General features: G+C 43.2%; 43 protein-coding genes and 1 rRNA gene. 24 read left to right on the top strand and 20 right to left on the bottom strand.

Annotated features, from left to right (window positions below; all coding sequences use genetic code 11):
• Nucleotides 1-490: 490 nt before the first annotated feature.
• Nucleotides 491-982: a hypothetical protein gene (locus tag RM347_RS28760; RefSeq protein WP_322720473.1), complete on the top strand. Its 492-nt coding sequence runs from the start codon at nt 491-493 to the stop codon at nt 980-982.
• A gap of 108 nt (nt 983-1,090) precedes the next feature.
• On the opposite strand, the gene glgB is transcribed toward RM347_RS28760, so the two are convergent.
• The 3 genes from glgB to RM347_RS28745 form a co-directional block, all read right to left on the bottom strand.
• Nucleotides 1,091-3,382, bottom strand: a complete 2,292-nt coding sequence (gene glgB / locus RM347_RS28755) for a 1,4-alpha-glucan branching enzyme (RefSeq protein WP_322720474.1) — start codon at nt 3,380-3,382, stop codon at nt 1,091-1,093.
• 163 nt (nt 3,383-3,545) lie between these two features.
• A complete protein-coding gene (locus RM347_RS28750; protein ID WP_322720475.1) occupies nt 3,546-3,878 on the bottom strand; it encodes a hypothetical protein in 333 nt (110 codons plus the stop codon).
• 796 nt (nt 3,879-4,674) lie between these two features.
• Nucleotides 4,675-4,872, bottom strand: coding sequence for a hypothetical protein (locus RM347_RS28745; RefSeq protein ID WP_322720476.1), 198 nt, complete (start codon nt 4,870-4,872; stop codon nt 4,675-4,677).
• A 501-nt stretch (nt 4,873-5,373) separates the two neighbouring features.
• Between RM347_RS28745 and RM347_RS28740 the strand changes: the two genes are divergently transcribed.
• Nucleotides 5,374-6,072, top strand: a complete 699-nt coding sequence (locus RM347_RS28740) for a hypothetical protein (RefSeq protein WP_322720477.1) — start codon at nt 5,374-5,376, stop codon at nt 6,070-6,072.
• 318 nt (nt 6,073-6,390) lie between these two features.
• On the top strand, nt 6,391-8,229 hold the full coding sequence (locus RM347_RS28735; protein ID WP_322720478.1) for a peptidoglycan D,D-transpeptidase FtsI family protein: 1,839 nt from the start codon (nt 6,391-6,393) through the stop codon (nt 8,227-8,229).
• 104 nt (nt 8,230-8,333) lie between these two features.
• On the opposite strand, the gene RM347_RS28730 is transcribed toward RM347_RS28735, so the two are convergent.
• The gene (locus RM347_RS28730; RefSeq protein WP_322720479.1) at nt 8,334-13,721 is read right to left on the bottom strand and encodes a translocation/assembly module TamB domain-containing protein; all 5,388 of its coding nucleotides are present in this window, start codon (nt 13,719-13,721) and stop codon (nt 8,334-8,336) included.
• Between the two features lie 608 nt (nt 13,722-14,329).
• Here RM347_RS28730 and RM347_RS28725 point away from each other — a divergent pair.
• The 3 genes from RM347_RS28725 (at nt 14,330) to RM347_RS28715 (ending at nt 16,000) form a co-directional block, all read left to right on the top strand.
• Entirely contained in the window at nt 14,330-15,088 is a 759-nt protein-coding gene (locus tag RM347_RS28725) for an SDR family NAD(P)-dependent oxidoreductase (RefSeq protein ID WP_322720480.1), read from the top strand.
• A gap of 13 nt (nt 15,089-15,101) precedes the next feature.
• A complete protein-coding gene (locus tag RM347_RS28720; RefSeq protein WP_322720481.1) occupies nt 15,102-15,722 on the top strand; it encodes a nucleotidyltransferase family protein in 621 nt (206 codons plus the stop codon).
• 119 nt (nt 15,723-15,841) lie between these two features.
• Entirely contained in the window at nt 15,842-16,000 is a 159-nt protein-coding gene (locus tag RM347_RS28715) for a hypothetical protein (RefSeq protein ID WP_322720482.1), read from the top strand.
• Here RM347_RS28715 and RM347_RS28710 read toward each other — a convergent pair.
• Nucleotides 15,987-16,262 carry a hypothetical protein gene (locus RM347_RS28710; RefSeq protein WP_322720483.1) on the bottom strand — a complete coding sequence of 92 codons (276 nt, stop codon included), beginning with the start codon at nt 16,260-16,262 and terminating at the stop codon, nt 15,987-15,989. The two genes, RM347_RS28715 and RM347_RS28710, sit on opposite strands and share 14 nt — an antisense overlap.
• A gap of 216 nt (nt 16,263-16,478) precedes the next feature.
• On the opposite strand from RM347_RS28710, the gene RM347_RS28705 reads away from it, so the two are divergent.
• A complete protein-coding gene (locus tag RM347_RS28705) occupies nt 16,479-16,910 on the top strand; it encodes a helix-turn-helix domain-containing protein (protein ID WP_322720484.1) in 432 nt (143 codons plus the stop codon).
• Nucleotides 16,911-17,014: 104 nt separating this feature from the next.
• Nucleotides 17,015-17,179, top strand: a complete 165-nt coding sequence (locus RM347_RS28700) for a hypothetical protein (RefSeq protein WP_322720485.1) — start codon at nt 17,015-17,017, stop codon at nt 17,177-17,179.
• 80 nt (nt 17,180-17,259) lie between these two features.
• On the opposite strand, the gene RM347_RS28695 is transcribed toward RM347_RS28700, so the two are convergent.
• Nucleotides 17,260-17,457, bottom strand: coding sequence for a hypothetical protein (locus RM347_RS28695; RefSeq protein WP_322720486.1), 198 nt, complete (start codon nt 17,455-17,457; stop codon nt 17,260-17,262).
• A 222-nt stretch (nt 17,458-17,679) separates the two neighbouring features.
• Between RM347_RS28695 and RM347_RS28690 the strand changes: the two genes are divergently transcribed.
• From RM347_RS28690 to lnt, 3 genes are all read left to right on the top strand, one after another.
• Nucleotides 17,680-19,014 (top strand): chloride channel protein, encoded by a 1,335-nt coding sequence (locus tag RM347_RS28690; protein ID WP_322720487.1) that lies wholly within the window; start codon nt 17,680-17,682, stop codon nt 19,012-19,014.
• 140 nt (nt 19,015-19,154) lie between these two features.
• On the top strand, nt 19,155-21,758 hold the full coding sequence (gene gyrA, locus RM347_RS28685; protein WP_322720488.1) for a DNA topoisomerase (ATP-hydrolyzing) subunit A: 2,604 nt from the start codon (nt 19,155-19,157) through the stop codon (nt 21,756-21,758).
• Nucleotides 21,739-23,367 (top strand): apolipoprotein N-acyltransferase, encoded by a 1,629-nt coding sequence (gene lnt / locus RM347_RS28680; protein WP_322720489.1) that lies wholly within the window; start codon nt 21,739-21,741, stop codon nt 23,365-23,367. The genes gyrA and lnt overlap by 20 nt, the downstream gene beginning before the upstream one ends.
• Before the next feature lie 175 nt (nt 23,368-23,542).
• On the opposite strand, the gene RM347_RS28675 is transcribed toward lnt, so the two are convergent.
• From RM347_RS28675 to RM347_RS28650, 6 genes are all read right to left on the bottom strand, one after another.
• Nucleotides 23,543-26,353 carry a GAF domain-containing sensor histidine kinase gene (locus tag RM347_RS28675; RefSeq protein WP_322720490.1) on the bottom strand — a complete coding sequence of 937 codons (2,811 nt, stop codon included), beginning with the start codon at nt 26,351-26,353 and terminating at the stop codon, nt 23,543-23,545.
• Nucleotides 26,354-27,009: 656 nt separating this feature from the next.
• The gene (locus RM347_RS28670) at nt 27,010-27,480 is read right to left on the bottom strand and encodes an N-glycosidase (protein ID WP_322720491.1); all 471 of its coding nucleotides are present in this window, start codon (nt 27,478-27,480) and stop codon (nt 27,010-27,012) included.
• A 282-nt stretch (nt 27,481-27,762) separates the two neighbouring features.
• Complete coding sequence (locus tag RM347_RS28665) at nt 27,763-27,975, bottom strand: hypothetical protein (RefSeq protein WP_322720492.1); 213 nt, start codon at nt 27,973-27,975, stop codon at nt 27,763-27,765.
• A 796-nt stretch (nt 27,976-28,771) separates the two neighbouring features.
• Nucleotides 28,772-29,389 carry a rod shape-determining protein MreD gene (gene mreD / locus RM347_RS28660; protein WP_322720493.1) on the bottom strand — a complete coding sequence of 206 codons (618 nt, stop codon included), beginning with the start codon at nt 29,387-29,389 and terminating at the stop codon, nt 28,772-28,774.
• Between the two features lie 26 nt (nt 29,390-29,415).
• The gene (mreC, locus tag RM347_RS28655) at nt 29,416-30,225 is read right to left on the bottom strand and encodes a rod shape-determining protein MreC (protein ID WP_322720494.1); all 810 of its coding nucleotides are present in this window, start codon (nt 30,223-30,225) and stop codon (nt 29,416-29,418) included.
• 101 nt (nt 30,226-30,326) lie between these two features.
• Nucleotides 30,327-31,334, bottom strand: a complete 1,008-nt coding sequence (locus RM347_RS28650; protein ID WP_322720495.1) for a rod shape-determining protein — start codon at nt 31,332-31,334, stop codon at nt 30,327-30,329.
• A 372-nt stretch (nt 31,335-31,706) separates the two neighbouring features.
• Here RM347_RS28650 and RM347_RS28645 point away from each other — a divergent pair, with 372 nt between their 5' ends.
• The gene (locus tag RM347_RS28645) at nt 31,707-32,069 is read left to right on the top strand and encodes a single-stranded DNA-binding protein (RefSeq protein ID WP_322720496.1); all 363 of its coding nucleotides are present in this window, start codon (nt 31,707-31,709) and stop codon (nt 32,067-32,069) included.
• Nucleotides 32,070-32,127: 58 nt separating this feature from the next.
• Here the strand turns inward: RM347_RS28645 and RM347_RS28640 are convergent, their stop codons facing one another.
• Complete coding sequence (locus RM347_RS28640) at nt 32,128-32,868, bottom strand: SIMPL domain-containing protein (RefSeq protein WP_322720497.1); 741 nt, start codon at nt 32,866-32,868, stop codon at nt 32,128-32,130.
• 63 nt (nt 32,869-32,931) lie between these two features.
• Between RM347_RS28640 and RM347_RS28635 the strand changes: the two genes are divergently transcribed.
• From RM347_RS28635 to murI, 6 genes are all read left to right on the top strand, one after another.
• On the top strand, nt 32,932-33,114 hold the full coding sequence (locus RM347_RS28635) for a hypothetical protein (RefSeq protein WP_322720498.1): 183 nt from the start codon (nt 32,932-32,934) through the stop codon (nt 33,112-33,114).
• On the top strand, nt 33,096-33,509 hold the full coding sequence (locus tag RM347_RS28630) for an EVE domain-containing protein (RefSeq protein ID WP_322720499.1): 414 nt from the start codon (nt 33,096-33,098) through the stop codon (nt 33,507-33,509). The genes RM347_RS28635 and RM347_RS28630 overlap by 19 nt, the downstream gene beginning before the upstream one ends.
• Nucleotides 33,510-33,595: 86 nt before the next feature.
• Nucleotides 33,596-35,071 (top strand): cation:proton antiporter, encoded by a 1,476-nt coding sequence (locus RM347_RS28625; protein ID WP_322720500.1) that lies wholly within the window; start codon nt 33,596-33,598, stop codon nt 35,069-35,071.
• 773 nt (nt 35,072-35,844) lie between these two features.
• Nucleotides 35,845-37,731 (top strand): N-acetylmuramoyl-L-alanine amidase, encoded by a 1,887-nt coding sequence (locus tag RM347_RS28620; protein ID WP_322720501.1) that lies wholly within the window; start codon nt 35,845-35,847, stop codon nt 37,729-37,731.
• 442 nt (nt 37,732-38,173) lie between these two features.
• On the top strand, nt 38,174-40,099 hold the full coding sequence (locus RM347_RS28615; protein WP_322720502.1) for an N-acetylmuramoyl-L-alanine amidase: 1,926 nt from the start codon (nt 38,174-38,176) through the stop codon (nt 40,097-40,099).
• A gap of 129 nt (nt 40,100-40,228) precedes the next feature.
• The gene (gene murI / locus RM347_RS28610; protein WP_322720503.1) at nt 40,229-41,095 is read left to right on the top strand and encodes a glutamate racemase; all 867 of its coding nucleotides are present in this window, start codon (nt 40,229-40,231) and stop codon (nt 41,093-41,095) included.
• A gap of 63 nt (nt 41,096-41,158) precedes the next feature.
• Here the strand turns inward: murI and RM347_RS28605 are convergent, their stop codons facing one another.
• Nucleotides 41,159-41,356 (bottom strand): hypothetical protein, encoded by a 198-nt coding sequence (locus RM347_RS28605; protein ID WP_322720504.1) that lies wholly within the window; start codon nt 41,354-41,356, stop codon nt 41,159-41,161.
• A gap of 925 nt (nt 41,357-42,281) precedes the next feature.
• On the opposite strand from RM347_RS28605, the gene sds reads away from it, so the two are divergent.
• Nucleotides 42,282-43,253, top strand: coding sequence for a solanesyl diphosphate synthase (gene sds, locus RM347_RS28600; RefSeq protein ID WP_322720505.1), 972 nt, complete (start codon nt 42,282-42,284; stop codon nt 43,251-43,253).
• 656 nt (nt 43,254-43,909) lie between these two features.
• Here the strand turns inward: sds and RM347_RS28595 are convergent.
• Complete coding sequence (locus tag RM347_RS28595) at nt 43,910-44,383, bottom strand: hypothetical protein (protein ID WP_322720506.1); 474 nt, start codon at nt 44,381-44,383, stop codon at nt 43,910-43,912.
• Between the two features lie 205 nt (nt 44,384-44,588).
• Here RM347_RS28595 and hetZ point away from each other — a divergent pair, with 205 nt between their 5' ends.
• The 3 genes from hetZ to RM347_RS28580 all read left to right on the top strand — a co-directional run bounded on the left by hetZ (nt 44,589) and on the right by RM347_RS28580 (nt 49,731).
• On the top strand, nt 44,589-45,794 hold the full coding sequence (gene hetZ / locus RM347_RS28590) for a heterocyst differentiation protein HetZ (protein WP_322720507.1): 1,206 nt from the start codon (nt 44,589-44,591) through the stop codon (nt 45,792-45,794).
• Nucleotides 45,787-46,764, top strand: a complete 978-nt coding sequence (locus RM347_RS28585; protein WP_322720508.1) for a PatU — start codon at nt 45,787-45,789, stop codon at nt 46,762-46,764. Before hetZ ends, RM347_RS28585 begins: the two co-directional genes overlap by 8 nt.
• A gap of 672 nt (nt 46,765-47,436) precedes the next feature.
• Nucleotides 47,437-49,731, top strand: coding sequence for a transglutaminase TgpA family protein (locus tag RM347_RS28580; protein ID WP_322720509.1), 2,295 nt, complete (start codon nt 47,437-47,439; stop codon nt 49,729-49,731).
• A 174-nt stretch (nt 49,732-49,905) separates the two neighbouring features.
• On the opposite strand, the gene RM347_RS28575 is transcribed toward RM347_RS28580, so the two are convergent.
• Complete coding sequence (locus RM347_RS28575; RefSeq protein ID WP_322720510.1) at nt 49,906-50,586, bottom strand: uracil-DNA glycosylase; 681 nt, start codon at nt 50,584-50,586, stop codon at nt 49,906-49,908.
• Nucleotides 50,587-50,778: 192 nt separating this feature from the next.
• Here RM347_RS28575 and RM347_RS28570 point away from each other — a divergent pair, with 192 nt between their 5' ends.
• Nucleotides 50,779-51,477, top strand: coding sequence for a phosphoribosyltransferase (locus RM347_RS28570; RefSeq protein WP_322720511.1), 699 nt, complete (start codon nt 50,779-50,781; stop codon nt 51,475-51,477).
• A 27-nt stretch (nt 51,478-51,504) separates the two neighbouring features.
• On the opposite strand, the gene RM347_RS28565 is transcribed toward RM347_RS28570, so the two are convergent.
• The 4 genes from RM347_RS28565 to glyQ form a co-directional block, all read right to left on the bottom strand.
• On the bottom strand, nt 51,505-52,605 hold the full coding sequence (locus RM347_RS28565) for a tetratricopeptide repeat protein (protein ID WP_322720512.1): 1,101 nt from the start codon (nt 52,603-52,605) through the stop codon (nt 51,505-51,507).
• Nucleotides 52,606-53,081: 476 nt separating this feature from the next.
• Complete coding sequence (locus tag RM347_RS28560) at nt 53,082-53,552, bottom strand: NADAR family protein (protein ID WP_322720513.1); 471 nt, start codon at nt 53,550-53,552, stop codon at nt 53,082-53,084.
• 42 nt (nt 53,553-53,594) lie between these two features.
• Nucleotides 53,595-55,949 carry a ComEC/Rec2 family competence protein gene (locus RM347_RS28555; RefSeq protein ID WP_322720514.1) on the bottom strand — a complete coding sequence of 785 codons (2,355 nt, stop codon included), beginning with the start codon at nt 55,947-55,949 and terminating at the stop codon, nt 53,595-53,597.
• A gap of 447 nt (nt 55,950-56,396) precedes the next feature.
• Nucleotides 56,397-57,296 carry a glycine--tRNA ligase subunit alpha gene (glyQ, locus tag RM347_RS28550; RefSeq protein ID WP_322720515.1) on the bottom strand — a complete coding sequence of 300 codons (900 nt, stop codon included), beginning with the start codon at nt 57,294-57,296 and terminating at the stop codon, nt 56,397-56,399.
• A gap of 314 nt (nt 57,297-57,610) precedes the next feature.
• On the opposite strand from glyQ, the gene RM347_RS28545 reads away from it, so the two are divergent.
• Nucleotides 57,611-57,671: ribosomal RNA gene (locus tag RM347_RS28545) — 16S ribosomal RNA — on the top strand; the annotation flags it as partial.

Here is a 57,671-nt window from a genome sequence, read left to right as displayed (position 1 = left end):
TACATTATTAAACGAAAGCAAATATACCGGGCGATTAGAAATCGCGGCTACACAAACAAAGTCCGCCTGCGCGGACTCAAAGAATTTGAAACCCACGAAGGTGGGTTTTGTCTGTATAGCCGCGAATTCCATTCGCCAAGGCAGGTATGTTTTTACACTCATTGAGATGCTCCCCTCAAAATTGCTCAAGAACTTTTAGATATATTGAATGAATCATCTTGAGCAGATACACATGGTTAACTGTTACCCAAGCCGAAAATACTAGAACAGTTGTAAAAATTAGCAAAACTCCAAAAAAGTGCTCCTTTGACATCTACCCAAATAATCCTAAGTTATAGTTTGTTGGTTTAACCAACAGCATAATCTGTTCGATAATCTTCTCAGAAGATGTGCCGCAGCTACGCCCGTCGTTGACATCGTATTTACTTTGGGAATCATATACTTAGCAAATTTTGCTACTAACTCTCTACTATCCCCAGGTAATTATACGATGGACGATCGCAATATCACAGGCACTCTTTCCCCAGAAGATATCCAAGAAATTAAAGCAGTGTTACAAATAATCGAACAAAAGATGCCCTTTCTCATTGCTTTAACTACACAAGAACGCCGCAAGTTATTCAAAATGGGCGATAAAAGCCTAGCTTTTGTTACCAATAGCGTCAACGTTGCTCAGTCTAACCGTGAAATTCTCCCAGCCAGCTTTGATATTGAGGAATTTATCCAGGATTATCAATTAGCTACCACACTCAGCGAACTTTTAATCTCAATCCGGCAACTTACCGAACAAGTAGATGATACGCTCTTGGCAGTCGGTAGCGAAGCGATGCTCGGCAGCTTAACAGTTTATAATTACGTCAAGACAGTAGCGAAAAAGACTCCAGGCTTAAAAACTGTAGCAGAACTGTTGAGCGATCGCTTTAAGGCTATTAGTAAAGGCAGAGCAGCAAAAACTTCCGACTTCCGATTCTTGAGAAATTAATACTCGTTGATGAGTCTTTGAGGATTACCAACAAATAAATTATCCAATCTTGTGTGTAAATCTTGTCCGCCCTTGGTTATGGGCAGGCTAGACACCCACCCCTAACTGTTATCCCATGACCTCAGCAGTCTTTTTCTTATCCAACTTGAGAATCAACACACCTAAAGGTGGCAAACATAAATCCAGGGAATAGGAACGACTGTGCAAAGACCAATCATCCGTCCACTTACCACCTAAGTTGCCCATATTGCTGCCGCCATACTGACGCGCATCACTATTGAACAACTCGGTATAAAATCCCTTTTGCGGTACACCGATGCGGTAGTGAGAATGGGGTTGCGGTGTAAAATTGCAAACCACGATCGCAAAATCATCAGAATCCTTGTCACGACGGATGAAGGAAACTACACTATGGCGGTTATCGCTACAGTCAATCCACTCAAATCCTGGTTCAGCAAAATCCTGGGTGTACAAAACTGGTTCAGAACGATAGAGATGGTTTAAATCCTGGAAAAACGTTTTTAACTGTTGGTGCGGCTCATGCTGCAATAAATGCCACTCCAAATCTGCCCAAGCATTCCACTCGCTCCATTGCCCAAACTCCATGCTCATAAACATGGTTTTCTTGCCTGGGTGAGCAAACATATAGGTAAATAAACAACGCACATTAGCTAACTTCTGCCATGTATCCCCCGGCATTTTGCCGATGATATTGCTCTTGCCATGCACCACTTCATCGTGTGACAGAGCCAGCATGAAGTTCTCGCTGTGGTTGTACCACATACTAAAGGTAATGTTGTTTTGGTGGAACTGGCGGAACCAAGGATCCATGCTGAAATAATCCAGCATATCGTGCATCCAGCCCATATTCCACTTCAAGTTAAAGCCCAGTCCGCCTGTGTAAGTGGGCCAAGATACCATTGGCCAGGAAGTGGATTCTTCAGCAATTGAGAGAATACCGGGGAAATAGCTAAAAATAATGTGATTGACCTGACGCAGAAAATCTGCTGCATCTAGGTTTTCTCTGCCGCCGTACTGGTTGGGTAGCCATTCTCCTGGTTTGCGGCAATAGTCGTTATAGAGCATCGAGGCAACAGCATCGACACGAATTCCATCAATGTGGTACTTGTCAAACCAGAAGAGGGCATTGGCTGCTAGGAAATTACTAACTTCATGGCGACTGTAGTTGAACACCAAAGTACCCCATTCTTTGTGTTCGCCCTTGCGGGGGTCAGCGTGTTCGTACAGGTGGCTTCCATCAAAGAAAGCTAAACCATGTCCATCTTTGGGGAAGTGACCGGGAACCCAATCTACAATTACCCCAATATCATTTTGGTGACATTTGTCAACAAAATACATGAAATCTTCGGGGCTGCCAAAACGGGAGGTGGGGGCATAGTACCCAGTTACTTGGTAACCCCAAGAACCATCAAAGGGATGCTCCGCAATGGGCAGCAATTCTAAATGGGTGTATCCTAATTCTTTGACATAGGGAATGAGTCGGTCAGCTAGTTCCCGGTAGGTAAGGAAGCGTGCGCCTGGCTTCAGTTCAGAAACCACAACTACAGGTTCAGTTTCACCATTTGGCAGTTTCGCTGGTTCTGCACTTGAAGCGTGTAACCAAGAGCCTAAATGCACTTCGTAGACTGAGACGGGTTGGGTAAGGGGGTCTGTGTGACGCCGCTTTTCCATCCAGCTTTCGTCATCCCAACTGTAAGCATCTAAATCAGTGACAATGGATGCCGTTTTCGGGCGGGGTTCTTGCTGGAAACCGTAGGGATCGGATTTTTCGTAAATGTGTCCTTCAAAATTTTTGATTTCATATTTGTAATGTTCTCCCACACCGATTTCAGGAATAAATAATTCCCAAACTCCGGTGGAGCCTTTACGCATCTGGTGTTTACGTCCATCCCAGAGGTTGAAGTCTCCCAACAATGAAACGTTGCGAGCGTTGGGTGCCCAAACGGCAAAATAAACGCCCTTAATCCCGTCTATTACTGTGGGGTGCGCTCCCAGTTTTTCGTATATTCGGTGATGGTTGCCTTCACTAAACAAATGCAAGTCAAAGTCTGTCAAGTTGGGAGAACGGAAAGCGTAAGGATCATAGGTGACTCGCTCATGTTCCCCTTCTTTAATCCGTAACTGGTAGTTTGCCAGTTCTGGAGTGTCAATCGTGCATTCAAAAAAGTGGGGATGATGAACTGTTTGCATTGGGTATTCCTTCCGTTGTTCAGGAATAACGACCCATGCTGCACTTGCATTTGGTAGGTAGGCCCGCACAGCCCAGACAGTTTTGCCGTCTTGTTCTATGGGATGAGAACCTAGTATTTCAAAGGGATCGTTATGCTGATTCCAAACGATGCTGTTAACCTGTTCAGGGGCGATCGTGGTCATGGACATGAAGCTACCTAAGTGAAATAACGTGATTGACTAAATCTACTTTTTTAATATCTATATATATTCTTTACATTTATTTGCAATTTTGTCGCCACCGTTATCCTACATCAGAATGAGTCATCAGTCTTTTTGGGGCATTGGGCATTGGGGATAAATGACGAATTTATCAAAAATTTAAAAATGGGAAAAATTGAAGTAACGTTTTACGTAAGCGAAGCAAGTAAATCTGTTCCCGAATTTTGGGATCTAGTTTTGGTGGTGGGGCAAGTTGGAGCTGTGCTTGTAATTGAATGTATTCGGCAGCTGTGAGGAATCTTCCATCGATAGGCGATCGCGCTTCTATGATAATCTTTGTCCGTAATATTTCTTCTGGTGTATCCTCTGGTGGCGGTAATGCGATTACCTCTGATCCCCAATAGCTACTTAAGATAACTAAAGCTAGACTAATCACAATTAAGCACAGTAAGTTTACTGCCTTTCTCGCTTTAACTCTCCCCATCTCCTGAACTGCGTACACAACGCAGGATGAAAATCTGTTTTTCCCATGCCCCATACCCAAAGTTATAAATTTTGCCAATAAAAATCTGGCAATATCAAGGGACATTACCAGGTCTATCCTAATACGGAATAGACTACAGGGAATGCTCAAGAGCAATTGCCAGCGATCGCGATGAATTTTTTTGCCCTTTCAAAACTCAGGAGTCTAAGCAATTTCAAACACCAAAGGACGGAAGTACGCCGCCCCCAATATGGCTTAGATTCACATAAGTCAACTCCCTTGGACTGGGAACAAGGTTCTATCGGGCAGGAATTTACAGCGGACACTTGGTCGAGGATGTAAACCTCTTTACCAGAGTCCTCTACTTCCTGCCTAATTAGCTGATATTTGAGCAAACTCTAGGCTTTGATACACCAAACATAAACAGGCAGGTTCTTACGTGAACCCAATTCATTCAAGCTACAGCAGTTTGCAAGTAAGTAAGGTACAAAATGCCGGACTCACGCATTAGATATAAAGAATTTCTACCTCCTGCCTTCTCCCAAGGGGAGATGCTAAAAGCGATCTGCCCCCTGCCCTTCGGGTACTCTTCGAGAACGCCTTCGGCGAACGCAGTCGCTCATGGGGGAAACCCCCTTGGCGCTAGCCTCTCCCTTTGGGAGAAGACCGCGCGGTCTCACCTCCTGCCTCAAAACCCGTAGTTTTGTACTTCATGCAAATGAAAACTGCTGTATGTAGCGAGGAACGCTGCCACTAAGCAGTTCTGGGCGTGATTTAAACTAAAGTTTAAGATGCCTTATTTAGGAGTAGCAGTGGGAGTCGCTGCGGGAGTCGTTGCGGGAGCCTTGGTAGGAGCAGTGGCAGGAGGTGCATCAGTTGGTTCACCTGTAGCAGCTGGAGTACTAGTACCAGCACCATCACCACCACCTTCACAGGCTCCGAGAATTGCAGCCAGACTTAACATTAAAGCAAAACCAAAGATTTTTGTTTTCATAACTCCTCTTTCACCAATTGTGGCTAGAACAATTTTTCGCCTGTTGAATACGATACCGTATTTATTGCTTTTTTTTAAATGCTGCGAGATTACATACTTAAAAAAAACAATCCTTTGGGGTATTCTTTTTGAGATTAGGTGTTATACAGCTATCTGATTCGTTTCTCTTAACTCAGGAGCAAAGCGGAAATTACCAAATTCTTTAGTCAACCGAGCTATCCAAAAAATTTTATTTTTTTCACAGAGTATTGCACCTTGCTACCTGACGTTGCCATACTTTAGGTGCGATACCTAAAGGGTAAGCTGTCCAGTTTCTAATCGCTGATTGCAAACATTGCATATCTAGGGGATGCAAGCATTGGTACAGCTACCTATCAGAACAGTTAAAAGGGTGTAGTCTGTTATGTGTGCTTTTTGCACCGAAGGTGATTTTAACCCCAGCAAAAACAGACAATCTAGACAATCAATCTAAAGTACAGTATTTCTCATCTAAAAAAATTTATGGTAGTTGCTCGTAAATCTGCTGTTTCTACAAGGGGTAATTGGTTTAAGCGAGATTCTATCCTTTCTTTAGGGAGGCGACGCTCTGGGCGTACGGAGTCAGCAGCACAGAGCGCTTCTACACCAGCTACTCAAGCCACACCAGTATCCTCTCAAAGACAACAGCGTTCCTCGAAAAATCTAGCGGTTTCTCCCACAAATGAGGCAGTTATGCCCAAATCGGTGAAAGAATTGGGTAGACAACAAGTGCCAAATCTCAATGAGCAGTCGAGTGCGAACCAGAAGAATCGGGGGGTAGGTTTTCTTCGCCTTCCCACAATGCCCAATTCTGGAACGGCACCTTTGTGGTTGCTGCGCTTGTACACTATCCATCGTTATTCGTCAGTTCTGGCGTTCTTGTTAGTAGCATCGACACTTGCTGTTTATGGCTGTACAGTATATTCCCAAGAGCTTTGGAGTCAGTCATATCGCAGACTGCAAAAGCTCCAACGTCATGAGCGGCTGCTAACGACAACCAACGCGACGCTGACAAATAAAATGGCTGATGAAGCAGAAAAACCAACAGCAGGGTTGGTATCGCCAACTCCTCAAGGGATGATTTTCTTACCTCCGGCATCTCATAGTCCTCAGCCAGCATCATCTAACACACCGCCAAATTCTGAAAAGCAACAGCAAACACTCTCGCCACTGGGATACTAATTCTGGCGTTGGAGAACAGTGAGATGAATTGAGGCAGGGGAAGCAGAGGGTGAATTTAAATCTACGGAGGTGAGTTTTGCTTGTGTAGAGGCGGTTTAAAACCTCAATTTAACTTAAGTTGACACCAATGACAGCTGTAACCCCTAGCAAAGATTGCGGTTCAACAGAGATGAAGAACGCTGTAATCTGAGTTTCCACCTCTTGCATCTGTAGGTTTATTTTGGAGAATTGGTAAAAGGCTAAGAGTCATTTGTCATTTGTCATTAGGACTCAGACTTGTGGCAAATAACAAAAGACAAAGGAGAAAGGACGAACCCAATGCAGAAGTCACCAAGCAGAACAAAATTCAGAAAGTTTCGGAATTCAGGATTCACAAGGCGACAAAAGGGTGATAGACGAGGGCTTTTAGGAAAATTAGCCTCTAATATCCAAAACCAAACATCCAACACCAAGTCTCGACTGTTCATCGTCTGGGGCGTATTAATGGCAGCAGGGTTGGGGTTAGGTGTCAAGTTGTATAACCTCCAAATTGTCAAGGGACCAAAGTTAACAGAACAGGCGCGAAACCAGCAAATGGTGAATTTGCGACCTTTTATGCCCCGTCGCCCAGTGGTAGATCGCAATAGTAATCTGTTGGCGATTGACCGTCCTGTATATACTTTGTACGCTCATCCCAAGCTGTTTGATAAGTCTAATGAAGATATGGCAGAGCGTCTTGCCCCAATATTGGCAAAAGATACTGCTGAATTAGTAAAAACTTTTCAAAGCAAAAAAAGTGGAATTATACTTGCCCCAGCCCTACCGGAAGAAATTATCGATCGCGTCATCTCTTTGCGCTTAAATGGCTTGGAGTGGATTCAAAAATACTCCCGATTTTACCCACCAGACGATTTGGTTGCTGATGTGGTGGGCTATGTGAATGTTGACCGCCGTGGTCAAGCAGGTGTGGAATACTCTCAAGAGAAGTTACTAGAACGTCCTGTGCAAACGGTGCGGCTTAGTCGGTCAGGTAATGGGGCCCTAATGCCAGATCATGCACCCGAAGGTTTTCTGCATTTTGATGATTTGCGACTGCAACTCACTATCGATAGCCGTCTACAACGAATTGCCCGCGTTGCACTCAAACAACAGATGGAGAAGTTTGACGCTAAACGTGGGGCGGTAATTGTCATGGATGCGTTGGATGGTTCCTTACTCGCTCTCGTTTCTCAGCCTACTTATAATCCTAATGAATACGCTAAAGCTAATATTTCACTATTTAAAAATTGGACGGTGGCGGATCTTTATGAGCCGGGATCGACTTTTAAGCCTTTGAATGTAGCGATCGCTCTAGAAAATGGCATCATCAAACCAGATGATATGTTTAATGACTCTGGTTCTATTCGAGTCGCTAATTACACCATCAAAAATGCGATGAATAATGGTAATGGGCGAATCAGCATCGCTCAGATTTTGCAATATTCCAGCAACATTGGCATGGTGCAAATTATCCAACGCTTAAAGCCTTCAATCTACTACAACTGGCTAGAACGCTTAGGGCTGGGACAAAAAGTTGATACAGATTTACCTTTTGAAGTTGGCGGCCGGCTCAAAAGTCAAGAAGAATTTATCGCTTCGCCAATTGAACCAGCTACTACTTCCTTTGGACAAGGCTTTTCCATGACACCGTTACAGCTAGTGCAAATGCACGGTGCTTTAGCCAATGGCGGTAAGTTGGTTACACCCCATGTAGTTCGAGGGCTGATTGATACCAAAGGGCAGATGCATGATTCACCTACTCGCACGATACCACGCCAAATTTTCTCAGCCGCAACAGCCCAAAAGGTTGTAGAAATGATGGAAACTGTTGTTACTGAAGGCAGCGGCAAGGCGTCACAAATTCCGGGATATCGCATTGCTGGTAAAACTGGTACAGCCCAAAAAGCAAGTCCTAATGGTGGCTATATCAAAGGTGCTAGAATGACGAGCTTCGTGGCTATTTTGCCAGTGGAATCTCCTCGCTATGTAGTGTTCGCACTCGTGGATGAGCCAAAAGGAGAAAGTGCTTATGGTTCTACTGTCGCCGCGCCAATTGTGAAGTCAGTGATCGAAGCACTAATTCCTCTTGAAGAGATTCCGCCAAGTAAAGCGATCGAGCAACAGTCGGAAACGCCTTAGAGAATGGAGTTCTGCGTTTGCGAGTATTAAACCAGATTTTGCAAGTGCGTAGGCGTAGCCCGCCGCAGGCATCGTAAATGCTGGATTTTAGAAAAAGACTTAATTTAAAATCGGGTTTCATACTCAACTAGAAATCTATTTTCATCTCCTAAATTAGTTGAGCCTCGCATGAGAATTTCGTCATTAAGTCGATAGAGCACGTTGTAAAGGAAAGAGTCATTGCTAGAAAGAGCGCGTGATAAAGAAACAGACACATTTCTATTGACATCAAACACACCTTCTGCTGATAAATTAAGAATTGAAGCCCTCGTTGCTTCATTGGTAGATGGAGTAGGAAATATCCGAAACTCACTGAAACCAACAGCCTGTCCGATCGCAGTGATAGTTCCTTGTAAACCACCTAAAATACTAGAACTAGCGAAATTAGTCAGCCCTTGGCCTGCATCTGTTTGACCGAAAGAACTCAAAATTGAGCCACCCAGCAGAGCAACTATTTCTCCCCGACTACGGTTCGGTTCACTCGTCAGTTCTAGATTGTCCCCCAATTTACTAGCTGGCCCGTTCACCCTTGCTTGAACGCGGACGCTACGTAAAGTCCCAAAGTTGTTTACAGATACATCGCTGATTTCAGCAGATAATGGTGATTCCAAAATTCGACTGTTCCTTGCCGATGCTTCAGGTACAATTGCGATTAGTCGGACATCCAGATTCGGATCGAGTCCTTGACTAGGAATAAACCGCGCAGTGTGTTCGTAGCCCCGCGCCAAGGTAAACTCAGTGGAAAATAAACTCAGTCGTCCTCCTGTCAAGCGAATGACTCCTTCAGGAAGCGGCTTGGCTAATGTACCATTAATGGTCAAGCCGCCTTTGGCGTCAAAGCTCAATATCGGCTGACTAAAGGCGGCTCCTCCTGGTACAAAGCTCAGTAGAGACTGACTGGTAACACGAACATCGTCGTCTAAAATCAATTTTAAATCTGCAAACTCTATAGGTAAATTGGGTGGAGTGACTGCGCTAGTGCTTGCGTCTGCTGTAACCACTGGCTTAGTGCTTCCGTCCACTGTAGCGGCGCTATTCTCTGCTGTAGGTGTGACGTTAGGGTTAACCTCTTCTCTATTTAGATTTATAACGTTAGTATTAGCCTCTGCTGTAGCTGCTGATTTTTTAGCAGTAGTAGTCGAGTTTCCAATAATTACCTGACCATCACTCAGCTGAATCTCTCCACCAATTACAGGTTTTAACGCTGTTCCACGAATTACGATATCACCGCCGACACCGCCTTCATACAGCCCTGCAAGCTTAAAATTGAGTTTGTCTGCTATTGATACTGTGAGGGGATTTGCTGCGGCTTGTTGAGAATCAAAAATTGGCAGGATACCTGACGCAGTTACTTCCCCTTGATTATAATTACCTTGGATATTTTCAACGCTTACCGTACTACCATTAAATTGCGCTGTTCCTGTGACATTCGTTAGGGGTTCAGATAAGGCTTCAGCGCGAAAGGTAGCATTATTAACTATGGCATTTCCGTTAATAATTGGTTCGTCTAAAGTACCTTGGACATTTAAATCTACTTGTCCTTGACCATCTACCCAAGCAACTTGATTGTTGGTCAACAGGTTTAACAGTGCCAATCCTTCATTTTGCACATTGGCGTTGATGCTGATTTGATTGCTATCCGGTTGCACTTCGGCAAAAGGTAATGGAGCAGGTACGCTACCTGTAATGGCAACTGGCTGTGTTCCTGTCACTAGTAAGGTACTATCAAAATTCAAGCGAGCATTGTTGTAATCAAAGTTCACTTGTCCTGTTTGCACAGGTTGCTTGTTGAGAGTTGCATTCGCCAGTGTCACTTCCCCTTGTACTCTCGGATCTTGTAAACTACCTCCCAAAGTGGCGTCAGCATTTACATTACCAGTTATATCTATGGGATATTTTTCGATAAAAGGTTGTAAAAGTGATAGAGGTAAACTTGCTACATTCAAGTTTCCAGATAGTTGCTCAGTTCCTAACTGTCCTGAAAAAGCCACTAGTCCTTGATTGATACCAACACTCAAGGGCGAAAGTGTCACGATACCATCGGCAAAACTGCCTTGAGCAACGATTTGATTGATGGAGTATTCACCCCATTGCCAGTTTGCACCTTGAAAATTAAAGCCAACGTTCAACCCAGATTTTAACGAGCCATTAGCTGTAATTGCTCCGCTCAAAGCACCTGTTAATTCTGCAAGGGTGGGCAAAGATGAGGTTTTTTTTGTCTCTACTTGCCGTTCTTTTGCTATCGATGCTGCAATATTCGAGAAATATGCTAACTGTGTTTTCAAATCTGCATTGGGTAAACTGATAGACTCAGTTTTAAGTACCTCTGCTCCAGCTAACGTCGGAGGCTGCAACCCGGTACCAAGGTCTTGAAAGTCGAAAATATTAAAAGCTTGTAAAAGTCTCTCGATTCTGGTTTCGCCAAAATTAGCTTGGAATTGAAATTGCGGGTCGTTCCCTGTTTGCACATTTCCACTCAGGGCGATGTTGCTACCTCCAATCCGCAATTGACCATTAGCCAAGCTAGCAGTACCATCTGCATAATTGATGCTACCGCGAAACTCATCTGCTGTAACTCTGGCAACACGAGGCCCTGCGATCGCAACGTCTCCCGCAATTGCATAATTATTCAGATTAACAACTAAGTTTCCCGATAATTGCCCCGCCAGTGGTTTCAATTGATTGTTAGGTAAAAAGCCCCCAACAAGAGCGATGGGAAACTGTTGGGCGTTGATGAACAAGTTATCTCCCTCAGTTCTACCTGTGGTAACTGCCTCATCGCGGCGAACTAAAAATGAAGTTGGACGATAATCTGCACCTAGATTCAACGCTATCCTATCTTGCTTCCCGGCTAATCGCAGACTTCCTCCTTGTCCCCCTTGAAAGTTCACGTTTCCAGTTAAAAGTGGGTCAAATGCCAAGTCACTCACATTGAAATTCCGCAGCCGGATATTGCCATTAGCTTGCGGTACGTCTAGAGTACCTGTAACTTGTCCCTTAAAATCCAGTAACCCCGCTAGTTCTACGTCACCAGGAACTTGAAAACCAGTATTTTGTAAGTTGAAATTCTGCGCCAGTACATTTAGATTAAATCCCGCAATTTCGGGTGCGCCAGTTGGTGGAGACTGAATAGCGATCGCACCATTAGCACTCAATCCTGGGGTACTTGCGTTTTCAACTATAATCTGCTGTCCATTCCATTGAAATTGAGCGGTGAGCGGTTTTGCCAGCAGGGCTACCCCTTGGGAAAGGCGGATTTGTCCGGCGGCGCGAATATCTGCAAGCTGGAAAGATTGCGTTGTCCCTGCTAACTGGATATTGCTATTCAGCCGTCCTCGCAGTTGTGGTGAGAAACGGTTGAGTTGAATTTGAGAAGTGTTGACAACCCCTTGCCAGCGTTGTTGTGCAAGTTGACCTTTAGCTCTGATTGTGCCGCCTGCGACGTTCACAACCGCATCTGGAAAGACGATATTCTCTCCTTGTTTAGCAACAACAACTCGTCCGGTAGTGGGATAGGTGGCGGAAGGCGCTTGTATTCGTGCTACTGTTTGCAGATTGCTCAAAGTGCCGGAAATATTGGCATTTGCCGATACATTTCCAATGGTGATGGAGGGTGAGGAGTTATATGCTTTTGCGATCGCATCTCCTGGTAAATTTTGTGCTTGCACATTCAACGCTACTCTACCTTGGGGTGCAAGTTGAACTTGACCGCTGGCTGTGACTCGCCCTCCCACCTCTGGATTTGCCTGAACGCGAGCAATATTGACATTTAACGGTCTACCTAAAGAACCAGAAACTTTAGCGTTCGCAGATATACCACCAACATTAATCGGAGTTGAGATGCCGTAACCTTGAGCGATCGCATTTCCTGGTATACCTTGAGCTTGAATGTTTACGCCTACTTGCCCTTGGGGAGCCAGTTGAATTTGACCATTGGCTGTGATTTTCCCCCCAGATGGTGGCGTTATCTGAACATTGGAAACATCAAGTTTCAAGGGTTGCTTGGCAAGTGAGCCAGAAATTTGGGCTTTTGCTGAAACATTCCCAACTGCGATCGGTAGAGTAACGCCGTAGTCACGTGCTAGTATATCCCCTGATATTCCATCAGCCTGAGCATTAAATATTACGTTGTCTTTGGCTCCCAGATTAGCTTCACCGTCGCCTGTAATTTGACCACCGGCTGCGGGGACTATTTTCAGATTGGAGACAACAAGTTGAGATGCAGTTTGAGAGGCATTCAAGCGGAAATCAGTATTGATGGTTTTAAACTGAACGCGGTCAACTTGAATAGGTTTTGTGTTGCTTACCGTACCGTTGATAACTGGTCGCTGAAGTGGACCTAGTACCTGAATATTTGCTTGAACTTCGCCACTAGCTGGGACTGACGAATTCACTTTCAATGTATCTAAAATATTTTTTGCACTAACAGGTTTTATCTGAGCAGAGACATTAAAACCTGTTTGAGTATTAATTGTACCATTTGCCAGAATGGGAACTTTGCCAAAGTTCGTACTCAGATTATCTAAAGCAACTGTCTGACCCTGAAAAAGAAATCTTCCATTAAAATTAGAAACTTGCTGAGGAATATTTTGAATTTTAGCAGTGACTTGATTAGCTGTAGCTGTTCCGGTAATTGCTATGTCTGACAGTTTGGGTGGAATCTGAATCCCTAAGTCAGCATTTAAATATCCTGCTTGTAGAGCTATCGGTAACTGAATTAATCGAGTTATATCAGATGCTTGTAAATTTTGTGCTTGCAGTTGGAGGTTCGTTTGTTGAGCTTTTAGTTGAGTTTCGCCAACAATTTTAACAGCGCCTCCCCTAGTGAGTTGAGCATTGATGTCATAACCAATCCTTTGATTTTGATCTGAAAATCGGGCAACACCACCAAATTGATCTAATATTACTGAGCCTTTCGGTTTTGTTGGTGCAGGGAATGGCATCAACTCTACATCGCCATCTTGAATTTGAAGTGACTGCAACTCAGTTTGAATAAAGCCTTGTCCCTCCCCAGTCTTAACTTGGGCTGTTACCCAACGACCATCTTTATCTTGTTGGATGTAGACATTGGGCTGAACTAAGGTGACATTTAAAGCCAGTTTTCGGCTAAGGAGGAGTTGTAACGGCGAGAACTGTACCTCTAAAGCTTTTGCTACCACCTGATCTCGATCAGTAGGAGTTGCTGGTATTGATAAAGAGCTAAATCTCAGACTAGAAAGCGAAAAACGTTCAACGTTCCCAACTTTTACTGGACGCCCAAGCAATTGCTGAAGATTTTGTTGCACTAACGGTGCTAAATCTTTGTATACATAACTTCTAGCCCACCAAGCACCAACTGCAATTCCAACCAGCAAAACGACACCCACAACTAAACTGGTACGTCCTAAAAGCAGGAGCCAGAGACGAGGATTAGATGGTTCCTGATTATTTCCTGAATTTGGAGATTGCGTCATGATCGTTACTAGTACCAGTACTTTTTTCTGGAATCAGCTGAAAGACAGGCTAGTAACAGTTGTATCAGCCAGTCACAAGCTGTGGCTTTATATATATCGAGTAATAAATTGTGATCCGAAATTATTTATTCTCGCCTTAAATTTTGGAGATTTCATCTGGAGTATGGTACTTAATTAGCACTTCCTCTATCTGAGAAGTAATTCTAGCTATTCTCTGCTTCACCTTTTAAAAATCTATAGTCATCCAATTAGTTATCAGACAAATTTTCCCTCCCCTCTGTTAGGCAAAGTACATGATTACTATGTCTTTTCTCACAATATATCTATTGTTAGCAACTATCTTTTGCTCTAAAAATTAATATCTTTAGATAGATTTTATTTGCTTAAAAATTACTCCTCAGAGTTTAGATAATAAATCATTGAATATTAAAATACTCCATCAGGACTCTTGTATATACAACGCTGGTAAGAAAATTCATGCCTGTATAATCTTACCAAGTAGTGATGACTTTGTTATAGTAACTGCCCATGTCACAGATAGAATACCTTTAAGTTTGTACACCAAAAAGGAGTAACCTATATAGGGTAATAGAGAAGGAATTTATTTTGTGTCAGAGCAGCTCCAAAATAAAGTTGCCATTGTTACAGGTGCTGGAAAAGGCATTGGTCGGGCAATTGCGCTGACTTTTGCTCGTGAGGGAGCACATATTATTATTGCTGATAAATCTCCGCAGTTAGCTTCCCAAACCTCTGAAGCCATCAAAGCAATTGGTAAAAAAGCGATCGCAATAACAACTGATGTCACCCAAGAACAATCAGTTGTAGAAATGGTCAGGCAAGCACTGGAAATCTTTGGTACTATTGACATTCTGGTGGCGAATGCTGGCATTCAGCGTCGGTATTTTGTTGCTGACTTGCCGCGTCAAGAATTTCAAGCAATGCTTGATGTTAATTTACTTGGTACGTTCCTCACGTGCCAAGCGGTATTGCCTACGTTCTACACTCGACAGCAAGGCAATATCATCCTGATAGGTTCCGATTCAGGCAAACGTGGTTACGCATACAACTCTGCATATTGTGCCAGCAAATTTGCCATACTTGGTTTTATGGAAGCATTAGCTGATGAAGCACGTGCCTATCGAGTCCGGGTAAATGCGCTGTGTCTTGCTGGAGTCAAAACTGATATGGGTAAGATGCTACAAGAAGCAGACGGTACTTCAGTCAACGATACCTACTTTATGGAAACTGAAGAAGTCGCAGATGTAGCATTATTTCTGGCTTCGCATCAATCGCGTGCCATTCATGGGCAAGCAATCAATGTTTATGGCGGGGTTGATTACCGTCTTTTAAGAGAAGCAAACTTATGATCTAGCCACAACAGTGAGGGAATCAGACACCTTTAGCACTAATTTAAAATTTGCTATTGTTCTTGCAGCAGGTGCATCTACTCGCATGGGTACTTGTAAAACTTCACTCCCTTGGGGTAAAGGTAAAACATTATTAACTTATCAACTAGAACAGTGGTTAAGTGTAGGTTTTACCCCTGTAGTAGTGTTAGGTTTACACAACAGCAATAAACAAAAAGATTGTCCCTATGGGAGTTTAGCTGTAATTAATCCTCATGCCAATGTTGGTAAAACAATTTCTCTCCTCACAGGGTTGCAACATATTCCCCCAAACTTTGAAGTCTTAGCAATTTCCGCTGTTGACCAACCCAGAAAATTAGAGATTTACCAGCGATTACTGCTAGCACAGCAAGACAATTCAGCAATGATTACTGCACCCAGCTATGAAGGTAAAATGGGACATCCATTGTTATTTAGTAATGGGATGCGATCGCACTTACAAAATATTCGTGAAGAAACTCTCGGTTTACGCCAAATTATCCAAGAATTTTACCCAGTAATTCAAAAAGTAGAATTTGATAATCCTTCTGTGCTTGTTGATATAAATACGCCGGAAGTATATCAAAATGAATTACGTAGTTTTGAATGGCTATAGATTACAAGCATAAGTTTATATATTTCCAGCATATAAAAAACACCTCTCCCTGCTAACCACTTTCTTGCATAAAACACCAAACATGAATAAAATAAGGGAGAGGCGATTGGAGACACACTATGCCTACTGTTTATCTAAAAGGTGGCGGCACTGTAGAGGTGAGTTTAGAAGATTTAGAAGACTACTTGCGTGAAAATCGCGAGCGCATAGAGACTCGCCGTAAGCAACTGCGTAGACCCTCCGTTGATAGTACTACAGCCTTAACTAGCAGTAAATAACCACGGTGACATTAGGTAAATGTTCCGCGTTAAAATCTCCGTTAGTTTGCTGCTCTCTGGTTTCTGCAAAGTAAACATTGCAACCTGTAAAAAGTCTGTATTCTGTCATTGGGTTATCATTTTGTGAGGGTGTATAGTCTTTTTCAGAGCCTAACTCCGCATAAACATAAAGACCCTGTTTACCTCTTATCTCACCGTAAACGCAGCCATCAGCACAAGCCGCCTCGAATTCTTTGCATGTGGCTTTTATTCTTACTGCCATTGTTTGTCCTCACAAACAACCAGAAAAGACGCCTACCTCAGGTAAAAAGCGCAGGATTTTCGGTATGTTCGGCATTAGGTTATAATTGTTGTACAACAAAATAGTCATAAGTTAATTTTTCCTCTTTGTGTGAAAAATTGCTTGGAATTGTTGAACTGCTTTGAAAAATAGCTTTGCCTGTGCAGCAGGCATTGCAAACAAACTTATATTTCAGTAATGTTCGTTCACAACCTGCTTGATGAATATGGCTTAGACCCTTACGAGTTTCGGATCTATGCCCATGCAGTTCGGAGAACAGGAGGAAAGCTTGATGGTAAGTATTTTGCTAGCCTGAATAAAACAGCAGAAATCTGTCAAATGAGTGTTCGTAAAGCTCAGTATGCACTAAAGTTTCTATGTGAGGCAGGTTTTTTAAACCAGGAAAAGCGGAAAGGACGCACAGATCAGTATAGAATCACTCACAGTCGTGAATGGGCGAAACCAGAAAACCTAGAGGTCATTAGAGAAAAAGTTACAGGTGTTAAGAGAAAAAAGTCCCAAAATAATAGTAAATCAGCTAAATCAAAACCTTCTACAACTAAACAATCCAATGAAATAGACGTAGTAAATTTACTTACACCATCTCAAATTCCAACTGATGACCTTTGAGAAAATCATGTCGTATACTTAAGTAAGTACCATTTTCATGTAGAGTGCATTAGGCTAACTGTATTTAGATAAATATAAATTACAGCTTAAACATCGCGGTTTGAATGCGATCGCACTTACAAAATATCCGTGAGGAAACATTTGGTTTACGCCAAATTATCAAAGAATTTTATCCAGTAATTCATCACGTGAAATTTGAGAATTCGGCTGTACTATTAGATATCAACACGCCGGAAATATATCAGGAACAACTGCATAATATTGGATAGCAATAGATTCCTAACAAGATTCCCGACTTCTTCAAGAAGTCGGGAATCAAAGCATTTCGATTACTCTTTCACAAACCCAATCAATCGTCAGTTGGATCATCAATCATTTCCGGTACTAAAGCTGGGTTACTTTTACGTTCTTCTGGTGACTGCTCCCGAATCACATCGTCTATTCTCGCAGGGTGTTTGATTTTGTCCAGTACCTCTGGATCTAGTTGCGATGGATCGCCTTTTGGACTAGACTTTTCAGCTTGACTAGGAACTGTTTCCTTATTCATCACTATTTCCCCAAACTTATATGCCAAGCTTAGTTCTTCTATGTTGAGGTACACACTATCTTGGGACTTAATTTTACGCAGCAATAGGGAAGAAAAGGGTAGGCGTAGCCCGTGGTAAACATCGCTCTTTGTAGAACAAAGATGATTCACTAAACGAAATAGCCTTTACCATAAAAGACGTAAATATTCAGTACTATTCGTTTCACAAATAGGAAATAAGCAGTGTTACCAAAGAAACCTTCCGCTACCAATGAAACTCAACGCTGGACATTTGCTCAACTTTTTGGGCTGGTAAAGCGTAATCCCCTGATGATTTCGCAGTGGGTGATCCGCTGGGTAGTTGTGGGGATTGCTGGTGGTCTATTTGCGGCGTTGTACTGGAATGTTTTAGAGTTTTTCACTCACAGACTCCAGCGATTTGAGGGTTTTAGCCTCCTGATAGTGATGCCACTTAGCGGTTTAGTTATCGGTCTGGTGATTCATTTTTTGGGAAACCCCGGTGAAATCGCCGTGATTGTTGATAATATCCATTTTCGTGGCGGACGCTTAGATGCTCGCAAAAATCCCTCAATGATTCTTGCTTCTCTAATCAGCATATCGGCAGGGGGTAGTGCTGGGCCAGAAGCACCACTCGTACAGGTAACAGGTTCTTTTGGTACTTGGGTTGCCGATCGCTTAAAACTCCAAGGTGAAGACCTCAGAACTATGAGTTTAGCAGCAATGGCGGCTGGCTTTACTGCCTTATTTGGCGCACCTCTTGGCGGTGCAATGTTCGCCTTGGAGATTTTGCACCACGAGCATATTGTGGAATATTACGAAGCCTTAATGCCAGCCATTGTTTCGAGTTGCGCTAGCTATCTGGTGTTTGCAGCAATTACCCACTTAGGAATTGCGCCCACTTGGCATTTTCCTCAGTATCACCTAGAAAAGATTGATGATTTTGCGATCGCGATCGTGTTTGGAATTATCGGGGCGGTGGCGGGATGGATTTTTATGGGCATTTTTCGTGGCTGCGATGCCTTTTGGCAAGCCGTTTCACGTCTACGCGCCTTTGCCCTGATTCCTTTCCCCATTTATGTACGCACAACACTAGCAGGATTCGGACTTGGCAGTTTAGCAGTTTTATTACCCCTCACGCGTTATTTTGGACATGAAGAGTTAGATTCAGTCCTGACTACTAGCTTTGGTGCTGTTTTTCTCCTAACTCTAGCTCTTGGGAAAATGGCTGCCATTAGCATTACGGTAACAGGTGGGTGGCGCGGTGGATTCATCATTCCCCTGTTTTTCACTGGTGCTTGCATTGGTAAAGCAGTAGCAGTGTTAATTCCAGGACTTGATCCTGCCCTTGCCATGATTTGTACAATGGCGGCTGTCAACGCAGCCGTAACGCGCACACCTATAAGTACGACTTTGCTACTGTCAAAACTGACTAACTTGAGTCCCTTTACGCCAATCCTTTTTGCCAGTTTAATTGGATTTTTTCTTGCCCCTAAAGTTCCTCTGATCGCATCTCAACTCAAATCCCAGAGAGAAGCTACGAATCAAACAAGTGCCTGAGTTAGCTGACCAGGCAATAAAAAGCAATATATGCTAAGATTGTATCAAATTATAGCAATTATTCAAGAGCAATTTAGAATAATTTTGCGCTTTGTTGAGTAAAAAAGCTAAAATCTACGATTTTTGGAGATTTTTAGGTTATGACAACCTCACAGGAGAGGATTATCCCGACAGACTTGCGAAACGAAATGTCGCAGTCTTATCTGGAATACGCCATGAGCGTGATAGTGGGTCGGGCGCTGCCAGATGCCAGGGATGGTCTAAAACCTGTGCATCGTCGCATTCTCTACGCAATGCACGAGCTAGGTCTGCTCCACGATCGCCCCTTTAAGAAATGCGCCCGTGTGGTGGGGGAAGTGCTGGGTAAATATCACCCCCACGGCGACACGGCAGTGTATGATGCCTTGGTGCGGATGGCACAGGATTTTTCCATGCGATCGCCCCTAGTTAACGGGCATGGTAACTTCGGTTCGGTAGACAACGATCCGCCAGCCGCCATGCGGTACACAGAATGCCGCTTGCAAGCTTTAACTAGTGCTGGTCTACTCCATGACATTGAGTATGAAACCGTAGACTTTGCTGATAACTTCGACGGTTCTCAGCAAGAACCGACAGTTTTACCAGCACGGATTCCCCAGTTATTGCTTAACGGTTCCTCTGGGATTGCCGTGGGCATGGCCACCAACATTCCGCCCCACAACTTGGGCGAATTAATTGATGCTTTGGTGGCAGTAATCCACAATCCAGAAATCACCGATCTCGAATTAATGCAGTATGTCCACGGCCCAGACTTTCCAACTGGGGCGCAAATTTTGGGAACATCTGCCATTCGAGAAGCTTACACCACCGGGCGTGGTTCCATCACCATGCGTGGTGTAGCTAACATTGAAACCGTTGAACAGCGGGGACGGCCAGATAGAGAAGCAATTATCATCACCGAATTGCCCTATCAAACCAACAAAGCGGCGCTGATTGAAAAAATCGCCGAAATGGTGAACGAGAAGCGTCTAGAGGGCATCGCAGATATTCGGGATGAAAGCGATCGCGACGGGATGCGAATTGTCATCGAACTCAAGCGTGATGCTTATCCCCGCGTTGTGCTGAACAACCTCTACAAGCAAACACCACTGCAAGCCAACTTCGGCGCGAATATGCTGGCGTTGGTAAATAGCGAACCCCAAGTACTCACCCTCAAGCAGTTCTTAACCGTCTTCCTGGATTTCCGCATCGAATCCATTGCCAGACGCACCCGCTACGAACTGCGGAAAGCCGAGGAACGCGACCATCTTCTGCAAGGATTATTAATCGCCCTATCTCATTTAGATCCGATTATTGTCTTAATTCGTCATGCTCCCGATGCACCCACAGCCAAAGGCGAATTAATCACAACTTACGGACTCTCAGAAGTGCAAGCAGATGCAATTTTGCAGATGCAATTGCGACGTTTGACTGCCTTAGAAGCAGACAAAATTCGTCTGGAACACGAGGAATTACAAGCGAAAATTACTGACTTGCAAGATATTTTGGCACGCCGGGAGAGAGTGCTAGAAATTATCGAAACTGAAGTCGGGCAACTGAAAACTAACTTTGCCACACCCCGCCGCACGGTGATTTTACCAGGGGAAGGGGAATTAGACGATCGCGATCTAATTGCCAATGAAAAAGCGATAATTCTGGTGACAGAGCAAGGCTACATCAAACGGATGCCAGTTAACACCTTTGAAGCCCAAAGCCGTGCTACCAGAGGCAAAGCCGCAGCCAAGGTGAAAGATGATGATACCATTGAGCATTTTTTGACTTGCTGCGATCACGACAGTATTTTATTCTTTAGCGAGCGTGGTGTTGTTTATTGCCTGAGAGCTTATCAAATTCCAGCGAGTTCGCGTACCAGTCGCGGCACACCAATCGTCCAAATGCTACCGATTCCCAAAGAGGAAAAAATCACCTCCATTGTGCCAGTTGACGAGTTTAGCAACGAAGAATACTTAGTTATGCTCACTAAGGGCGGCAATATCAAGAAAACTGAATTGGCAGCCTTTAGTCACATTCGCGCCAATGGTTTGATTGCGATTTCCTTAGAAGAAGGCGACCAACTCCGCTGGGTGCGACGCGCCAGAGTCGAGGACAGCGTAATCATTGGTTCTCGTAACGGGATGGCGATTAACTTCCGGTGCAACCACGAACAACTGCGTCCTTTAAGTAGGGCGACTCGTGGAGTCAAAGCCATGAAACTCAAAAATAAAGATGAGCTGGTGGGTATGGATATTCTGCCCGCAGCAATTCTGGAAACTTTGGATGTTACAGAAGCCGAAACAGAAGATATCGAAACAATTGAAACAGAAGATATCGAAATTACCGAAATTACTGAAGAGTCCGCAGAAGTGCCAAGCAGTGCCAGTATTGGTCCTTGGGTGTTGGTAATTACAATGGGTGGATATGGTAAGCGCGTGCCAGTTGCCCAATTCCGGCTGCAAAATCGCGCTGGTCAGGGTTTAATGGCAACCAAGTTCAAAAACCGCAAAACCAAAGACAAGCTAGCAACCCTACGCATTGTGAACAACGATGACGACGAAATCATGATGGTGACGAATCGGGGTATTATCATCCGTCAAGCGGTGAATGCCATTTCTATCCAATCGCGATCGGCTACTGGAGTCAGAGTGCAGCGTTTAGACGAAGACGACGCCATTACCGGAGTGGCAATAGTTCCACCTGATGCTGGCGATGCAGAAGAAGCTGAGTAAAAAGCAGGGGGAGAGGTTAACTACCTTACTCCCTTATTTAATTGCCTTAGCCAGCGGCATTTTAATGGGGCTAACCGTTGCCCCTGTAGGTGCATGGTTCTTAGCTTGGATTGCCCTAGTCCCCTTATGGATACTAGTTGTCACTTCAGCCAAACGCAAAAACCAATCCTCCCTTACTCCCCCTGCTGTCCTTTGGGGTATCGGTTATCACGGTGTCGCCCTATCGTGGATTACGGGTATTCACCCGATGACTTGGTTGGGCGTTCCTTGGTTGCCAAGTTTGGCAATCACCCTTTTTTGTTGGGGATTTATCAGTGTCTTGGGAGGGGTATTTGTTGCAATTTGGGCAGCTGTAATGGTTCGCCTGAGCGGGCAAAAACCGTGGCTACGTGTACTGATTGGTACAGCTGTCTGGTGCGGTTTAGAAAGTCTGTGGAGTGCCGGGCCTTTGTGGTGGAGTTCCCTGGCTTATACACAAAGTCCGCATAATCTCGTAATTTTACACCTTGGTCAACTCTCTGGGCCTAACGCTGTGACAGCGGCAATAGTTGCCGTGAATGGCTTAATTGCTGAAGGATGGGCAAACCGCAGAGACACAGAGGGCGTAGAGAGAATTTCCTCTGTGTCTTCCGCGCCTCTGCGGTTCGTTAGTAAATACTTTGTTATCGCCACAGGACTATTAATTACCTTACACCTCATCGGTTTTGTCTTATACAGCCGTCCCATCGCCCAAGCACCAGAAGCAGCCTTGAAAGTGGGGATTGTTCAGGGTAATATCCCAAACCGACTTTTACGAAGTTCTGAAGGGTTTCGTCGCGCCCAAGAAAATTACACCAATGGGTATATAACTTTAGCAAACGAAGGTGTAGATGCAGTCCTCACCCCAGAAGGAGCCTTACCTATTTTCCAGCGTAACTTGCTGGGAACTGCCTTGGTTGCAGCTGTGAAAGAAAAAGGTGTAGTTGCTTGGATTGGAGCTTTTGGCGAACGGGGAGACAGTTATACAATTAGCTTGTTTACTTTCAATGCTAAAGGTGAAATTGTCAGCCGCTACGATAAAGCCAAACTAGTACCGCTGGGAGAATATATTCCTTTTGAAGGAATTTTAGGCGGGCTAGTTCAGCGCTTATCACCTTTGGATGCACACCAAGTTCCTGGTTCAGCAAATCAGTTATTTGACACCCCTTTTGGTCGGGCGATCGCTAGTATATGTTATGAATCTGCTTTTCCTGAACAATTTCGCCGTCAAGCTGCGGCGGGTGGGCAATTTATCCTCAGTTCTTCTAACGATGCTCATTACAGTGCGTCGATGCCATTCCAGCACCATGCACAGGATATTATGCGGGCAATCGAAACCGATCGATGGTCAGCACGGGCAACTAATACCGGATATTCAGCCTTTGTAGCTCCTCACGGCAGAACCTTGTGGATATCTGGATATAATACCTACGAAACTCATGCTGAAACAATTTATCGGCGACAGACACAGACTTTATATGTGCGTTGGGGTGATTGGTTAACACCGTTGTTATTGATATCCTCTGGAGGAACTTGGCTGATAATTCAAGTTAGCAGTATAAAGAAATTCAGTAATTTTGGAAGTCCCTAAGGTATTGAGTCTTTTGAGTTATTTTGTCCAGACGTTAACAATTAGCAATGTGGCATTGGTGTTAACTTTAGCTACAACCCTTTTACAATCTAGTTTTCAGGTTACTTTTTGTGTCATCATCTAGAGCCAAGTTAAAGCAAATTGGTTTTAGACATAGGTTGTTCTTCCTGCTCCTCTAACTTTGGCTAACTATTTTAGCTGGAGGCTTGATAGGAATCTCAATCCAGAACTCTGTACCTTTGCCAGGTTCTGAAATGCACTCCATTATTCCCCCATGTTTTTCGACAATAATCTGATAGCTGATTGCCAGCCCCAAACCTGTACCTTTGCCCACAGGTTTGGTAGTGTAAAACGGGTCAAAAACTCGCTTTTTCACCTCTTCAGTCATTCCGGGCCCATTGTCACTAATACGAATTAACAGATGAGAGTTGTCTGCTGACACTTTAGTAGAAATGTGGATAGTAGGCTTTGGATATAGCTTATTCCCTTTGTCCCCATTGCCCCTTATCGCCAGAGGGGACCCGGAGTTCCCCATTCCCCATTGCCCTTTATCCCGAAAGGGGACCCCGAATTCCCCATTCCCCATCATCAAGGCATCTATGGCATTGCTGAAAATATTCATGAATACTTGATTCATTTGGCCGGCATAGCATTCCACCCGTGGGATGTTGCCATAGTCTTTGATTACCTCAATGCGTGGAAATTCAGCATTTCCTTTCAGCCGATGTTGCAAAATTAATAACGTGTTATTAATACCTTCATGCAGGTCAACACGCTTGTTTTCAGCCTCATCCAAGCGAGAAAAATTGCGTAACGACAGCACTATTGAGCGGATGCGCTCAGTTCCTACTTGCATTGAGGTCATGATTTTTGGAAGGTCTTCTACCAAAAATTCAAAATCGATCGCTTCGATCGCGGCGTTAATTTCACTATGGGGATGGGGATAGTGTCGCTGATAGAGACTTAAAATTTCTAGCAATTGTTCGGTGTAGTCACTGGCGTGGCAAAGGTTCCCGTAGATAAAGTTAACAGGGTTGTTGATTTCGTGGGCGATACCTGCCACCAACTGTCCTAAGCCGGACATTTTTTCGGTGTGAATTAATCTTGTCTGTGTTTCTTGGAGTTCATGTAGGGTATGCTTTAACTGGGCAGCTTGATTTCTGGCTTCAATTTCGGCATTACAGGTTTGTTCGTAGAGTTGGGCTTGTTGAATGGCGATCGCAGCCTGATCTCCTAGCTGTTGCAATAAATCAATTTCTGCATCCTGCCAAATTCTGGGAGCCTCACATTCATGAGCAATTAGTAAGCCCCATAGTTCTATACCTATATTAATCGGAACTATTAAGTTTGCTTGCACTTGCAAACTCTGCAAAAACTCTCGATGACAATCAGTTAAAGAAGCTGTTGAAACGTTATTAATTGCCCGTACCCTACCCTGACAGTATAGACGCGTATACTCATCAGGAAAGCATTCCGGTGGTGGATTCACTCCCAAAACTGATTGCCAATTGCCATTAATCTCTTCCACAATCACCGATTTACTCTTCAGTTGCAAAATCAGCACCCGGTCTGAATTTAGCAGGGGACGGACTTCCCGAACGATAGTTTGCAGGGTTGTCTGCAAGTCCAATGTGCGGCGAATCTGTTCGGTAACTTGTTTGAGTAGTTTAGTAAGCAGTAATGATTTTTCGAGTTCAGCGGTTTGCTCTTGCACCCGTAGTTCTAGGTTGGTATTCAAAGCTTGTACCTGTTTGTACATTTGCTGCTGCTGAATTGCCATTGAGAAATGATCGTATAAGGCTTGGGCCAATGACATATCTTCCGGTTTCCACTCAGGTGCTTGCCCCTTTTTTTGCTCTCGCCAAACTTCAAAGGAAAGCTGGGGCAGCAGTTGTCGCCGATTTTGTTCAGATCGTCCCGCCCACAAGACTTCCGTTTCAAATTCAGAGCGAAAAATACTTAATACACCAATAAATTTTTCGCGGTAATGTAGGGGAATCACCATAAGTCCGCGAATTTGAGTAGAACGGAATGCTAAAGCTAAAACTCGCAAACATGGTTCTTTATAGAGGTCAACGGTTGCCCAAATATTACCTTGTTGAAACTCAGCCATCCAGCTTTGCCACATGGGATGCTGTTCGATAATGCTGTTATCTAACTCGTAGGGGAGTGTAGGTTGGTCGCCCCAAGTGTATAGTTTCCGACTCTCTTCAATGTAAAGCCTGCCACCTACTCCATTCAAGGCAGTAATAACTTCTTCTAGCGCTCCTTGTAATTGGATTGTCGGCAGTTTATGCAATAGTGTGGTAACTCGGTTAATAGTAGCTTCTCGCTCTTGCTTGGCGTGGGCTTCCGTGAGTAGATTACTTTGAGCGATCGCGATCGCTACTTGGTCAGCGACTTGCTGCAAAACTTTCAGTTCCCGCTTCAAAATCTTTCGCGGTTCACTGTGATGAGATACCAATAATCCCCACAATTTAGGCTTTGCCGACTGTTCTTGGAGGTCGCAATGTAAAATTGGCACTACTAGCGAAGACTGCACACCCATTGCCTTTAGATATTTAATATGGCACGGGTCTACCTGCCGATAGTAGATATTTGTTTCTAGACGTTTGCCAGTTTCTTTTGACTGTAGAGGCGATAGCCCAATCTTGCCGTTTGCCACATCCACAATCGAACGTTGCTGCGCTAACAGAAACATCTCCCTGGCTTCTTGTGGAATATCATGAACTGGGAAGCGTAACCCCAACAAGGATGGCAGACTCTGCTCATGAATAGATTCAGCAATGACTTCACCACTACCATCAGCATCAAAGCGATAGACCTTTACCCGATCTGCACCCAAAAATAAACGCACTTGGCTAACGGTACTTGTTAATATCTCTTGGAGGTCGAGCGATCGCCTAATCTGTTTTATTATCCGATGCAGTAAACTTTCTCGATCTAAGCTTTGCTGCAACCCATTAGGTTTATCGGTAAATGTCATTGTCTATATACACTATGACTAAAGTATATTTTTTTTAATAATTGTCTTGATGAGAATTTTCAACTTATAATGCTTTGATTTTCATCCCATTTCACGAAATTTTTGCTACAAATACGTTGCCAGCCCCGTAAACTTGTTATAAATATTTTTGTTAATGGTATTAAAGGATCTTTGAGAAGTATTAGATATTTGGCTGAATCACCGTAGTTTTATAAAATTTATTTAGGAGTATCTCAAACCCCTTGATATAGAAGTGGTCAGATAGCTTAGGACATTAGCAAATCGTAAGAGAGCGACTGTCATAGCTATCAATAGTAGATTTGTCCTAACTAGGATCGCAGCCGCTACATATCATCAAATACTCTCCAAACATCCTCTTAAGTCTAAAGTTGAGAAAATCTTATTCATAGACACCTATTAATTTTATATTCTTAATCATCAAACTATTTCAGTGATATCACCCAAATTAATGTCTTCATAATTGGTTTGAGAGAAAAACAATTTTTACCATTTTTGCTCATTAATTCAGTTAATTAAGTTTTTTTCAAACGAATAACTAAATTATTGGCAACTTTTTATAATATTTTTAACTGGGGAATTTTACTATACCTCGTTTGATTACTGATTTAATTTTGAATGTAACTATTTTGATTAAATTATTCGTAAATTCCCGTTAAAGATAGTAAATTACGGATTTCTTCACGCACACTCATGAGAGTTTTACCGAGATGGTTTTGACCAGCTTTATTAGCACCACAGCCCCAAAAAGAATCGGTTGGGGAGTTTTCAACCAAAATCTCATCGCCTGTTTTCAGGAGAACTTCTCTAATATCAGCATGAGTGAGAAACTTTTTAAGTACAGCTTCTCGCATTATTTGAGTTTTGACTAAACCCCAGTCTCGACGCAGTTGACGAGTGCTACATCTTCCCAAAGCAGCAGCTTCTTCTGGGGTGGCGGCAGTATGGATGAGGGGTATAATTACTGCATCCGTGCTGCCGACAAACTTTTGTGCTTGATAATAATGCTCAACCGTTGGCCAGTAAGTACCCTGGATGTGGATTCCGTGGGGAGAAAAGTTAGAAAAACAGCCATAAGGCTGCCAAACCTTATAAAAGTAAATGGTCATTTGAAAATTGCTCTTTTATATATCAACTTTACGGTAACTGAAACTTTAGGTTTCAAAACTCTTCATTTTTATGAAGGCTTAATAACATCAGGTCAGGGGAATTATTTTACACAATTTCTGGAACACAGGTTTACCACTTTACTCATAAGCTTTAGAAGTATGTGCTTACCACCTAGCTATTTTTTACCCTGTTCATTGAAGTTAGCTTTGACTGAGTCGCGGTAGTCAATCAATTCCTTGGACAGAAAGCATTCTAGTTTCCACGCCGATCAAGATATATTGCTACAGGCTAATTCGACATAAATATGAACCACTCGGTTTTTCAACAAGTCCATCTCCTAACTGTTCCAGAACAGTACCTATCCCTAACCTCATTTTGAAAGTGTCGCGGCTGCGGTTGCCTTTAATCCATTTAGTCTCGCCAGCTAATCGCTTCACGATGATTTCTACGCGCAATGTCTTATATGCTACATCTGCGCGCTTAGTTTTCTTCACCTCCCCCACTTTGTACTCAATCCCTGGCTTCCCGTTGACACCCAAAAATGATTCAACGGGATAACTCCTGTTGAGCAAATGCTATACCTACTGGCGTGACACAACTAAAATAGTGCAATAAATTTTGTAGGTTAGGTTGAGCAACGCGAAACCCAACCTACGCTTAATGCATCATTTCAGCTAGTGTCAGTCCACTACGGCGGCAAGCTACGCATTCGTAACCCAAAACCGAACTTATCAAACACGCTCATATAAGGATTAAATGCTATCTGGATAAACATCTGAGCAATTTTTGCCTCTAGACGCTGCTCATAAAGCGAGATATCGTATATTCAATCAGCGTGCAGTTCCAGGATTGGGTCAATCTTAATGCTCCTAACAAATGTGGAATAGCTTACCAAACAAAAATCCTGTTCCAGAACAAAAACCCCAGGAAAGGGGTACTATATCGGTGTTCCAGAACACATTAAAGCTTTTCTGGAATATAACTGGATGGAAAAGTACTGTACTTCCAAACGAAAAAATAATTATGGTTTTGGGCGTAGGCGTAGCCCCTCGTAGATATCGCCGATTTTTACTCTCCAGTCTCCAATACCCAATGCCTAAGCAAAAATGAGGAATTGCGTTGGCGTAGCCTCTCCAAGAGTTACCCATCGTAGACATCGCCTGATTCTATGGAAAGCGATCGCATCTGCGAGTAGCATATTTGAGTTTATCTGTCGCGGCTGCTTTTGTCACTTTGTTGATGCAGTATCCCAAGCAGAGTTAGATAGTGTCTCTAAAGCTACGGACTTTACTATTGCTCCAACAATTTCATCCGCTGCCACCAAAGGTTCAGGGGATAATACACCACAGGTGCCCATAAACTACTAAGAATGGCAGAAGCAAGGGCGACACGTTGGTAATATGTCCAAATATCTGTTACCTTGCGCTCATCACCTATCAAAGTTAACTCCAATCCAAAGATAGTTTCTGCCAAAACTGCCATAACAAAGACAATTACAGCAATCGAAATAAAATCTTCTTCGATAAAACGCTGTTTCTGGAGCAGACCAGTTAAGACTCCCACTATACCTAAACTGATGGCATGAGTAGGGTTAGGTGATGTCATTGAATCTTGAAGTAACCCCAGAACTATGCCTGCCAATGCTCCGGCAAACACCGTGCGCTTCACACTCCAAGCTACTACCCAAATTAACAGCCAGTTAGGGCCAATTCCCAATAATTCCATACCCGGCAGACGGGTTGGCAATAACAGTAAACATAACAGTACAGATCCAAGCGTCACTATCCAACCCAACAACTGACGTATACCAGGATGCCAACGAGCAAGGGGCTGGATTTGGAATTTCGATTTTCGCTCTGACGATTTTGGCTTTTTCTGCCTGCTACCACCAAATGCAGGAATCTTCATTTTTCTATGGATTTTCAAGGAAGAATTTACTTAGACTTTTGCGGCACTTCATTTGCCGACTTTTGGGTTTCCAACTCTTGGTTTTCTAGCTTTGGATAAACAGCTACCCAATCGAGAGAGCGGATTGGCGGAAAAAGCTCAATTTTGGCCACTGATGCAGGAAGTTTCTTTAAATCCAGCGACTTGATTCGTCCTACTGCCAAGCCAGATGGAAATTTCTGACTATAAGTAGATGTGGAAACTAAATCTCCTACCTTCACATTTGGGACTTTTTCATAAAACTCCAGCACAGCTTCGGCAGAAGAATCCCCTCGCAAAACGCCTTTAGCTGCCGTGCGGCTAATAGATACACCTACTTGACTCTTGAGGTCACTGATTAATAACACGCGGCTAGTATTGGGAGTTACACTCTCCACCAGACCCACCAATCCGCCATCTGCCTTGACTATGAAGCCTTCCTGAATCCCCGCATTCGCGCCCCGATTCAGGGTAACTTGTTGCCACCACTGATCAGCACTACGTCCTACCACCCGCGCTGGAATGGGCCGTGATGCCAGTGGCTCTTTTTCCACATAGCCTAATAAATCTTGTAGCTTTGTCTTTTGACTTTCCAAATCTACTATACGGGTTTGCAATTCCAATACCCGAGCATCTCTGAGACGTTCTTCTCGAGTTGGCCCTGACTGCAACATCTCTAACGGACGGGTAATTGCCTGGTATGTCTCAAGCACTAGCTCACCTTGAGTCTGTCGCACTATCCAAGCACTACCAACTACTAAAGCTAACAACCCGATTTGCAACCCTTTACGATCCCACCAACGCCGTATTGTAACCATATATACCTTTGTATACTTATATAAATTAAGTTCTACTTGGATTCTATTTATATAAAACCCAAATAGAACTCAAATAGAACTCAAGTCTGATATTTTTTTTGCTACATATTGCGAGAGCTTTCAGTGACAACTCGTTCCAACTGTTTGAAGTTTTCTAACACACGACCTGTTCCCAGCACAACACAGCTCAAAGGATCGGCAGCAATGTGGGTCACAATCCCTGTTTCATGGCTAATCAGAGTATCTATGCCTTTGAGCAAAGCACCGCCACCAGCTAACATAATACCTCTGTCAATAATGTCTGCTGCCAGTTCTGGAGGTGTGCGTTCCAGTGTCCGCTTCACAGCTTCTATAATTACTGATAGCGGTTCCAACATACTTTCACGGATTTCCGGCCCTTTGATCGTTACAGTTCGCGGTAGACCAGAAAGCAGATGTAAGCCTCGGATTTCCATCATGGCGTCATTATCATCATTAGTAGGATAGGCAGAACCCATCCGAATCTTGATGTCCTCGGCAGTACGTTCACCAATGACTAAGTTATGAACTTTCTTAATATACTGAATGATCGCTTCAGTCAGTTCATCTCCAGCAATGCGTACTGATTCACTGATCACCGTACCCTGAAGACTCAGCACTGCAACTTCTGTTGTCCCACCACCAATATCGATGATCATGTTGCCAGTGGGTTCGGCAACAGGTAGTCCTGCACCAATGGCCGCAGCTACAGGTTCATCGATTAAATATACTTTTCTTGCTCCTGCTTGGTGAGCTGCATCCATCACAGCTCGCCTTTCTACTCCTGTAACACCACTGGGAATACCAATGACAATCCGGGGTAGAATTAAGGATTTTCCTTCATTGACACGCTGAATAAAGCTTTTCAGCATCAGCTCGGCTATATCGAAGTCAGCGATTACACCATCCCGCAAAGGGCGGAGCGCAATCACATTTCCAGGTGTACGACCGAGCATTTTTTTAGCTTCTTCTCCTACTGCTAGTGCTACCTTTTCGTTGACATCAATAGCAACTACAGAAGGCTCTTGCAGTACAATACCTTTACCAGATACATAAACGAGGGTGTTAGCAGTACCGAGGTCGATACCCATATCCCATGATGTGCGAAAGTTCCTAAAAATACCCACGCGTCTCTAAGCCCCCTATGTGCGATACTTCTTGACTACAACGGTAAGAGTTAATCGTGCCGGATTCGATTAGGTTTGTATCCTGAGTTCAGTAAACTAGACTATATTTTTATATGATTCCCAGGAATATTTACTATGTCTCAGGCCTCTATTTTTTGATATTCTCTGGTTAGCTTAGTATATCCGTATACTTTTATGTGTTTCTCCAAGTAGTATGTATAATTTTTCAAGTCAACTATATTGTTAACTGTTTAACACATTATTTTCAAGTGTTTCACAATTCGCTATGATGAAAGTCGGAATTGCTAAGTACATTTGTACTGAAAGGTAACATACATGAGTATAAATATTGTCACCCTTGTTGGTCGTGTAGGCGGCGACCCTGATATAAAGTATTTTGAATCCGGTAGTGTTAAGTGTAGATTGACACTGGCGGTAAAAAGACGATCGCGCAACAGCGATGAACCTGACTGGTTCACGCTGGAATTATGGGATAAGACGGCTGAAGTAGCAGGTAATTATGTCCGTAAGGGAAGCCTAATTGGCATAAAAGGTTCTTTGAAGTTTGACTCTTGGAGCGATCGCCAAACAGGAGCAAACCGTTCTACACCAATTATTAGAGTAGACCAACTGGAATTATTAGGCTCTAAGCGAGATGGAGAGGGCGGTACAGGAGATATGTCTTCAGAACATTTTTAATTGGTCATTAGTCATTAGTTCTTAGTAATGCCAATGACTAATGACTAATCACTAATAACTAATAACTAATTTGCAACGTCACCGATGCTTCTACTTCCTGTTCACCACCAACAACAGGGGTGGAAGCATTAGCTACCTTTGCAGCCTCAGCCCGTAAAAACATGGGTGGTGGAGGTGGAGTTGCATTATTAACTTGAATGCTCACCACTTCTTTGGGTTTAAAACCCAAGGCACTGAAAACGGCATCAGCTTGCTGCTGGGCATCTTGGGTAGCTTCTTTTAATGCTTGTTTTCGAGCGGCCGCGATCGCTTCATCATTCGCAACAAAACTAATACCGTTAATTTGTGTCGCACCCGCTTTTACTGCATCATCCAATAATGTCCCAGCTTTCTCGGTAGGAATGCTAAAACTCACAGTGTTAATGGCAGCATAGCCTGTAATCTGCTGCACATTATTGGTATAGCTGTAAACTGGGTTGAGCCGGATACCAGTAGTTTGTAATTTTTCAACATTTTGGCTCTTAAGAAACGCAACTACAGCGGATGACCTCCGGGCGGCATCTTGCTGCACCTCCTGTGCTGTTTTCCCTTGAATCTCTACTCCTAAACTGACTTGTGCCAAGGTTGTAGGAATTGTTTCTACTCCACGACCACTTACACTAAGAGTTCGCCACAATTTTTCCTTTTCTTGTGCGAATGCAGGTAGTACAAAAGTTGCACATACCAGCAAGGCCAAAGGCAGTATTTTCCACAAGTTTCCATTTGGAAACTGAGAACCAGGTAAAGCGGCTCTAGTCATAATATTTGCACTCCTCAAAGTATCCACAGATGTTTTTATTAAACGTATGTAGCAATCTTACTGGTGGCTGTTGAGAGTCAACAGTCACCACAAGTTTTTCACAACTTAAGTGCGATCGCTAGATACGATTTGTATGTTCTTACTTTGACACTGCGATCGACAAAAACTGAAATGGTTACATTTTTGGAAACTAAAAAAATTACACTAGCCTTTTTGGAGATTTTGTTGTGGCGTATTGGCTGCTGAAAACTGAACCGGAAAATTACTCTTACTTCGATTTGGAACGGGACGGCAGTACAGTTTGGGATGGAGTCAACAATTCCCTAGCACTAAAACATATACGTACCATGCTTCCTGGTGACTTGGCGTTTATTCATCACACAGGCAAAGAACGGCAAGTCATAGGTTTAGCAGAGATAGTTAGTCAACCCTATATCGATCCAGCACTCAATGACAGCAAACGGGCAGTTGTAGATGTGCGGGCATTACGAAGAGTACCCCAACCCGTCACCCTAACCCAAATCAAACAAGACAATAAATTCACAAACTTTGACTTGCTGCGACTTCCGAGACTGTCTGTAGTCCCAGTTTGGGAAGTCTACTGGCAGCACTTGATCGAGTTGACAGGTGGCACAAATTAACTTAATCAAGTTGCCAATTACGTCTCCATAGATGGATGTTTTTCAGAAACGCGTCAAAATCAAAGAGAAGGATTTTCACAGAACCCATGCATTTGTTAGATCCAATCAGCTTCTCTTTTCCTCTGCTGGCCAGCGCAACACAAGCCGCAGACAGTTCAATGGTAGTAGCAGCAGTGCTACTAAGTTTAGTAGTCATTTATCTAGCCAGCAAAGTTGGTGGAGAGTTATCAAACCAAGTGGGTTTACCGCCTGTCTTAGGCGAACTCGTAGGTGGTGTGGTAGTTGGCATCTCTGTTTTCCACCTTTTGGTGTTTCCAGGAGGCGGCACAGACAGTTCTAACTCTTTGATCATCTCTTTCCTTCAAACCACTGCTGGTTTGACGCCTGAAGCCACTCCAGCGGTGTTTGCCGCGCAGTCCGAGGTCGTTTCCGTTTTGGCAGAATTGGGTGTGATCATCCTGCTGTTTGAAATCGGCTTGGAGTCGAACTTAAAAGATTTAATGGCAGTTGGTATCCAAGCCACTGTCGTTGCAGTAGTGGGGGTAGCAGTACCCTTTGCTGCTGGTACTGTGGGACTGATGACTCTGTTTGGTATTGGTGCTGTACCCGCAATTTTTGCCGGGGCGGCTTTGACTGCCACTAGTATCGGTATTACTTCCAAGGTGCTGTCAGAGTTGGGGCGACTCAATTCTAAAGAAGGGCAGATTATTTTGGGTGCTGCTGTAATTGACGACGTACTAGGAATCATCGTTTTAGCGGTAGTTGCCAGCCTAGCTAAAGATGGCGTGGTGGATGTCAGCAAAGTAATTTATTTGATTATCAGTGCCACTGGTTTTATTTTGGGAGCAATCCTACTAGGCAATGTTTTCAATAAGTCCTTTGTGGCGATCGCTGATAAACTCAAAACCCGCGGTGGACTGGTAATACCAGCATTCATCTTCGCCTTTGCTATGGCATACCTTGCCGCCGTCATCCACTTAGAAGCAATTCTGGGAGCTTTTGCAGCGGGTTTAGTTCTGGAAGAGACAGAGAAGCGCAAAGAACTGCAAACGCAAGTCTGTCCCATTGCCGATATGTTAGTGCCAATTTTCTTTGTGACTGTTGGGGCAAAAACCGATTTGGGAGTTTTAAACCCAGCAATTCCCGATAATCGAGAAGGTTTAATTATGGCAACTTTCCTGATTGCAGTAGCCATTCTCGGTAAAGTAATCACAGGCTTAAGCGTGTTTGGTCAACCGGAAATCAACCGTTTAGCGATTGGTGTGGGGATGATTCCCAGAGGGGAAGTCGGGTTAGTCTTTGCCGGTGTTGGCGCTGCCAGTGGTGCTCTCTCAAAACCATTAGGGGCAGCAATTATCATGATGGTTATCTTGACAACCTTTTTAGCTCCTCCCTTGTTACGATTTGTATTTCCAGACCCAAAAACTGTGGACTTAGGCTCAGAGCAACTGATTTTAGATGGTTCCTCTGGGACTTCTTTGGTAATTAAACCACCTCAGTCGAGGGTGCCAGTATCAGATGATAGTGGCAATTTAGAAGTAACTCCAGATAGCGATCGCTAATTAAAGTTTTGGGTAAATTCTTACTGAGTTCTGAGTGATTTTCGCTCAGGATTCAGGACGGCAATTTGGAAGTAACTCTAGAATCTGGCGATCGCTAATCAAAGTCTTGGGTAAATTCTTACTGAGTTCTGAGTGATTTTCGCTCAGGACTCACGACTCTGAATTCAGTACTATCACCGTACTTTGAAGATTTTGCAATTGTGTAGTGGAAACTTGTGTACCCAAATTTTCGTCCCGTGTGATTGTAGAATAATCGTCTGTTTATAATTTCTACCAGCATTCGGAATGTTATTTATTTCTAGTCTCCCTTGGCTTGTGGGCCTTTATCTGAATATTTTCTAGGTAATTGGGGAGTAACACCCATAAATCTTGCTAGATCATCTGACAGTAATGGGAATTATTTACTTAGTGCATTGATGGCAAAAAACAAAAAACAGTTATCAGTGAACGGTTATCAGTTATTAGTTTTCTAGCTTCCTTGGGAGTCAGAGTTCCTACCTCTAAAGGTAGAAGATTTCACATGGAGATTTAGACGCAATATGAAACCTGATAACTGATTTTAATTGGTATTACAGTAGTTTTCAGGTATTTAGACCATGACTGAGACGGGGAGTTAGAGAGTGCTGTAGTTCAATTACTTGCAAAGCGCTCTAGTACCAGCTTAAAAATCAAAAAAGGCATCAGAGGTCAAGTTTAGGTGGTGACGGTGTGATGATTTACCAATGAGTTGAGATATTGACGGCTCCCATGAACGTGAATTAGGAGAAAGGACTGTGAAATTACACTGGTTACTACCCAGCACTATTGGAACTATCTTCATGCTATCGTCGCCTGCAATGGCTGCGAGACTTGAATCTTGGCGCTTTGATGCCAATCAAAACAGGCTGGAAATTAATACTGTGGGAGCAGTTCAACCCCAGGCACAACTAATTTTCAACCCGACTCGGCTGGTAATTGATTTGCCAGGAACGACATTTGGGCGTCCGCAGCTAACCCAACAGGTGGGCGGTGGAATTCGCTCGATCCGTGTTGGGCAGTTTGATACAGAAACAACACGTATAGTTGTCGAATTGACCCCTGGTTATACTTTAGACCCCAAACGAGTGCAATTTGTGGGTACAACTGGCGATCGCTGGACGGTGCAATTACCTAGACCAGAAGTCGATAGGGTCGCCTCATCTCCAACCTCATCCCCCAGAAGTGCTTACAGTGTTGTTACCCCAGACTCTGAGCCACAACCTAGTATTTCAAGGGTTGCCACTACACGAGGGGCCACTCAAATTGAGAGCTTACAAGTAACAGGCGATGGGTTGTTCGTCCGTACCAGTGGTGGCAATCCACCGATTCAGGTAATTCGCAGCCGCGATCGCGCTACCATCTTCATGGATATCTCTGGCGCATCTTTATCACCACGTCTGGCGCAACAGAATAATATACCCGTTAACAAACATGGTGTTAGCCGCGTCGAATTCACCTCATTGCAAACCCAACCTCCTGGTGTCCGCCTGACTTTGCGGGTAGATAAAAATAGCCCAGACTGGCGAGCAACTAATAGTAACGGCGGTGGCTTAGTAGTTTTACCTAGTCGTGTTGTCCGATTGCCTGGAGGTAATAATTCAAACAATCAGTCAGAACCCGTTTCCTTTCCCAGTCGACCATCTGCTAACAACTCGACAGCAACAATTGAGTCTGTGCAACTGGCTGACAATGGCACACAACTGCTAATTAGAGGCGACAAACCTTTATCTGCTACGGGAACCTGGGATAGATCCTCAGGTCTGTTCCGCGTCACAATTACCAATGCAAACCTAGCTCCCAGAGTCACAGGCCCTACTTTTGCTGCCAATAGCCCCATTCTTCGGGTACGTCTGCAACCACAAGAATCCAATACTGTCGTTGTCTTAGTTCAACCAGCAGCCGGAGTGCAAATTGGGCAACCCCAGCAAATCGGTGACCAGCTTTTGGCTTTACCAATACAAGGTTCTCGGCGAGTTGTCGCACTCCCTGGAAGACCCCCCTTTGCTTTACCTGGGCTACCACCGCCAAACCGGGGGCCATTTCCAGACCCAAAGAATCCCAATCCCCAGCCGTTAACACAACCACAGCGCCGAGTTAGCAATGGGCGAGTAGTAGTCCTCATTGACCCAGGACATGGCGGTAAAGACCCTGGAGCAGTAGGTCTTGGAGGAGTACGCGAAAAGGATATCATCTTACCTATTGGCAGAAAAATTGCTGCGATTTTGCAGCAAAATGGCGTACAAGTCGTTATGACAAGGGATTCTGACTATTTCGTCACTCTCCCGGGGCGGGTGCAATTAGCAGAGCGAGCTAATGCTGATGTGTTTGTTAGCATCCACGCTAATTCAGCGGGTGCGAGTCGTCCAGATGTCAGTGGCTTAGAAACGTATTATTACGACAGTGGTTTGGGTCTAGCTCGCATTGTCCATAACAGTATTCTCCAAAGTGTAAATGTCAGAGACAGAGGAGTGCGGCGAGCCAGATTCTATGTCCTCAGAAAAAGTTCCATGCCTTCTATTCTTGTAGAAACAGGTTATTTGACTGGTCGATATGATAACGCTAAACTCAGAAGCTCTGCTTACCAAAATCAAATGGCAGAAGCGATCGCTCGTGGCGTCCTTGAGTATCTAAGGAGAAGATAAGTAATTTAGTCGAAATTATTGAGTAAATACATCTAATCTTTACCATTTTTATCCAATTTAGTAGTAAAACAATTTAAGTATTCTTGCGGCGGGACAGGAGTAGCTTCTTTGTTATTGTCATCTGATGCTTTACAAATCAACAGATTTTTGATGTTTGATTTTTGATTTTGGATTGGTGTCACCCACAACCACAAGGGTTGTTAGTGTAGCAGGACGTTAGTCCAGCATGAACCTAAAATTGGCTTTTCTTCAATCTAAAATTGGCAGTCAAATTTATATCGGCTAATGGCATGGCAAAATCAGAGGAGCGTGCTATATTTTACGCCATTAGCTGTGTCTTAATAACAGCGCAAAACTCAAGTGTGCGTGATGACGGTGTGAGGATTTGCCAATATGTTGAGATGTTGACGGCTCCCATGAATGTGAATCAGGAGAAAAGACTGTGAAATTACGCTGGTTACTATCCAGTACTATTGGAACTATCTTCATGCTGTCGTCGCCGGCAATGGCCGCGAGACTTGAATCTTGGCGTTTCGATGCCAACCAAAATAAGCTGGAAATTAATACTTTAGGGGATGTCCAACCTCAAGCACAATTAATTTTTAACCCGACTCGGCTGGTAATTGATTTGCCAGGAACCACATTTGGGCGTCCGCAGCTAACCCAACAGGTTGGCGGTGCAATTCGTTCGATCCGTGTTGGGCAGTTTGATACAGAAACAACACGTATAGTTGTCGAAGTGACTCCTGGTTATACTTTAGACCCCAAACGAGTGAAATTTGTGGGCACAACTGGCGAATCCCCTGCGGGGACACTTCGTGAACGCTGGATAGTGCAATTACCTACGCCAGAAGCCGAAAATGTACCCTCAAAAAATACCGAGGGGCAGCAAGGAGAAGTTATAGCCAGAGAAACTTTACCGAGAACATCTACACCAACATTCTCCCCAAGGAATATTTACAATGTGGTGACAACTGGCTCTGTTAATCCACCTAACAACAGAATGGTTGTCGCCAAAGTTACTCAAATTGAGAACTTACAAGTCACAGGCGATGGTTTTTTCATCCGTACCAATGGTGGTAATCCTCAGATTCAAGTAAATCGTAGCAACGATCAGAAGGCAATCAACATCGACATTGCTGGTGCAACTTTATCACCAAGTCTAGAACAGCGGGATTTATCGATTAATCGCTATGGTGTGAGCCGTATCCAATTCACCCAACTGCAAACAAGCCCATCTGTTGTTCGCCTGACTTTACAGGTAGATGAAAATAGTCCAAATTGGCGAGCAACCACTAACACTGCTAGTGGTTTTGTAGTTCTACCCAGTCGTGCTGTTGCCCAATTACCTGGAGGTAACAGTCCACGTCCAATATCACCTGCTAACACTTCACCTGCTACTATTCAGTCTGTGGAACTGGTTAATAATGGCACACAACTGCTGATTAGAGCCGACCAAACTTTATCAGCTACAGGAGGCTGGGATAGAACCTCTGGTCTGTTCCGCATTACTATCAACAATGCTCAGTTAGCTCCTAAAGTCACAGGCCCTACTTTTAATTCTAATAGCCCTATCCTGCGAGTACGCTTGCAACCAAAACAACCCAATACTGTCACCGTCTTGGTTCAACCAGCAGCCGGAGTGCAAATTGGAGAACTTAACCAGGTTGGCGACCAGCTTTTGGCTTTAGAATTACAACGTTCTGGTAGCGTCACACCGCCCATTATTTTACCTCCCCTGCCATCACCAAACCAAGGGCAATTCCCAAACTCCACAGATAATCCTCGTCCAATCTCCCAGCCACAGCCGCGCCCCTCGGTTCCCAGAGGGAAATTGCTAGTAGTTATTGACCCAGGACATGGTGGAAAAGACTCAGGTGCTCCTGGTCTGGGCGGACTTTTAGAAAAAAATGTAATCCTGCCTATTGGTAAAAGGGTAGCAGCAATTTTAGAGCAAAATGGTGTGCAAGCGGTGCTAACGCGGGATGCTGACTTTTTCGTAGAACTTCAGGGACGGGTAGACATTGCCGAGCGAGTTAATGCGACTTTGTTTGTCAGCATTCACGCTAATTCCGTTGATAATCGCCCTGATGTCAATGGGTTAGAAGTATATTATTACGACAGCGGTTATGCTCTGGCTGAAGTAGTTCGCAATACCATCCTCCAGAACATCGGTACTATCAAAAACCGGGGAACCCGCAAAGCCAGATTCTACGTTCTTAGGAAAAGCTCCATGCCTTCGATTTTAGTAGAAACAGGCTACATGACTGGTTACGAGGATAATCCTAGATTAGGAACACCAGAGTATCAAAATCGAATGGCAGAAGCGATCGCTCAAGGCATCTTAAAATACTTACAGCAGAGGTAATATAGTACAAATTACTAATTAAAGGGGTGGTATTTAAACTTCTTGTACGTGCAGAATTTAGTGGTCAATTTGGAGATTGTCTGCTAAATTCTGTATTTTAAATCCAAAAACCTAAATCAACATCTGCCTGTGTATTCATCTTCGACCTTTGAAGGGAATCTTGACGATTTTCCCGATCAAGAACCCCAGCGTGCCCCAATTGGCATCTTTGATAGTGGTGTGGGTGGACTGACTGTACTGCGACAACTATATCGGCAACTCCCCAATGAATCAATTGTTTACTTTGGGGATACAGCTCGACTTCCTTACGGAATTCGTTCACAAGCAGAAATTTTACAATTTACGCGTGAAATTCTTACCTGGCTACAACAGCAGCGGGTAAAAATGGTGATTATGGCTTGCAACACCAGTTCTGCCCTAGCCCTAGAAACCGTGCGTCAAGAATTCAGCATACCCATTTTGGGAGTAATCTTACCGGGTGCAAAAGCTGCGGTGCAGCAAGGAAGACGTATTGGTGTGATTGCTACTCCAGCTACAGCTAAGAGTAATGCTTATAAGCACGCCATACTCGAAATTGCTCCTGATGTCCAAGTCTGGCAAGTTGGATGTCCAGAATTTGTGCCACTGATTGAGCAAAACCGCATTCATGACCCCTATACTGCTGAAGTAGCACGAGCCTACCTAGAGCCTTTATTAGAGCAGGAAATTGATACCTTAGTCCACGGCTGTACCCATTATCCCCACCTTACACCTGTACTGCGATCGCTCCTACCCTCTCAAGTCCAGTTGGTTGATCCAGCTGTTCATGTTGTAGCAGCTTGTGCTCAAGAGCTTGACTTACTAGGCTTAAAAAATACTCACCTACCATTGCCAACTCGCTTCGCCGTCAGCGGTTGTCCACAACAGTTTTCCCAATCAGGAGTGCAGTGGCTAGGTTATACCCCAATGGTTGAAGAGGTTTGCTTTACTGATAACGCTATTTCCCAACTGCAATAAAACTATTTAAAAAACGAGAAGTTAGGAGTTTTGAATTAATAACTCCTTACTCCTCACTTTTAACTATTGACTATTAACTGCTTCAGTCACCTTTGTTCTTACTGATATCTCCTGCTTATGTTTTCCCTCGGTAGATGAAGAGAAATTTGTAGGAACAGTCTTTGTACCTGTTCGCTTTGCCAGTGCTAATAACAGGTAGACTGTGAACAAATATCCAGACGCTAAAATAAAAATCATCATAGGCATACTTCCGTAAATCATTGTTCTACTAGCACCCTTCTAAACGAATATAAAATTGCATAAATTAGTAGAACCTCAGCCAACTAAGTACATTCTTGATGGCTGTAGTTTCCTATGGTAAAATTATCTATAGAGATAAAATTCTCTACAGACGAAGAATTTATTGATGAGACTTCTTGCAGACCATAGATCCCACAGCAGTTAGATTACTAAATAGCAATCTAAAACTACGATTCTCAGCGGTCTACTTGATCTGCGTATTTTTGCTCACACTGCTGTGAAAGGAGCAATGCTTGCGCTCAACGTGCGCTGAAGACGTGTAGCGGCTTCCCATAGGGATATCGCATAGCTCCAAACCAGGAGTTTCGCGCATCGTAGGAAAAATTAAAGGAATTATTCCCTGAATCTAAGCTACGACTAGTTATTTTAGACTCACATCCCCAAATCAGTAAAATCAACTAGTAGGTGATTTACTTTTGGTCTGTGAATATCTGAAAAATTTCAAATTCCTATATTTTAGCGTAACACAACAACCCTGAATTTTAAGCCCATTCAACTGCTAAATTTCAAATTTTTTGAATAGCTACACTTCAGTCCTAGAAAAGTTTAGTCTTACCCATTGGCGACAAATTTAAATTTAATCCATTTTGCCAATAAGTAATATTGCTTAAATTACGTTTCGATCTGTGGTGGGAAACGTATACTGAGAAATTACTTAAGACAATTTAAGCTGATATTGATTTCCATGTACTGAAGAATTGATGTTTTAAGGTAGTAAAATTTAAGCATAATTGCTTATTGACAAAGACGTTATTAATCTTAAGTATCACCGATAGACTCATGAATATGGGATTACCTGATGAAAACTTTGCGCTGGCACAGGCTTATCTTAAAATGAGTATAGGATATGTAAACTTTCGTAACCTAAGTCAGAGTCCGCCCATCCATGACCCCAGCCACCTCCCTGTTTACCCCTGTGGAAGCAGACCTGCGACTACTAGCAGATAACCTAAAACAGCTAGTTGGAAATCGCCACCCCATTCTGTTTGCAGCAGCCGAACATTTATTCGGAGCTGGGGGAAAGCGTATCAGACCAGCAATTGTCCTGCTAATATCGCGGGCAACAATGTTAGATCAAGACATTACACCGCGTCATCGCCGCCTAGCTGAGATTACAGAAATGATTCACACAGCAAGCTTGGTACATGACGATGTGGTAGATGAATCAGACGTGCGGCGAGGCGTTCCTACCGTTCATAGTTTGTTCGGCAACCGCATTGCCATATTAGCAGGAGATTTTCTCTTTGCCCAATCGTCCTGGTATTTAGCAAACTTGGACAACTTGGAGGTGGTGAAATTGTTGTCAGAAGTCATAATGGATCTAGCTACTGGGGAGATTCAGCAAGGATTGAATCGTTTTGATGCTGACATCTCTATTGAAACTTATCTCCAGAAGAGTTATTACAAAACAGCTTCGTTAATTGCCAACAGTTCTAAAGCTGCTGGGTTGCTCAGTGAAGTCTCACGAGAAACTATTGAGCACATGTATAGCTACGGTCGTCATTTTGGTATAGCATTTCAAATTGTCGATGACATTCTAGATTTCACCAGTACAACAGATACCTTGGGTAAACCAGTGGGGTCGGATCTCAAAAGTGGTAATCTGACTGCACCCGTTTTATTTGCTTTAGCGGAAAAACCATCCTTGGAAGTACTGATTGACCGAGAGTTTGCTCAAGAAGGGGATTTAGAGCAAGCACTAGCACTGATTCAAGATAGTCAAGGTATACAGCAGGCGCGAGAGTTAGCTGCTCACCATGCTAAGTTAGCAATTGAACATCTTGCAGTTCTCCCACCCTCAGAATCTCACCAGGCATTAATTAACATAGCTGAGTACACACTGAGTCGTCTCTATTAAATTCAGTTGTCAGGTAGAAAGTAGGGATTTAAATGTAGGGTGTGTTACAACTTCTGTAACGCACCGAAAACCCGAACTGGTGTCACGCTAACGCATTATATAGACACTAAAGCAGTTTTATATTTAATTTAAAACAACCTAATTACCAGGTAGAAAGTGGGAATTTAGATTCCAAGTGAAACTTTCCACTTGTTCTTAAGAAAACTCCAAAAATAAATTATCTTTCTTTCTGGACTCAACGCGACTTCTTCCTCAAGCCGTTGCTCTGCGATTGGATATTTTTTATTTACGCCGTGTGCAACTTTTACTCAAACCTAACTCTCCAGACCTTTTCGCTTTCAGGCAAGAGGGAAAATTCAAAGCCTCTCTTCTAAAAAAAGGTCAGAATATTAAGTTGCACATTGCGTTTTATTTAGAAATTCTTAAGTATGGAACTCTGGTTTACTGAGAAACTAAAACTTGAAAACTGAAAAATGTTCACAGATAACTGTTTTTTAAGCAATTTTAGGTGTCACCGAGACTTGAAGCAGTCCCATTGTGTAAGGGAAAGAAAAAATTTCTTTTGTCCCTGATTTAGAAAACTTTCTTAAAGGAATTTTAGATTTAAGATTTCGGATGGGGGATTGTATCTAAAAAATCCCCCATCCAAATTTTTTCTATGCAATATCAGGGGGTATCTGTTTAGGCGATCGCTGTTGTCGTAACTGTTGTTGCATAAGTTTTTCTAGGTCAGTTCGCCGAACTTCAACGGTATGGGTGGTCTTACCCGGCGTTTCCAAAAAAACGATACTATCTACGGGTTCTAATGCCACCATTTGGAACAAAATATGGGTGACAGGAATAATTTTAGCTAGCATTTGAGGGTCAAGCCCAGCAGGGGAAATTAGAGAGACATCCTGTATGGTAGGGAAAGCGTAAATCACACGCTTTTCCAATCCTGGATTAGCACGATTGCTCAATGTAGTTAAAACCCAGCTTTCCTCCGAATTTTGGAGAATATAGTATTGGGAGTAGCGTAATTTTTGAGCGATCGCTCTAAGGGCAGGAGCAATTGCTGCAACAAGATGTGGTGTCATACCATCGCGGGGTGCATTGTCAATCAGCAATTGAATTTGTGCTTCTAAATCCATAATGACTTGTATACGGCTCCTGGGTAATGGCAATAACATCTATCAAAGTGTGAACAATCCCATCAAAGTTGGGAATAATAAAATCAGCCACACCCTAAATATAGGATTGGTCTGCGTTTAGCTTATACGTAAAACTGAAAAAGCCAATACCCACAGTCCTACAGGTTGTATTTAAGTAAGTTAGGGTCTTTTGAAAACCGAGACTATGAATTCAGCCGCAACCGCAACTATTCCATCTGCAACTATTCTGGGAGAAAATTCTACAGGCGTGGAGGTGATCTTTCAACTCCTGTCCAAGGAGTTTCAGCAGTCAACCAAAGCTTCGGAACAAAATTGCCACGATGTAGCAACACGTATTACTACCGAAGTCTACCGGATTTGTAATGAAAGCAAACGTATCCAAGCTTCTGGGTCTGTAGAAAGCTCGGCAATGACCCTGGCTCGGCATCGGCTGCAACAGTGTCTCAGGTACTATCAGTTGGGTTCAAATCGGGGCAGGGTAGAATTACACAGTACTCTGAGTGCAATTATTTATCGCTACATTAATCCCCCTCAGAGGCAATTGAGCTATCAAGGGCGGCTAACCATAATTGAAGATTTTCTCCAGAGTTTTTATCTGGAGGCATTGAACGCTTTCCGGCGAGAAAATCAACTCGGTGCCACTTATCGCCCTCAGACACTTTTGGAATTGTCCGAGTATATGGCATTTACCGAACGCTACGGCAAGCGACGCATTCCCTTACCAGGCCGTCAGCAACAGCTAATTATCCTCCGAGCGCAAACTTTTTCTCAACAGCAACCCCCAGAAACCAGCGTAGATATAGAACAAGCCGCAGAAGGCAGCAATAGTGAAGCCGATGGTTCTTGGGAAGAACCAGCAGTGCATCAATTGCGCTCCACAATGGCAACGCAAGTCGAACCCGAACCCGAAGAAGACACCTTGCGCTCCGTTGTGGTTACAGAATTAATGAATTACCTCGAACAACGGCAACAATCTGACTGTGCTGATTACTTTTCCCTCCGCCTCCAGGATTTATCAGCACAGGAAATTGAGTCGGTTTTAGGTTTAACCCCTCGTCAGAGAGATTATTTGCAGCAGCGCTTCAAGTATCATTTGATTCGATTTGCCTTGTTACACCGTTGGGAATTAGTTCACGAGTGGCTGGAAGCTTCTTTGCACACTAATTTGGGACTAACTCCCCAGCAATGGCAAGCATACACAGCACAGCTGGACAATAAGCAACGGTCTTTACTAGAGTTGAAGCAACAAGGACAAGCCGATGAAAAAATTGCAAAAACTTTAGGGCTGTCAATGGCACAACTTCAAAAACGGTGGTTTAAGATTCTTGAGCAAGCTTGGGAAATTCGTAACTCATTAGTGTCCGGATCAGGTGCATCTACTCATGAATAGTGACTCAGAATCCTTACAACACCAGTGTCTCGATTGGTTATTGACAGATGATGTCAAAAATAACGAGCAATCGGTAGAATGTGAGGAAAATGACGGGGTAGAAAACCTCCTCAAGGAAGCTACTGCTTCAAAAAGCAGTGAGCCAAAATTGGGAGGAACGCCCCAGGCCTTTCAATTGGGAGAAATTCCTACTGTGCAAGATCGTTTCCAAGCCGTCCTTAAGCGTCGGTTACAAATCCAAGCCCAAGACCACCCACCGTTGTTTCCCTGGGAAACACAATTAATCGACTATCCCGATTTTATTGACGAGCCGTCAATGACACTCGTCCCTACCTGGGGGTGGATGGTACAACAGTCGAAGCTGAACCTGCCGCGTCCCTTGCCGGAGAGAGTTTTCCGGCAATTGCTAGAACAGTGTCAGGCTTTGGTGACATCTTCTGTGCCGCTGGGAGCAAAATTAGTTCAAGTGGTGGAGAACTTTTTTCCCAACGAGTCTCAAGCACTAAACGACATAGCTGGATTGGTGCTAAGAAGCACCTATCGGTCTGTAAATACTCTGGAGACAATACCCAATATTCAGAGCGATTACTCAGATTTACAACCGCGTCAACAGATGGCTTTGTCGTTGCTAGCAGCTAAACAACTGCTGGAAAATCTGACTCTACCACTTTCAGCAACCAGTCCAGTGGTAGAAAGACAATGGCTAACCAGTGTCGGTACTTTGAACATTAGAGTAGAGTATCAGTCTGTAGGTAAACTTACGAAGTTACTTGTTCGGGCTGAGTTACCCGTTAAAGGAACTTTGACACTTCGAGGAAGTGGCACCTTAGCAATGGCAACATCTTCGACTTCGGGATATTTAAGTGTAGAGTTAGGCTGCGAACAACTTAACCCAACTTATACTCTGGAAGTTGAGTTTCCAGAAATAGACCAACAGCCGCTTTTGTTTGTCATTAATCCCACTGTGTAACCTTAATTGCCACCGCTAGTATGTTACGTTGTCAACGCCGAATATCTTAAGGTAACCATTGTCTAGATGTTGCCTTGGGGCTTTGTCACCCTCTCGACACTACTAGCAACAGGGTGCTTACTTGTATCATTTGCGGAACTTAGCGTGGTTACAATTAACCAGTGAGTGTAGACTCACCCTCCACCCCATAACTGAATTTTTTGTGGGTACTCGTCAGGCCACTCGGTTATTAGCAAAGCCTGGGAAACGAGTTAGTTTCTTCTTTTATGCTGATTTCACCTCGCCTCTATTTTACCAAGCCACCAATTTTTCACAACGAATTTATTCGATTGTGTCGCTTTTTATACTAAAATATGTTCACCATTGACGTTACCACGAATGGTAACGTTATGTATTTATGCGCTTGGGTTAAAGGAAAGCAAGCTACCCATAGCTGTTCCTTTGGCGTAGAGTCTCTGTCAGGAGAAGGGAAGCAAAGGATAACAACAGGGTTTTGAAACTCGCGCCAAGGCTTTAACTTGTAAAAGACGCGTGAAACCTTCATATATGCTTAAAGGCAGGATAAGAAAGCTTCCTCTAAGGGGAATACTTTAAAGTAGGGCGGATAATTTCGTCCTCAGCATTGTTTCCGTGGCATCTACACTTAGACTTGAAATGCTTAACTTATCCAGTATGAATCGGTTTTGGCGTCTCCCTGTAGGTAATTTCTGGCGGCAAAACTCGCAGGATTCGCCTTTACCAGAAGTGGAAGATTCAATTTCCTTGCGGGTGCTGGTGCTAGCGTTAGTTATTTTGGGAATTGTGGCGACGGATATCGCCGCCGAGACTTCATTCAGTTTTTGGGCGTTACCCCTGAGTGTAGTGGGTGCGATTTGGAGTCACTATCGTCGCCGCGATACTAATGTTGCAGTTAAGTTCTGCATCGCCATAGGAATGTTAGTAGCATTAGGTGCTTTCTTTGGGCGATTAGTGGGAGAGTTGAATGATACGCGGTTGGGTTTGGCAGAGTTATTAATTCAACTCCAGGTGCTGCATAGCTTTGATACACCCCGCCGCAAAAATTTGGGCTATTCGATTGTCATAGGACTGATTTTATTGGGTGTGGCGGCAACGCTAAGTCAGACTTTAGCGTTTGCACCTGTGCTGTTGTTATTTTTAGCGATCGCTCTGCCAACTTTAGTATTAGATTATCGCTCACGCTTGGGTTTGCAGCCATTAAAAACTCAAAAGGAAAAATTCAATCAGAAGAATTCTTCAACTATTAATTTTAAATTTTTAATTCTGAATTTTTTGCTGATTGTCGGTTTAGGCCTGGCAATTTTTGCTGTTTTACCCCGGTTCCCTGGTTATAAGTTACGGAATTTTCCTGTAAGTTCTGCTATTCAAGTAAAAGGTAATTTCACAGGACGTAGTATCATTAATCCCGGTTATGTCCGTCAAGGTAATGGTAGTAATCAAGGTAGTGGTACAGGGCAAAATCAAACTGGTCAACCAGGTAAAGTAGATAATAACTTTTATTACGGTTTTAATAGCCAAATAAACCAAAACCTGCGGGGCGAGATGAAACCTAAAGTTGTGATGCGGGTGCGATCGCAAGCTGAGGGTTTTTGGCGAGTACTAGGATTTGACCGTTATACAGGTAAGGGATGGGAGGTTTCCCGTAATGAAGACGTTGCAACCATCAGGCGATCGCCTTGGTCTTACCAAATTTTTCTTCCCCTACCTCTGATTGCTGGTAAAACCCAAGAGATAGTACAAAGTTATACAGTGGTGTCGGATTTACCTAACCTAATTCCAGCGATGGCTAATCCCAAGGAAGTTTATTTCCCCACACCAATGATCGCTGTTGATAAAGAAGACGGATTGCGATCGCCTGTAGAACTATCAGAAGGACTCACCTACACAGTAGTTTCAGAAGTACCATACCGCGATCGCACTTTGTTAGGTGAAGCTTCTACTAAATATCCACAACAGATTAAAAAGCATTATCTGCAAGTTCCTCCCGAAATTGCCGAAAAAGTCCGGCAACGCACCAAAGAAATCTTCGCTAACTACAATCAAGAAGGAGTCACAAGGTCTTCTAAAAGACTTGATTCACCCTATGAAAAAGCTCTCTACTTAGCTCAATATTTAAAGCAACGCTACTCTCTTCCCCAAAATCCCTTAGATTTGCCTTATTTGGGAGAAAAAGATGACTTAGTAGAAGCTTTTTTATTCAAATATAAAGGCGGTTATCCAGATCACTTCTCTACAGTTCTCACAGTGATGCTACGTTCCATTGGCATCCCAGCGCGGTTGGTAGCAGGGTTTAGTACAGGAGAATTTAATCCATTTACAGGGCTGTATGTTGTCCGTAATACTGATGCTTATGCAATGACGGAAGTGTATTTTCCGAAATATGGTTGGTTTGCCTTTGACCCTATTCCCAATCATCCTTTGATACCACCCTCAATAGAAGACACTCAGACTTTTAGTGTGTTGCGCCAATTGTGGCATTGGGTTGCTGGCTGGCTACCTTCTCCGGTGACAGGTTTGTTGAATAATGTATTTGAGACAATATTTAAGTGGGTGATTAGAGCGATCGCTTGGTTTTTAGCTTTATTCTTTCAAGGTTGGTTTGGCATATTGAGTGGCTTAATGTTGGCAACTACAGCAGCTTTCTTCGCTTGGCTGGGTTGGGGTCAGTGGCGAGAGTGGCGCAAACGCAGATGGTTAAAGAAATTGCCAGCAATGGAAAGCCTTTATCAACAAATGCTGCAATGGACAACCCAAAAAGGTTTAGGTAAACATCCAGCACAAACACCTTTAGAGTATGCCAGAGTCTCATACGAGCATCATGCTCTAGCAACTGCTGAGGTTATAGATGAAATTTGTCAAGCTTATGTTGGTTGGCGCTATGGTGGTCATAGTCCTAACTTGCAGCGACTGCGACAAAGATGGCAAAATCTGAAAAAGACTGCTAAGTAACTCATTGATAAATTACATACAATTGAAGAATTCAAAATCCAAAATTTGAAAAGGTCTGAGAGGAAGCGAATTTAAACGCAAGAACAAATAGTAAAATCTAAAATTCTCGATCAAAGAAAGGGCATTTTTACATGCCGTTAATCTAAAATCGGAAATTGAGTCACCAGATGTTTATTAGCTATTATTTTGGATTTCGTCTAACTTGGCACGCACTGCTTGGATATCCTGCCACATCAACCATTTAGGCGCACCTCTTTCTTTAGAAGGATTACGCAGCAAGTAGGAAGGATGAAAAATTGGCATACATAAACGCCCTTCCCACTCCAACCACTGTCCGCGAATTTTTGTAATCCCCCGCTTATCGCCAGTGATACCTTTGACAGCAGTTGCACCTGTTAACAGAATTATTTTGGGGTCAACTAGGCGAATTTGTTCTAATAAGTAGGGTAGACAAGCTGCCACTTCTACAGGAGTAGGAACTCTATTATCAGGTGGGCGGCATTTGTTGATATTGGCAATGTATACATCATGCTCAGTACCCAGATTTACAGATGCCAGAATTTTCTCTAACAACTGCCCCGATCTGCCTACAAATGGTAAGCCGGTTTCGTCTTCATTTTGACCTGGCGCTTCTCCTATAACCATAATTGGTGCTTTGAGATTACCACGTCCGACGACGGCATGAGTCCGAGTGTCTCCCAATGGACAACGGTGGCAGCGATCGCAATGCTGTGTCAACTCGGTGATGCTGGAATAAGTTCCCGGAGCGATCGGAATTTTCGCGTCTGTAGGAATCAGTTCTCGTTGGTTAAAGGTTGAGTCGTCGAAGAGGCTGAGTTGGGTTTCGCTGCTCATGAAAATCAGGATTTTGGCATCAGCACCATCTGTCTTATCTGAGTTAAATACTGCTTTAGTTGGAGATTTATCAGAATAAATAGACTTTTGCTGAATACTTAATTATTTATACAAATCTTATTGTATCAGTTAATTTGAGACAAAATTCAGTCATGATAAAAGCATTGCCGTCCTAAGATGCTGGGGGAAACCATGTCATATACCCCACTTTTCGCCGATCGCACCCATGCGGGTGAAATATTGGCGCGAGTAATTCATGATTTTTTGACTCAGCAAACTATTGATTCTGGGGTAAAGCCTGTACCAATTGTTTATGCTTTGCCAAGAGGGGGTATACCAGTAGCAGCACCAATAGCACGTCTTTTGGATTGTCCGTTGACAATCGTGGTAGCGAAAAAGATTAGCCATCCAGAAAACCCAGAGTTGGCAATTGGTGCAGTGACTACTTCCGGAAATGTTCTTTGGACTGATCAAAAGCTATTTCGCCCTAAACATGATGCGCGGTGGCGAGAAGTAGCTTTAAATAAAGCGATTAACCAAGCTAAGTCTCTTGAGGCTCAATTAATTTCTGCTTGTCCGCAGTTCAATGCACAGGATGCCACGCTCATCTTAGTTGATGATGGTATAGCCACAGGTATGACAATAGCGGTAGCCGCAACTGCTATCAGAGCGCTTTCTCCAGCAGCAGTTTGGCTATGTACTCCAGTAGCGCCACAAAAATTGCTACCCTGGTTAGAACAGTGGGGCGATCGCACAATAGTCTTGGAAACACCCGAACCCTTCTGGAGCGTGAGTAATTTTTATGCAGAATTTCCCCAAGTGGATACATTAGAAGTTCTCGTATATCTCCAGCAACAAAAGACAATGGGGGGAATTGATCTGTGCGAGTAATTTTGAATTGTTTCCCTGTCTTGCTTTTCAACTATTTGCAGATGTTCCTTGCTGGTATTGCATAGCTTTGGCATAATCACCCAAGGCGTAGCAAGCGACTCTCAGACTGGCAAGAGCTTGTTCTTCACTGCGACGGTCTTTGATATTTCTAGCTAACAGCAAACGTTCTTCATAATATGTAATTGCTTTGTTATAGTCACCCAAAGCTTCACAAGCAACTCCTAAACTACCTAAAGACTGTTCCTCGCTACGCTTGTCTTGAATTTCTTTGGCTAATTGCAAGCGATCTTCATAATACTTAATGGCTTTGACATAATCACCTAAGGCATAACAAGCATTTCCCAGATTCTTTAGGACTTGGGAAGCATTACGAACATTTTTTAGGGAGCGTGCTATAACTACACATTGCTCATAATAAGCGATCGCTTTTGGGTAATTGTCCAAAGCATACCAAGCATTACCCAAATTCTTGAGTACCTGTTCCTCGCCCCAATTATCTTTGAGTTCCCGCACAATTTCTAGGCTTTGTTGCTGATATTCAATCGCCTGCATAAAGTTGCCCAAAGCTTTATACACTAATCCCAAATTATTCAGTGCTGCCACTTGACTTCGTTTGTCTTGCAGCTGCTGCGTTATTTTCAAACATTTTTCTAAAAACTCAATTGCCTTTTTATGATCATTCAGGTGACGGTATGCATTGCCTAAATGGGAGAGTGCTTGCATCTGCACTGCTAAATCTGAGGTGTTCTTGAGCAAAGACAGACACTGTTGGGAGTAAGATATAGCACCCTTGTAGTCTCCAGCGCTGTAAGTTACCAATCCTAAAAAAGAAAGTACTTGTGCCTGTTTTTGCAAATCCCCAACTGCCTGAAACAGCCCCAAGGATTGTTGTAAAGACTTCATTGCCACTATTAAGTCACCAGCTTGCTGCTGTTGAATTCCTTGCCGTAGTAGGTTGGACGCTTCCGATGAATGGTCATCACTTTCCTGTGGAGGTAGTATTTCTGCTTGTGAATCAGAGTCAAATTCATGGGTAATTGTATTACGCTTCACTGGTTTTAGGTATTTTATCGGTAATTGCAAAGGAACTGTATTTTTCAATCTATTATTCCATTCGCCTTTAGGCATCAACCTCTTCCTGTTAAGTCTGGTGATAAATCTAGTGTTCCCAAAACCAGAATATATCTTTCATCAAGCTGGTTTACCACAGCGTAAGTTTAGTAAGGGTGAAACTTTATCAATGAAGCGATCGCTATTTAATCCTTGATTGAGGCTTTTAGATTACCACTTATAAAGACTAATAACTATAGTTGTTACTTAGCCAATAGGTAAGTTTCAAAAATAAATACTTTTTTAGACCGTAGAGTGTCAATGCTGTGAATAATTGCTGCTTTTAAATTACTCACCTAGAATTTTCAAACGTAAATTCTAGGTGAGTGTGCCTTTAGTGTCTTTAAAATTAGAAGATATAAAAATATTTTTTTATGGCAATATACTACTAGAACTTTGAGCCTAGTAATTTTATTTTGACGCTTTTAATTGCCTCTCTCCTTCAATTTTGGTTCAAGGATTCACTACTGAGGCAAGTATTCATAGCAAGAATATTATTTAAAAGTTTTCTTATTAACATCTACGCTGTTTGTATAGCGCAGGATCTCTCGTACCTCCATTAAAATTTTTCCTAGCATGTTTTTACCACTACCATCGGCTCCGCAACCCCAGTAAAAATCGATGGGCGAGTTTTCAACAATTTCTGTATTGCCTGTGGAAAGTAATATTTCTCTGATATCTGTATGAGTTTGAAATTTACGTAGCACAGCTTGCCGCATGATGTCGTCTTTAACTTGTTCCCAATCTTGGCGTAAGGGACGGGTTCTCTCACGCCCCATTCTTGCCGCATCTTTAGGTGTCTTAACTAGGCGGATTTGTTCTACATGAGGTGTACCCACAAACTTTTGTGCTTGAAAGTAGTGTTCGCTAGTTGACCAATATAATCCATCTAATTCAAAACCGTGGGGCGAAAAGTTAGAGAAACAGCCATATTCTTCACGAGTGCTATAAAAGTAGATTGTCATAGAAGTTGATAGCAGTTTTAATTTACTTAATTTGTGACTTTTTTACAAAATAGATGATTTGTTTTCTGCTGCTTCAATAAACGCCTCAAACTGATTATTCGGTGTCCATTGAATGGCCCCATCTCTTCCTGTAAAAAACAGTTTTGTTTGGCTTTGATTCAGTTCAGATAAAGTTTTTGAATCAAAATTGGCAGAAGAAGCGATCGCTACTTGCGGTTGCAGAGCAAGAACTAAATCTTTCAAGGACTCAGGGGCACACCAAAGTACTTGCGGACGAGGTAAACTTCCATTTTTAACTAGTTGTTGTACTTCTTTAGATTTAACATTACCTACTAATAACCAATTCTGATCTAAAATTTGCAATTGTAAGATGGGTAATTGGTCATTGATTAATTGCGCTACTATTGAACCAGCTTTCACAGCTTGACCAACTACCAAAGGTTGATAAATTCCTTGATGTTTTTGTAGTTCCTCTTGAATTGCCTGAATTGTAATAGAATTATCTGTTTTGGGGGAATATTCATAAAAATTCTTGATTGGTAAACGTTGCATTAATTCATACCAAGCATTACTTTCATTCCCTTGGAAATCAGTTGCGATCGCCCAATTGATTTGATTTATACCCTGCTGTTGTAAAAACGGTAGGATTGTGAAGCGTCCTGTACCTTCATCGCCACTATTAATTACAGTTACTGTACCTCGATCTTGAATAACTACAATTGGTTCAGTACCAGATTCTAATATTGTTATCCTAAACAATGTATTTGTAGAATGCCAAAGGGGAATGAATACGAAACCAATTGCAATCACATTAGCAAACCACCACCGCCGCTGCCACCAAGGCACTAGCCAAACCAATATAATCAGTAAATAAATGGCCAGAAGCTGCCAAGTAGATATACTGCCTACAGCCACAGAATTACCGGGCAGCTTGCTAAAAAATTCCACTAGTTTAATGAGCCAATCAGTAGGGTAATGCAACACCCCCGCCAGGAAGCTTCCTGCCTCAGTCCAAATTAAACCTATTAAGGCACTGATGATTCCACCTATACTAATTATCGAAATTAATGGAGTACTAACCACATTCAGCAATAAACTATAAGATGGTACAACTCCAAAGACAAAAAGTTGTACAGGTAAAGTCCAAATAGTGGCAGCTAAGGGAACGGCAATCAAAGAAGCGATCGCAGGTGGCAACCATGCCAGGCGAGTGACTAATGCAGGTACTGTTACAACTAATCCTAATGTCGCTAAAAAACTCAATTGAAAACCTAAATCCCAAATCCATAGAGGATTAAACACTAATAACAGAGTTGCCGCTAATAGCAGCGAACCCAACTGTTTTACCTTCCTTTTTAATAGCAGACCAACTAATGCCGCAAAACCCATAATTACGGCTCTGAGAACCGCAGGTTGAAAACCTGTTAAACTTAGAAAAATGATTAAAGCCAAAAAGCCAAGTATAAATTGGCTTGCTTTTTTTGCACGCCTTGTTAACTGTAAGACCACACTCAAAATCAAGGAAGTTTGAAATCCAGAAGCTGCTAAAGCATGAGCTAATCCTGCTTGTACAAATAAGTCGCGGATATCGTAGGGTAAATCAACAGCTTTGCTACCTAAAACCATTGCACTGACAAGAGGTCCTTCTGGGATACCCAACCAACGAACTTGCGATCGCACAATTCGCTCCCGAATTTGCCACCATCCCCATTTACGTTCCTGATCCAAAACATTTATTTGTCGCCCAATCAGACCGGCAAACGTTCCTTCTTGCTTAAGAAACTTTTGAAAGTCGAAACCACCAGGATTGGAAGCGGCCTTTGGTTTGTACAAAATCCCAGTCACGGCAATTTGTTGACTAGGGTATAACCCAGTAGCCTGAAGTATAGGCACTGTCACATATAATTTGCCTGTAACCCCTTTTGGGACACTTGCTGAACCTTTTTCATTTTTGACCTCATCTAGCTGAGTCGCTTCCAGCCAAAATTGTCCCCGTTGACCGCGAGTTAAGCGGGGATTACTCGCCACTTCGCCACGAACAATCACAAGTTGTTCTTGATTACTGCTATTTCCCAGCGGGACAAACTGACTAATATCTTTTGCACCTGGTTGCGGCACTCGCCATTGAAAATATAGAGTTGCCAATAATCCCACTAAGCCAGCAGCTAGCCATATTCTAGGATGAGGAGTATTTTGCCAAGTGTTAGGCACTGCCTTATTTTTGCTTCCAGCATTTTCTGGTTTCTGAGCAAGTTGTCGTGAAGTGATGCGTCTTCTAAAAAGAATTGCTCCCACTATCCCCAGAACCAAAATCCACACACCACCCCAAGGAACTGCTGTAAACAGCAACCCGAAAATGTAGCCAAGACAAATAATTACACCACTGGTTTGAATCATAAGATTTTTTGTAAAACCACCTGACAACCCGAATTTGCAGCTAAGTTAAAAATAGCTAGGGCAGCAATAGAGAAAATCCGCGTTGCTGAATTTGGCTATTAAATTCAAAAATTAAATATTCCAAACTCTTATTATCGGTGCCCGGAGCGTCTCTGCGTGAGCTTTTCATCTTTTTAATCAGCGATGCTGAAAAATTTTATGCTTGTGGTGAAGTATAGTCCATCAAGTTTATACAAACAAAGCCCGCCTGTGCGGGCTTTGTTTGTATAAACTTGATGTTCGAGACTCAAGATTTAACGCTATTTCTAACCTTTGGCAATAGCTCCATCATTAAAGGTATACCTAGCTTAAACCCCAGCGCATCATGGAAAAATAGAACGTAAAGCACTACGCTGACCAATAATATGCAATTGTTTCTAATGGTTTTACTTCGTGTAGCTACACTCTTTAGGATGTCGGGCTTCCTGTTAAACTCACAGCATCTTTGAGTAAGGGAAAACCCAACCTCTCCCTTTGCTCAACATATAAATGAGCAACCTTCCTGGCTAAATGCCGAATCCTAGCAATATAGCGAGTTCTCTCCGTCACCGAAATCACACCTCTAGCATCCAGCAAATTAAACGTGTGCGAACACTTCATTACATAATCTAGGCTAGGCAAGACCAATCCTCGCTCCGTCAATTGAGTAGCTTCCTGCTCATACAAATTGAATAGCGTCAGTAGCAACTCAGGATTCGACGCTTCAAAGTTGTATGTACACTGCTCAATCTCTCCCTGAAGATAAACATCACCATAAGTAATGTTGTCCGTCCAATGAATCTTAGTAATTGCCTCCACTTCCTGGAGGTACATCACCAATCGCTCTAACCCGTATGTAATTTCAATCGACACAGGGCGGCAATCAATTCCCCCACACTGTTGAAAGTAGGTAAATTGAGTAATTTCCATCCCATCTAACCATACTTCCCACCCAGTACCCCAAGCTCCCACTGTCGCATCTTCCCAGTTATCCTCTACAAACCGAATATCGTGTTCTTCAGGACGAATACCTAAAACCCTTAAAGAATCAAGATAAATCTCTTGGATATTATCTGGTGAAGGCTTGATCAGAACTTGATACTGATAATAGTGTTGGAAGCGATTCGGGTTTTCGCCGTACCGTCCATCCGTCGGGCGACGGCATGGTTCAACATACGCCACAGACCACGGTTCCGGTCCCAATGCTCTTAAAAATGTCTGGGGATTTTTAGTACCAGCCCCCTTCTCAATATCGTAGGGCTGGGCAATAAGACAACCGCGATCGCTCCAGAACTGATGCAATAAACCTATTACCGACTGAAAATTCACGTTTCACCCTTCCTTAGTCAACACAGTGCATAAACCATTGTTGCCTACAACCCTGCACTGTGGTCAGTTTGACGGGGACTAAAAACTCATCCAAAATTATTTTGGAAAAATAGTTGACACATGAAGATAGGTTCGCTATATTGAATAAGTGCCTGAAGCGGAGCGCGAAAGAGCGACGCCAAAAGAAACACCGAACCTTGAAAATATTATAGTTTGAAAGCCATCATACAACAAGTGGCCTGCGTCAAGCAAATAAAGATAACTAAGCTGAAGTTAAAAAAGAGCAGCTAATGAGCTAAAAAGCTTTCCAGTTCAAAACGGAGAGTTTGATCCTGGCTCAGGATGAACGCTGGCGGTATGCTTAACACATGCAAG

Origin of the sequence: Nostoc sp. ChiQUE02 (assembly GCF_034531305.2) — a bacterium.
In the GTDB taxonomy this organism is placed as follows: domain Bacteria; phylum Cyanobacteriota; class Cyanobacteriia; order Cyanobacteriales; family Nostocaceae; genus Nostoc.
Note: the sequence above shows the minus strand (reverse complement) of the source record. Positions and strands in the feature narration are given on the sequence as shown.

Coding starts and splice junctions, on each gene's coding strand:
- RM347_RS28650 (WP_322720495.1), bottom strand. CDS start 31,334: ATGGGTATCGACCTCGGTACTGCTAACACCCTCGTTTATGTATCTGGT.
- RM347_RS28735 (WP_322720478.1), top strand. CDS start 6,391: ATGCAGAAGTCACCAAGCAGAACAAAATTCAGAAAGTTTCGGAATTCA.
- RM347_RS28645 (WP_322720496.1), top strand. CDS start 31,707: ATGAGTATAAATATTGTCACCCTTGTTGGTCGTGTAGGCGGCGACCCT.
- mreD (WP_322720493.1), bottom strand. CDS start 29,389: ATGAAGATTCCTGCATTTGGTGGTAGCAGGCAGAAAAAGCCAAAATCG.
- RM347_RS28695 (WP_322720486.1), bottom strand. CDS start 17,457: ATGAATAAGGAAACAGTTCCTAGTCAAGCTGAAAAGTCTAGTCCAAAA.
- RM347_RS28570 (WP_322720511.1), top strand. CDS start 50,779: ATGTCATATACCCCACTTTTCGCCGATCGCACCCATGCGGGTGAAATA.
- lnt (WP_322720489.1), top strand. CDS start 21,739: ATGCAGAAGAAGCTGAGTAAAAAGCAGGGGGAGAGGTTAACTACCTTA.
- RM347_RS28580 (WP_322720509.1), top strand. CDS start 47,437: ATGAATCGGTTTTGGCGTCTCCCTGTAGGTAATTTCTGGCGGCAAAAC.
- RM347_RS28555 (WP_322720514.1), bottom strand. CDS start 55,949: ATGATTCAAACCAGTGGTGTAATTATTTGTCTTGGCTACATTTTCGGG.
- RM347_RS28625 (WP_322720500.1), top strand. CDS start 33,596: ATGCATTTGTTAGATCCAATCAGCTTCTCTTTTCCTCTGCTGGCCAGC.
- RM347_RS28640 (WP_322720497.1), bottom strand. CDS start 32,868: ATGACTAGAGCCGCTTTACCTGGTTCTCAGTTTCCAAATGGAAACTTG.
- RM347_RS28595 (WP_322720506.1), bottom strand. CDS start 44,383: ATGGATTTAGAAGCACAAATTCAATTGCTGATTGACAATGCACCCCGC.
- RM347_RS28675 (WP_322720490.1), bottom strand. CDS start 26,353: ATGACATTTACCGATAAACCTAATGGGTTGCAGCAAAGCTTAGATCGA.
- RM347_RS28705 (WP_322720484.1), top strand. CDS start 16,479: ATGTTCGTTCACAACCTGCTTGATGAATATGGCTTAGACCCTTACGAG.
- RM347_RS28700 (WP_322720485.1), top strand. CDS start 17,015: ATGCGATCGCACTTACAAAATATCCGTGAGGAAACATTTGGTTTACGC.
- RM347_RS28750 (WP_322720475.1), bottom strand. CDS start 3,878: ATGGGGAGAGTTAAAGCGAGAAAGGCAGTAAACTTACTGTGCTTAATT.
- RM347_RS28760 (WP_322720473.1), top strand. CDS start 491: ATGGACGATCGCAATATCACAGGCACTCTTTCCCCAGAAGATATCCAA.
- gyrA (WP_322720488.1), top strand. CDS start 19,155: ATGACAACCTCACAGGAGAGGATTATCCCGACAGACTTGCGAAACGAA.
- RM347_RS28575 (WP_322720510.1), bottom strand. CDS start 50,586: ATGAGCAGCGAAACCCAACTCAGCCTCTTCGACGACTCAACCTTTAAC.
- RM347_RS28560 (WP_322720513.1), bottom strand. CDS start 53,552: ATGACAATCTACTTTTATAGCACTCGTGAAGAATATGGCTGTTTCTCT.
- sds (WP_322720505.1), top strand. CDS start 42,282: ATGACCCCAGCCACCTCCCTGTTTACCCCTGTGGAAGCAGACCTGCGA.
- RM347_RS28565 (WP_322720512.1), bottom strand. CDS start 52,605: ATGCCTAAAGGCGAATGGAATAATAGATTGAAAAATACAGTTCCTTTG.
- RM347_RS28710 (WP_322720483.1), bottom strand. CDS start 16,262: ATGGCAGTAAGAATAAAAGCCACATGCAAAGAATTCGAGGCGGCTTGT.
- RM347_RS28585 (WP_322720508.1), top strand. CDS start 45,787: ATGAATAGTGACTCAGAATCCTTACAACACCAGTGTCTCGATTGGTTA.
- RM347_RS28730 (WP_322720479.1), bottom strand. CDS start 13,721: ATGACGCAATCTCCAAATTCAGGAAATAATCAGGAACCATCTAATCCT.
- RM347_RS28605 (WP_322720504.1), bottom strand. CDS start 41,356: ATGATTTACGGAAGTATGCCTATGATGATTTTTATTTTAGCGTCTGGA.
- glgB (WP_322720474.1), bottom strand. CDS start 3,382: ATGTCCATGACCACGATCGCCCCTGAACAGGTTAACAGCATCGTTTGG.
- RM347_RS28670 (WP_322720491.1), bottom strand. CDS start 27,480: ATGACCATTTACTTTTATAAGGTTTGGCAGCCTTATGGCTGTTTTTCT.
- mreC (WP_322720494.1), bottom strand. CDS start 30,225: ATGGTTACAATACGGCGTTGGTGGGATCGTAAAGGGTTGCAAATCGGG.
- RM347_RS28715 (WP_322720482.1), top strand. CDS start 15,842: ATGCCTACTGTTTATCTAAAAGGTGGCGGCACTGTAGAGGTGAGTTTA.
- RM347_RS28740 (WP_322720477.1), top strand. CDS start 5,374: ATGGTAGTTGCTCGTAAATCTGCTGTTTCTACAAGGGGTAATTGGTTT.
- hetZ (WP_322720507.1), top strand. CDS start 44,589: ATGAATTCAGCCGCAACCGCAACTATTCCATCTGCAACTATTCTGGGA.
- RM347_RS28745 (WP_322720476.1), bottom strand. CDS start 4,872: ATGAAAACAAAAATCTTTGGTTTTGCTTTAATGTTAAGTCTGGCTGCA.